This window comes from Hymenobacter glacieicola, from assembly GCF_014640315.1.
Lineage (GTDB): Bacteria > Bacteroidota > Bacteroidia > Cytophagales > Hymenobacteraceae > Hymenobacter > Hymenobacter glacieicola.
In genome coordinates this window covers 56,745-114,105 of record NZ_BMGS01000001.1, presented here as the reverse complement: position 1 = coordinate 114,105, position 57,361 = coordinate 56,745, and the positions used below count along the sequence as shown (strand labels likewise).

General features: G+C 60.8%; 49 protein-coding genes and 1 tRNA gene (1 of these 50 running past the window's edge). 24 read left to right on the top strand and 26 right to left on the bottom strand.

The window, feature by feature from the left end; all coding sequences use genetic code 11:
• Positions 1-141 precede the first annotated feature (141 nt).
• Positions 142-564, bottom strand: coding sequence for a response regulator (locus IEW18_RS00495; RefSeq protein WP_188555865.1), 423 nt, complete (start codon positions 562-564; stop codon positions 142-144).
• Between the two features lie 133 nt (positions 565-697).
• Positions 698-1,192: a hypothetical protein gene (locus tag IEW18_RS00490; RefSeq protein ID WP_229728534.1), complete on the bottom strand. Its 495-nt coding sequence runs from the start codon at positions 1,190-1,192 to the stop codon at positions 698-700.
• Positions 1,193-1,514: 322 nt separating this feature from the next.
• On the opposite strand from IEW18_RS00490, the gene IEW18_RS00485 reads away from it, so the two are divergent.
• Both IEW18_RS00485 and IEW18_RS00480 read left to right on the top strand, forming a co-directional pair.
• On the top strand, positions 1,515-1,970 hold the full coding sequence (locus IEW18_RS00485) for a BLUF domain-containing protein (protein ID WP_188555864.1): 456 nt from the start codon (positions 1,515-1,517) through the stop codon (positions 1,968-1,970).
• 52 nt (positions 1,971-2,022) lie between these two features.
• The gene (locus tag IEW18_RS00480; protein WP_188555863.1) at positions 2,023-3,885 is read left to right on the top strand and encodes a PAS domain-containing sensor histidine kinase; all 1,863 of its coding nucleotides are present in this window, start codon (positions 2,023-2,025) and stop codon (positions 3,883-3,885) included.
• A 97-nt stretch (positions 3,886-3,982) separates the two neighbouring features.
• Here IEW18_RS00480 and IEW18_RS00475 read toward each other — a convergent pair whose 3' ends face one another.
• The 4 genes from IEW18_RS00475 to IEW18_RS00460 form a co-directional block, all read right to left on the bottom strand.
• Entirely contained in the window at positions 3,983-4,999 is a 1,017-nt protein-coding gene (locus IEW18_RS00475; RefSeq protein WP_229728533.1) for an ABC transporter ATP-binding protein, read from the bottom strand.
• 203 nt (positions 5,000-5,202) lie between these two features.
• Complete coding sequence (locus tag IEW18_RS00470) at positions 5,203-6,090, bottom strand: YsnF/AvaK domain-containing protein (RefSeq protein ID WP_188555862.1); 888 nt, start codon at positions 6,088-6,090, stop codon at positions 5,203-5,205.
• Positions 6,091-6,131: 41 nt separating this feature from the next.
• Positions 6,132-6,602 carry a YsnF/AvaK domain-containing protein gene (locus IEW18_RS00465; RefSeq protein ID WP_188555861.1) on the bottom strand — a complete coding sequence of 157 codons (471 nt, stop codon included), beginning with the start codon at positions 6,600-6,602 and terminating at the stop codon, positions 6,132-6,134.
• Positions 6,603-7,140: 538 nt separating this feature from the next.
• Positions 7,141-7,746: a DUF4136 domain-containing protein gene (locus IEW18_RS00460; RefSeq protein ID WP_188555860.1), complete on the bottom strand. Its 606-nt coding sequence runs from the start codon at positions 7,744-7,746 to the stop codon at positions 7,141-7,143.
• A 395-nt stretch (positions 7,747-8,141) separates the two neighbouring features.
• Between IEW18_RS00460 and IEW18_RS00455 the strand changes: the two genes are divergently transcribed.
• Entirely contained in the window at positions 8,142-9,140 is a 999-nt protein-coding gene (locus tag IEW18_RS00455) for an aldo/keto reductase (protein WP_188555859.1), read from the top strand.
• Positions 9,141-9,264: 124 nt separating this feature from the next.
• A complete protein-coding gene (locus tag IEW18_RS00450; protein WP_188555858.1) occupies positions 9,265-9,702 on the top strand; it encodes an META domain-containing protein in 438 nt (145 codons plus the stop codon).
• An 83-nt stretch (positions 9,703-9,785) separates the two neighbouring features.
• On the opposite strand, the gene IEW18_RS00445 is transcribed toward IEW18_RS00450, so the two are convergent.
• Positions 9,786-10,487 carry a DsbA family oxidoreductase gene (locus tag IEW18_RS00445; RefSeq protein ID WP_188555857.1) on the bottom strand — a complete coding sequence of 234 codons (702 nt, stop codon included), beginning with the start codon at positions 10,485-10,487 and terminating at the stop codon, positions 9,786-9,788.
• 204 nt (positions 10,488-10,691) lie between these two features.
• On the opposite strand from IEW18_RS00445, the gene IEW18_RS00440 reads away from it, so the two are divergent.
• The gene (locus IEW18_RS00440; protein ID WP_188555856.1) at positions 10,692-11,174 is read left to right on the top strand and encodes a YdeI/OmpD-associated family protein; all 483 of its coding nucleotides are present in this window, start codon (positions 10,692-10,694) and stop codon (positions 11,172-11,174) included.
• A 9-nt stretch (positions 11,175-11,183) separates the two neighbouring features.
• Here the strand turns inward: IEW18_RS00440 and IEW18_RS00435 are convergent, their stop codons facing one another.
• The 4 genes from IEW18_RS00435 to IEW18_RS00420 all read right to left on the bottom strand — a co-directional run bounded on the left by IEW18_RS00435 (position 11,184) and on the right by IEW18_RS00420 (position 13,845).
• A complete protein-coding gene (locus tag IEW18_RS00435; protein ID WP_188555855.1) occupies positions 11,184-11,633 on the bottom strand; it encodes a DUF2141 domain-containing protein in 450 nt (149 codons plus the stop codon).
• 121 nt (positions 11,634-11,754) lie between these two features.
• Positions 11,755-12,222 carry a hypothetical protein gene (locus IEW18_RS00430; protein ID WP_188555854.1) on the bottom strand — a complete coding sequence of 156 codons (468 nt, stop codon included), beginning with the start codon at positions 12,220-12,222 and terminating at the stop codon, positions 11,755-11,757.
• Positions 12,223-12,376: 154 nt separating this feature from the next.
• Entirely contained in the window at positions 12,377-12,826 is a 450-nt protein-coding gene (locus IEW18_RS00425) for a hypothetical protein (RefSeq protein WP_188555853.1), read from the bottom strand.
• 203 nt (positions 12,827-13,029) lie between these two features.
• On the bottom strand, positions 13,030-13,845 hold the full coding sequence (locus tag IEW18_RS00420) for an alpha/beta fold hydrolase (protein WP_188555852.1): 816 nt from the start codon (positions 13,843-13,845) through the stop codon (positions 13,030-13,032).
• Positions 13,846-13,919: 74 nt separating this feature from the next.
• Between IEW18_RS00420 and IEW18_RS00415 the strand changes: the two genes are divergently transcribed.
• Positions 13,920-14,357 carry an META domain-containing protein gene (locus tag IEW18_RS00415; RefSeq protein WP_188555851.1) on the top strand — a complete coding sequence of 146 codons (438 nt, stop codon included), beginning with the start codon at positions 13,920-13,922 and terminating at the stop codon, positions 14,355-14,357.
• 79 nt (positions 14,358-14,436) lie between these two features.
• On the opposite strand, the gene IEW18_RS00410 is transcribed toward IEW18_RS00415, so the two are convergent.
• Both IEW18_RS00410 and IEW18_RS00405 read right to left on the bottom strand, forming a co-directional pair.
• Positions 14,437-17,304 (bottom strand): TolB-like translocation protein, encoded by a 2,868-nt coding sequence (locus tag IEW18_RS00410; protein ID WP_188555850.1) that lies wholly within the window; start codon positions 17,302-17,304, stop codon positions 14,437-14,439.
• A gap of 88 nt (positions 17,305-17,392) precedes the next feature.
• Positions 17,393-17,788: a hypothetical protein gene (locus IEW18_RS00405; protein WP_188555849.1), complete on the bottom strand. Its 396-nt coding sequence runs from the start codon at positions 17,786-17,788 to the stop codon at positions 17,393-17,395.
• A gap of 129 nt (positions 17,789-17,917) precedes the next feature.
• Here IEW18_RS00405 and msrA point away from each other — a divergent pair, with 129 nt between their 5' ends.
• The 4 genes from msrA to IEW18_RS00385 all read left to right on the top strand — a co-directional run bounded on the left by msrA (position 17,918) and on the right by IEW18_RS00385 (position 24,273).
• Positions 17,918-18,580: a peptide-methionine (S)-S-oxide reductase MsrA gene (gene msrA / locus IEW18_RS00400; RefSeq protein WP_188555848.1), complete on the top strand. Its 663-nt coding sequence runs from the start codon at positions 17,918-17,920 to the stop codon at positions 18,578-18,580.
• Between the two features lie 264 nt (positions 18,581-18,844).
• On the top strand, positions 18,845-21,907 hold the full coding sequence (locus tag IEW18_RS00395) for a PAS domain-containing sensor histidine kinase (protein WP_188555847.1): 3,063 nt from the start codon (positions 18,845-18,847) through the stop codon (positions 21,905-21,907).
• Between the two features lie 157 nt (positions 21,908-22,064).
• Entirely contained in the window at positions 22,065-23,222 is a 1,158-nt protein-coding gene (locus tag IEW18_RS00390; RefSeq protein WP_188555846.1) for a methionine aminotransferase, read from the top strand.
• 226 nt (positions 23,223-23,448) lie between these two features.
• Entirely contained in the window at positions 23,449-24,273 is an 825-nt protein-coding gene (locus tag IEW18_RS00385; RefSeq protein WP_229728532.1) for an amidohydrolase, read from the top strand.
• 200 nt (positions 24,274-24,473) lie between these two features.
• On the opposite strand, the gene IEW18_RS00380 is transcribed toward IEW18_RS00385, so the two are convergent.
• Positions 24,474-26,771, bottom strand: coding sequence for a T9SS type A sorting domain-containing protein (locus IEW18_RS00380; protein WP_188555845.1), 2,298 nt, complete (start codon positions 26,769-26,771; stop codon positions 24,474-24,476).
• Between the two features lie 53 nt (positions 26,772-26,824).
• On the opposite strand from IEW18_RS00380, the gene IEW18_RS00375 reads away from it, so the two are divergent.
• Entirely contained in the window at positions 26,825-28,135 is a 1,311-nt protein-coding gene (locus IEW18_RS00375; protein ID WP_229728531.1) for a UDP-N-acetylmuramoyl-tripeptide--D-alanyl-D-alanine ligase, read from the top strand.
• A 193-nt stretch (positions 28,136-28,328) separates the two neighbouring features.
• Here the strand turns inward: IEW18_RS00375 and rfbC are convergent, their stop codons facing one another.
• Together rfbC and IEW18_RS00365 are read right to left on the bottom strand one after the other, a co-directional pair.
• On the bottom strand, positions 28,329-28,871 hold the full coding sequence (gene rfbC / locus IEW18_RS00370) for a dTDP-4-dehydrorhamnose 3,5-epimerase (protein ID WP_188555844.1): 543 nt from the start codon (positions 28,869-28,871) through the stop codon (positions 28,329-28,331).
• A gap of 45 nt (positions 28,872-28,916) precedes the next feature.
• Entirely contained in the window at positions 28,917-30,047 is a 1,131-nt protein-coding gene (locus tag IEW18_RS00365) for a glycosyltransferase family 4 protein (protein ID WP_188555843.1), read from the bottom strand.
• Positions 30,048-30,198: 151 nt separating this feature from the next.
• On the opposite strand from IEW18_RS00365, the gene IEW18_RS00360 reads away from it, so the two are divergent.
• The 7 genes from IEW18_RS00360 (at position 30,199) to IEW18_RS00330 (ending at position 39,458) form a co-directional block, all read left to right on the top strand.
• Entirely contained in the window at positions 30,199-30,999 is an 801-nt protein-coding gene (locus IEW18_RS00360) for a c-type cytochrome (protein WP_188555842.1), read from the top strand.
• Between the two features lie 102 nt (positions 31,000-31,101).
• Complete coding sequence (gene hflX / locus IEW18_RS00355; RefSeq protein ID WP_188555841.1) at positions 31,102-32,448, top strand: GTPase HflX; 1,347 nt, start codon at positions 31,102-31,104, stop codon at positions 32,446-32,448.
• 175 nt (positions 32,449-32,623) lie between these two features.
• Positions 32,624-33,892 (top strand): M43 family zinc metalloprotease, encoded by a 1,269-nt coding sequence (locus tag IEW18_RS00350; protein ID WP_188555840.1) that lies wholly within the window; start codon positions 32,624-32,626, stop codon positions 33,890-33,892.
• A 249-nt stretch (positions 33,893-34,141) separates the two neighbouring features.
• Positions 34,142-35,842 carry a GEVED domain-containing protein gene (locus tag IEW18_RS00345; protein ID WP_188555839.1) on the top strand — a complete coding sequence of 567 codons (1,701 nt, stop codon included), beginning with the start codon at positions 34,142-34,144 and terminating at the stop codon, positions 35,840-35,842.
• Between the two features lie 185 nt (positions 35,843-36,027).
• Positions 36,028-36,519, top strand: a complete 492-nt coding sequence (locus IEW18_RS00340) for a SixA phosphatase family protein (protein ID WP_188555838.1) — start codon at positions 36,028-36,030, stop codon at positions 36,517-36,519.
• Positions 36,520-36,699: 180 nt separating this feature from the next.
• Positions 36,700-38,790 (top strand): polyphosphate kinase 1, encoded by a 2,091-nt coding sequence (gene ppk1 / locus IEW18_RS00335; RefSeq protein WP_188555837.1) that lies wholly within the window; start codon positions 36,700-36,702, stop codon positions 38,788-38,790.
• Between the two features lie 332 nt (positions 38,791-39,122).
• Entirely contained in the window at positions 39,123-39,458 is a 336-nt protein-coding gene (locus tag IEW18_RS00330; RefSeq protein WP_188555836.1) for an ASCH/PUA domain-containing protein, read from the top strand.
• An 87-nt stretch (positions 39,459-39,545) separates the two neighbouring features.
• On the opposite strand, the gene IEW18_RS00325 is transcribed toward IEW18_RS00330, so the two are convergent.
• From IEW18_RS00325 to IEW18_RS00315, 3 genes are all read right to left on the bottom strand, one after another.
• Complete coding sequence (locus IEW18_RS00325) at positions 39,546-40,001, bottom strand: hypothetical protein (protein WP_188555835.1); 456 nt, start codon at positions 39,999-40,001, stop codon at positions 39,546-39,548.
• A gap of 346 nt (positions 40,002-40,347) precedes the next feature.
• Complete coding sequence (locus IEW18_RS00320; protein WP_188555834.1) at positions 40,348-41,478, bottom strand: DUF6268 family outer membrane beta-barrel protein; 1,131 nt, start codon at positions 41,476-41,478, stop codon at positions 40,348-40,350.
• A 340-nt stretch (positions 41,479-41,818) separates the two neighbouring features.
• Entirely contained in the window at positions 41,819-45,730 is a 3,912-nt protein-coding gene (locus IEW18_RS00315; protein ID WP_229728530.1) for a BamA/TamA family outer membrane protein, read from the bottom strand.
• A 244-nt stretch (positions 45,731-45,974) separates the two neighbouring features.
• Here IEW18_RS00315 and IEW18_RS00310 point away from each other — a divergent pair, with 244 nt between their 5' ends.
• The gene (locus IEW18_RS00310) at positions 45,975-47,216 is read left to right on the top strand and encodes a Pycsar system effector family protein (protein WP_188555833.1); all 1,242 of its coding nucleotides are present in this window, start codon (positions 45,975-45,977) and stop codon (positions 47,214-47,216) included.
• 205 nt (positions 47,217-47,421) lie between these two features.
• On the opposite strand, the gene IEW18_RS00305 is transcribed toward IEW18_RS00310, so the two are convergent.
• Positions 47,422-48,576, bottom strand: a complete 1,155-nt coding sequence (locus IEW18_RS00305) for a DUF2652 domain-containing protein (RefSeq protein WP_188555832.1) — start codon at positions 48,574-48,576, stop codon at positions 47,422-47,424.
• Between the two features lie 128 nt (positions 48,577-48,704).
• On the opposite strand from IEW18_RS00305, the gene IEW18_RS00300 reads away from it, so the two are divergent.
• Positions 48,705-48,776: transfer RNA gene (locus IEW18_RS00300), tRNA-Arg, on the top strand.
• 98 nt (positions 48,777-48,874) lie between these two features.
• Here the strand turns inward: IEW18_RS00300 and IEW18_RS00295 are convergent.
• Positions 48,875-49,573: a response regulator gene (locus IEW18_RS00295; RefSeq protein ID WP_188555831.1), complete on the bottom strand. Its 699-nt coding sequence runs from the start codon at positions 49,571-49,573 to the stop codon at positions 48,875-48,877.
• Between the two features lie 479 nt (positions 49,574-50,052).
• On the opposite strand from IEW18_RS00295, the gene IEW18_RS00290 reads away from it, so the two are divergent.
• Both IEW18_RS00290 and IEW18_RS00285 read left to right on the top strand, forming a co-directional pair.
• On the top strand, positions 50,053-50,409 hold the full coding sequence (locus IEW18_RS00290; protein ID WP_188555830.1) for an STAS domain-containing protein: 357 nt from the start codon (positions 50,053-50,055) through the stop codon (positions 50,407-50,409).
• 169 nt (positions 50,410-50,578) lie between these two features.
• Entirely contained in the window at positions 50,579-52,066 is a 1,488-nt protein-coding gene (locus IEW18_RS00285; protein WP_188555829.1) for a nicotinate phosphoribosyltransferase, read from the top strand.
• A gap of 110 nt (positions 52,067-52,176) precedes the next feature.
• Here the strand turns inward: IEW18_RS00285 and IEW18_RS00280 are convergent, their stop codons facing one another.
• Positions 52,177-52,707, bottom strand: coding sequence for a DUF4240 domain-containing protein (locus tag IEW18_RS00280; RefSeq protein ID WP_188555828.1), 531 nt, complete (start codon positions 52,705-52,707; stop codon positions 52,177-52,179).
• A 206-nt stretch (positions 52,708-52,913) separates the two neighbouring features.
• Between IEW18_RS00280 and IEW18_RS00275 the strand changes: the two genes are divergently transcribed.
• Both IEW18_RS00275 and IEW18_RS00270 read left to right on the top strand, forming a co-directional pair.
• Positions 52,914-53,129, top strand: coding sequence for a heavy-metal-associated domain-containing protein (locus IEW18_RS00275; RefSeq protein ID WP_188555827.1), 216 nt, complete (start codon positions 52,914-52,916; stop codon positions 53,127-53,129).
• 139 nt (positions 53,130-53,268) lie between these two features.
• Positions 53,269-53,610, top strand: coding sequence for a hypothetical protein (locus IEW18_RS00270; protein WP_188555826.1), 342 nt, complete (start codon positions 53,269-53,271; stop codon positions 53,608-53,610).
• 125 nt (positions 53,611-53,735) lie between these two features.
• On the opposite strand, the gene IEW18_RS00265 is transcribed toward IEW18_RS00270, so the two are convergent.
• The 4 genes from IEW18_RS00265 to purD all read right to left on the bottom strand — a co-directional run.
• Positions 53,736-54,848 carry an AIR synthase-related protein gene (locus tag IEW18_RS00265; protein ID WP_188555825.1) on the bottom strand — a complete coding sequence of 371 codons (1,113 nt, stop codon included), beginning with the start codon at positions 54,846-54,848 and terminating at the stop codon, positions 53,736-53,738.
• 149 nt (positions 54,849-54,997) lie between these two features.
• The gene (gene purF / locus IEW18_RS00260) at positions 54,998-56,506 is read right to left on the bottom strand and encodes an amidophosphoribosyltransferase (RefSeq protein ID WP_188555824.1); all 1,509 of its coding nucleotides are present in this window, start codon (positions 56,504-56,506) and stop codon (positions 54,998-55,000) included.
• A gap of 105 nt (positions 56,507-56,611) precedes the next feature.
• The gene (gene purN / locus IEW18_RS00255) at positions 56,612-57,328 is read right to left on the bottom strand and encodes a phosphoribosylglycinamide formyltransferase (RefSeq protein WP_229728529.1); all 717 of its coding nucleotides are present in this window, start codon (positions 57,326-57,328) and stop codon (positions 56,612-56,614) included.
• Positions 57,312-57,361: the end of a phosphoribosylamine--glycine ligase gene (gene purD, locus IEW18_RS00250; RefSeq protein WP_229728528.1), read on the bottom strand. 1,234 nt of this gene lie beyond the right edge of the window; 50 of the gene's 1,284 nt are visible here — the last part of the coding sequence; its start codon lies off the right edge, out of view; its stop codon occupies positions 57,312-57,314. Before purD ends, purN begins: the two co-directional genes overlap by 17 nt.

The window sequence follows — 57,361 nt, the reverse complement described above, 5'->3', positions numbered from 1 at the left end:
TTATGGCCGCCTCCCCGGCTACGTCGGGTTAAGTAATTATGGGCCCGTCCTGCTACGTTTTGGCGCCGGGCGCAAAGCCGACCTTAAAGCAGAAAGCTCGGCTGGGCGGGTATGCTCGTACCTTCTCCACCTAACCAAAGGTTAGGCTTGCGGGCGGGCTTGCGGAAAATGCTCCTGCAGGATGGCGGTAACCTTTTCCTGATTCAGCGGCTTGCTGATGTAGCCCGCCACGGGCAAGCTCTTGGCTTGGGCTACGTCGCGGGAGTGCAGGGAGGTAGTGAGCAGCACAATGATGACCTGACGGTGTTGCATCCAGGTCAGTTGCTGGTAGGCATCCAGGAACTCAAAGCCACCCATAACGGGCATGTTGATATCCAGGAAAATCAGCACCGGGCAGCTGGGTGTGGCGTTTTGGCAGTGGTGTTGCAGCAGCTCCAGGGCTTCCTTGCCGTTGAGGGCTACTAGGAGCTTGTCCGCTACGTTGAGTTTTTTCAGTAAAAGCTCATTCAGGAAATTGGTAGTTGCGTCATCATCAACTAGTAGAACACTTGCAAGCCTGTTCATAGGCACCACGTATAGAAAACAGCCCGCCAGGGACCGAGGAGTTGTACATGCACTGAAACCCAGCTGATTAGCCAGGGCTCAACATCTTTTGCGCGCTGGGGGTAGGCCAGGCAGGGGGCAGGGCTAGCCGGCTTTAGGCGGGCTGCCCTACCGTCCAGCCGGCCCGCGGAACGGCCGGGCGCGGCGGGCCGGGCACCATGCGGTCAGCTATGGCGCCGGCCACAAAGGCATAAATGCCCTTGTGCACCAGGTCAATTACCTGCTCGTCGCGGGGCCAGGTCCAGGGTAGGGCGCCCACGCCGGTAGCGTTTTCCAGGGTCTGGTCGTTGAGCAGGCGCAGGTTCAGAAACAGAAAGGAGCCTACCGCCCCCCGGACGCCCCGGGCGGCCATCAGGCCCCGCACGGCGCCCAGCACGATGCCCTGGCCCCAGTGCATGGTCCAGTTCAGAGCCAGGCGCTGCTCATCGGGCTTGTGAGGCAGGCCCAGCAGGCGCTCCAGCGTGTGGGCCGGCACGTAGGAGTCGGGCCGGCGGGTGAAGCGCTGCTCTATCTTTTCGGCTATGGTCATGGCGGCTACTCCGGCCGCACCGGCCAGTATTCCCCAGCCGGCGGCTTGACTTACTTTCATCAGATGAAGTGGTAAAATGGGCGGCAGCCGCCCCGGTGAACTACACAGACCCGAGGAAGCCGGCCTTCCGCCCCTCCTCCCCCACGACTGCCCTGGTGTACGCCTACGCGCTACCGCCCGGCTCGGTTATGCACGAGCTTGGGGGTAGCAGCCCTAGCGCTGAGCTTGTCAAACTGGCCTTTTGGGCTCCGGCAGGACCCCGCCCCATTACTTTCGGCCCGGGTTGTATCTTGTCCCCCTTTCTGCGCTGATTCTCCCTTTCCTCTCCTCCCCAAGTGCCCGCAGGCAGCGGCATGGCGGCGGAACTTGCTGCTTTCCTTCCATGAATCACCTTGTATATATGAGCCGGGCGGTGCGCCCCCTGTCCGACGACGATTTGAAGGCCCTGCTGGAGCAGTGCCGCCGCGACAATGCCCAGCACGAGGTGACGGGCGTTCTGTTTTATAGCCACGGCAACATTGCCCAGCTAATTGAGGGCGACCCGGCCATTCTGGAGCCGCTCTACGAAAAGATTTCGCGCGACGGACGCCATTCCAACGTGGTGCAGCTCGTGAATAAGCCCATTGCCAGCCGCAGCTTTGCGGAGTGGTCGATGGCTTTTCACCCCCTCGCGGAAGAGGGTTTCAAGGCTCTGGAGGGCTTTTTTCTGCCCCAGCATGCACCTTCCACGCCCGACACCATGAGCATTGCCGACGCCCTGATTGTGGACCTCGTGCGCCAGGCCGTGTTTGGCCCCAGTGAGCCTACAGAGGCCCTACCCGGCCCGGCCCGTCAGTAGTTTCCCGCCCCCGCTTCCCGCCCCTCCTCCTCCGCCCGCCCCACTCCACCTCATGCGCGAACAGCAGCTTCAATCCATTCTTCGGCACATGCCTGCGGGTATTGCTACCCTGCTGGGCCCGGAGTTGCGCTACGGATTCGTGAATGAGGCCATGCAGGCCTTACTGGGCGGCAACACGCCCGAAGGCGAGCCCCTGGCAACGCACCTGAGCACCCTGGAGGCCGACCTGCTGGAGGTGATGCAGCAGGTGTACCAGTCGGGGCGGCCGTACGTGGCCAAGTCCTATTCCCTGCCCCTGGCCGCTACTGACGACAGCCCACCCACACCGCGCTACTTCGACCTGGCCCTGGAGCCCCTGCACGACGAAAACGACCAGACTCTGGGGCTGCTGCTGTTTGCCGTGGACGTGACGGCCCAGGAGGAAGCCCGGCAGCGTGCCCATGAGCTGGCCCTGGAAACCCGCCGCCTCGATGCCCGCCTGCGCGTGCTCACCGAAACGGCCCCGCTAATCACCTTCACAGTGGATGCCACCGGGCAGCACGAGTACGTGAGCCCGCAGTGGTACTACTTTACCGGCCAGCCCCCCACGGCCGATGTCAACGCCATCTGGCCCCTGCTCATCCACCCCGACGACCGGCTGCGCGTGCTCTACCAGTCGGATACGGCCCGGGCCAACGGGGTAGGCTGGAACTACGAATACCGCCTGCGCCGCCACGACGGCCAGTACCGCTGGGTGTTGAGCCGCGCCCTGCCCGAGCTGCACGCCCCCGACAAGCCCGTGTTCTGGCACGGCGCCGTAACGGAGGTGCACGACCAGCGTGAGTTGGCCGAAGCCCTACGCCGGGGCGAGGCGGAATTGCGGTTTCTGGCCGATAGTATCCCGCAGCTTATCTGGACGGCCACCGCCGAGGGCTTCATCGACTACTACAACCAGCACACATCGGAGTACACCGGCCTTTCTGCCCAGGAGTTAGGCCCTACCGGCTGGATATCCCTGCTGGAGCCCCGCGAGCAAGCCGCCGCTGCCCGGCGCTGGGTGCAGTGCGTGGGAACCGGCGAAGACTACGAGGGCATTTATCAGATGCGCCGCCACGACGGGCAGTACCGCTGGCACATCATCCGGGCCCGGCAGCTGACCGACACCCGCGGCCCGCGCTGGTTTGGCGCCTGCACCGACGTAGACGACCAGCACCGCCTGCGCGAGGTACTGCAAACCCAATATGACGAGCTGGCCCGCACCAACCGCGACTTGGACACGTTCGTGTACACCGCCTCCCACGACCTCAAGCAGCCCCTGTTTAACCTGCGCGGCCTCTTCGACGAGCTGCGTCGCGTGGCTACCTTCTCCGACCCCGAGCAGGAAGTGCTGATCCGGATGGTAGACGAAGCGCTGGGGCAGTTTGAGGGCACCCTGCAGGATCTGGCCGCTACCGTACAGAGCCAGCGGGAACTAGCCGCCCCCACCGAAACCCTGGATTTGCGCAGCGTGGCGGAAGAAGTACTGCTGGGCCTGCGCGCCCAAGTTGAGGAACTTCAGGCTGTAGTGGAGCTGCATATGAGCGAGGCGCCTACCCTGACCTACGGGCGCGCGAACCTGCGCTCCGTGCTGCACAACCTCATCAGCAATGCCCTTAAGTTTGCGCACCCTGAGCGCCCCCCGCACATACTAGTGCGCAGCAGCCTGTCAGAGACCGGTCAGCCCCAACTGCTTGTGCAAGACAATGGCCTGGGCATGAACCTGCAGACCGAGCCTACCCCGGCGTTTCATAATTTCGAGCGCCAGCACCCGCGCATACCGGGGGCCGGCGTGGGCTTGTACCTCGTGCAGCGGATTGTGGACAGCCGGGGCGGGCATCTGGCCGTCACCAGCAACGTGAACGAAGGCACCGCTTTCCTGGTGCACTGGTTTGAGTAACGACCTAGCTGAACGGGCAGGACAGCACTTATTTTCAGCTTTCAGATGCAGCCTGCTGCAGTCGGGATTGGCTGTTGCTGCTGTTGCTACTGTGCGTTTAGCTTGGGACGGGTAGAAACCAGCCCCCACCAGCCGCCAGCGCAATGTGCACCGGCTGGCCTGACTCCAAACGGTTTGCCGGTACTCTAATGGTGACCAACGTTTTAACTAGCCGGACATCCAGCTCTGCGTAGCTTCCAAAATACCGGACGGCCGTAACGCGGCCCGCTACCCCTCCGGCCCCGGCCTCTACCACCTGAAAAGCCTCCGGACGAACCAGCAGACGCTGGCCCGCCCGCATGGGTTGGCCAGCGGTGGCCAGCAGAGCCTTCGCGGCGGCACTCGTGAGCAGACTGTAGCCCCCAAACAGGCCCGCTACGTACTCCGATACGGGTTGTTGATACACCTGAGTTGGCCGGCCCTGCTGCACTAGGCGCCCCTCGTGTAGTACCAGAATCTCATCGGCCCAGGACAAGGTATCCAGCGGGTCGTGGGAGATGAGCGTGCACGTGATGCCGAGCTGGTCGCCGAGGTCCTGGATTACGGCTTTTAACAGGCGTTTGTGGCCCATGTCGAGGTTGGAGAAGGGCTCGTCCAGGAGTAGCAGCTTGGGAGAGGCGAGCAGCAGGCGGGCCAGGGCAATGCGCTGCCGCTCCCCGCCGGACAGCTGGTCGGTGCGCCGCTGGGCCAGGTGGCTGATGCGGCAAACCTCATAGAGACGCTGGGCCGCCGCTTCGGGCAGCTTGTTGGCGTAGCGCAACACCTGCTCCACGCGCAAAAACTTGGGCAGCTCAAACTGCTGCGACAGGTACGCAATGCCCGGGTGGCCGGGCATCAGTTGCTCGGCTGGGCCTTTCACGCGCGCATCCTCTAGCCACACCTCCCCAGCCGTGGGCTGCACCAATCCGGCAATGATTTGCAGCAGGGTGCTTTTTCCCGCCCCGGTTTCGGCGGCAATGGCTACTTTCTGAAACGGCTGCTGCGTAAAGCTGACCTCGTGCACGGCAAACCGCTCCCGCTCCTGCAAACTAACCCCGGAAACGCGCAACAAACTCATGGCAGCAGAAACAAGCATGGCCCGCCCCGGCAGCCACTAGCCGTAGCTTGCCCCGGCGGCAAAAACAACCCGAACCGAAAGCCATGCACCGTGGCTCCCGCTCCGAGGGGCCGAAGATAAGCACACCGGAGCGCCGGACGTTTAAGCCCGAGGCTCGCCCGCAAAAAAGGCGCCCGGCATATGCCGGGCGCCTTTCAGTACGCTGGTCAGTAAGCCGCAGCTTAGCTATTGCGCTGGTTGTAAGTCGAGTCCGTATCGGTGTTGGTGGTGCCGCCGCTGAGCCGCTCCACGTCTACCTCGGTTTTGCGTACCGTGTCGCGGATAGTTTCTTCGCGCTCGGTTACTTCTTTACCCAACGAAATTTCTTCTACCACGCGGGCTTCTTTGCCCACTACGGCACGCTCAGCGCTTTCCGTAATTTCAATTTCCCCTTCCTTGAAGGCAGCAAAGTCGGCTTCCGTGGCGGGGCGGTTAACGGGGCGACGCTCTACATTCACGTGCTCTTCGCGCAGACGCACGTTGGCTTCTACCGGGCGCTCCACAATGCGGCTGCGCAGGCGGGCACCGCCGGTTTGCTCCACCCGCTTGCCTACTTGCAGGTTTTCCTCAATTACCTGAGCAGTAGTGCCGGTTTCAGTGGTGCTGGCCGTGGTGGCGGCCCCGGTTGCCCCGTAGCTATTGCCGTACTGGTAGCCCGTCTGGCCGGCCCGCTCATCTACATCAATAGCCCCGGCTTCGTCGAGAATTTCGGCGGCGCGCTGGGCATTTTCGGCCGAGTGAGCATGCACCGTTACAACCGAGCCGCTGTTGCGGGCCACGTGCGAGTACCGACGGCTATCCTCAGAATCGTCGCCTCCGAACAGGTTGCTGAAGAAATTGCTAATACCGTCGCCGGCTTTTTCAGCCGTTCGACCGGCGGCATCGGCGGCACCCTCTACGGCCGTGCCACTGTTGTTCTGGTAGTTGCTGCTACCGCCCTGCGCGCTGCTGTAGCTGCTGCTGGAGGCTACGTCAACGGATTCAGTGCTGAAGCCGGCGGCGGCTAGGCGTTGGGCTGCTTGCTGCGCTTCGGCAGCCGATTCGAAAATTCCTACTACTGTCTGGTTCATAGCGTTCAGGAGAGTTTGGGTGAAAATGGGTAATAAGTAATTTAAGAGGCAGGTGTTGAAGCCGTTGGGGGAATGATGGTGCCGGGTGCCGGCTCGCGGGTAACCTGCACCGATTCCTGGCGCAGCACCACGCGGTGGCTTTCCTGAGTTGGTACCTGATGCTTGGTGATGTGCAGTTCTTCGACCACCAGCATGCGTTTTACGACCACCTCGCGCACCACCGGAATTACCATGGTGTCGCCTTCGTAGCGCACGCCGGGTAGGGTAGCACCATCGGCTACGTACTGGTTAACAGGTACCCGCTCTACCTGCACCTCGTCGTGCAGCAGGGTGAAGTTTAGGGCCTCCTCGTGCTCCTCCACGGTTTTTGTGAGGTGCACGCGGCCCGTTTCCACCATCTCCCGCCCAACAACGGCGTGCTCCTCAATAACGGGGAGAACCAGGGGGGCGCCGGCAACGGGTTCTGAAAGCCGGGAAGTAGATTCAGGCGTGGGAGTGGAGCTCGTGTTCATAGGGCCTTGTGTACGCCCCTGTTCCGGCCGTGTTGCTACTGCAGAGCTAGGTTTTCAGCCCGTATAATTATGGCTTTTATAATTATCTTCCTCTAACCCAACCTTTTACAAATTGGTCATTTGCAACGGATCAGCCCTACCTACCGGCTTCCCGCACGATATACTCAGGAGCTTTAAATTGTATTAAATAAACAAAAAATTGCCGTTTAAATTATCAGGAATGTCCTGCTTGTGGCCACATCTTAGGCAGTAGTCTGCTTACAAAGACAGCACAACGCCATGAAATTGTTGGTCATGCTGAGGCGCAGCCAACGCACCTGGCGTGCTGCTGTAAGATAATTCCCCAACGATTCGAGCAGGCTGCTTCAACAAGCAAGCGACAGATCAAGCAGGATAGAATAAGGTGGCTGCCTCCCGACTTACTCTGGCAGGCAGCATCTTGCTTACCTACATATGGACCAACTCAGCGACAGGAGCCACAAAAAACGCCCTGCCTTGTGGCAGGGCGTTTCCTGGAACCAGCAGCGCGAAGGCAGCCTTACTTTTTCTCCTCCACCGGAAATTTGTCGAGGATGTCCTTGGCGGCTTTGGCAAACTCCTCACCGAGGCGGGCGGGGTTGCCTACGGGGTCGGCCACGGAGCCACGCCACACTAGGTTGCGGCTGCGCGCATCAATGATATCCAGAATCATAGTGCCCTCCTTGTAGGTTTCGGTGCGGTAGCCGGTGTTGTAGTAGGGCGAGGTGTACCAGTAGCCGTAGTTGATAGGAATAAAGCGCCCCCGGTACGACATGGCGTAGGGAAAAGCGTAGTTTGGGGCCGGGGGGTTGGCCACCGTGCGCTCAGCTTCCTCAATGTAGAGGTGGTAGGTCAGGTAGAAGTCGGGGCGGGCGTTGCCGGCTACGGGCCGGATGCCGCGCTTGGCCATTTCGTTGTTAATGGCGTTCTGGATGATTTCGTCGTTGAGGGTGCTCTTGTAAATGGGGTTTTGCGAGTCGGCAGACTTCACGTCGGTTTTGGCCCAGGCGTAGGTGCGGTAGCGGCTGAAATCAGTGCCGGGTTTCTGCTGCACGGCCACAGGTGAGGAGCAGTTGCTCACGAGTGCCAACAGAAAAAGGAAGGCTGCAATTAGGGTAGGTTTCATCAGGTTTTACGTAAATGAAAGGCATAGAATGAACTCGCTATACCCTGCCGACGGCCCGGAAGTTGCGGCGCCGCTGCCGGGCAGCTCAGCATTTTTATTCTGTAGCTCAACTGTTTAGCCATTGTTTCTCACTGCCCAACCTAGCCAACAGCGCCCCCGAGAGTCCACTCCCTACCCCTGCCTTTCTCTCGGAAGCCGGATGCTACTCCCGCCACTTGCAACAGCACTTGCACTCTGAAAACCCGCGAGTTATAGGCTTCGGCGGAGCTGGTTACCAGCTTGGGCAGCAGTCTTTCCGTGAAGCTGAGCCATAACCTTTAGGCTCAGGGGTTGGTTTCTACCTACTTCCCGGCGGCATACTCGCTGGCATATTCGAGCCATCTTTCTTCTTTTCCATGGAATACACTGAATTAGGCAACTCCGGAGTCCGGGTTTCGCGCATTACGTTTGGCAGCTGGGCGGCCGGCGGCTGGATGTGGGGCGGCACGGAGCAAAACGACGCCGTGGGCGCCATCCGGGCCTCTTTTGAGCTGGGCGTGACCAGCATCGACACGGCCCCCATTTACGGGCAAGGCCTGAGCGAGGAAATTGTGGGCGAGGCCATCAAAACCCTGCCCCGCGACCAGGTCCAGATCCTGACCAAGTTTGGCATGCGCTGGGACGAGCAGAAGGGCGACTTCGGCTTCAAGAGCAAAAACAACCAGGGCCAGGACATTGACGTGTACAAGTACGCGGCCCCGGCCAGCATTATGAAGGAGTGCGAGGACAGCCTGCGCCGCCTCGGCACCGACTACATTGACCTCTACCAGATTCACTGGCCCGATAAAACCACGCCCATTGCTGAGACCATGGAGGCCGTGCAGCGCCTCGTGGAGCAAGGCAAAGTGCGCGCCATTGGGGTCAGCAACTACTCGGTGGCCCAGATGCAGGAAGCCGAGCAGGTAGTCAACTTGGCCTCTAACCAAGTGCCCTACAGCATGGTGCGCCGCGACATTGAGAAAGACGTGGTGCCCTATTGCCTGGAGCACAACAAGGCTATTCTGGCCTACAGCCCCATGCAACTGGGCCTGCTCACCGGCAAAATCAAGCCGGGCCAGCACTTTGACGCCAGCGACCTGCGCGCCACGCACCCGTTGTTTAAGCCCGAATTCGTAACCCGCGTGAATGCGTTTCTGGATAAGATTCGACCGATGGCGGAAGGCAAAAACGCCACCCTGGGTCAGCTGGTGCTGCGCTGGACGCTGGCGCAGCCCGGTATTTCAGTAGCGCTGGTGGGGGCCCGCAACGCCGAGCAGGCCGTGCAGAACGCCCACGCCATCAACGTGCAGCTTTCGCCCCAGGAGGTCGACTTCATCAGCCAGCAGTTAGAGCAAGTGCAAGGGCAGCCGGCTTAGCTTTTTCTGGTTTCAACAAACAAAAACCGCTGCCCACGTGGGCAGCGGTTTTTGTTTGCAACCTATCGGGTGCTTGCGGCCTCTACCAGTTACCCCTTATCCTTTTCTTTCACTTATTACTTCTATGCGTACACCTTTCCTCATTGCGTGTGTAGCCGGCCTGGGTGTACTGGGCAGTTGTCAGGACAAAGAAAACAGCGGAAAGGCTGCCCTAACCGGCACCCGCTGGATGCTGGTGCAGGTAGAGGACACGCCCTTGACCATCTCCAGCTACTCCGATACGTACCGCTCCTACCTGCAATTCACCGAGGACAACCGCACCGAGGGCCTAGGGCCCTGCAATTCCTTTGGTGGCTCTTATACCCTGGGCGCTTCGGGAGGTGCGCTGCGCATTAGCGAGCAGGCGGCTACCAGAATCAACTGTGCAGCGCTGGGCATAGAAACGCTGTATCTGAACGCGCTGCCCCGTACTGTAGGCTACGAAATCAAAGACCGGGAGCTGCGCCTTTTTGATGCGAGCAACTCCTTAAAGCCCCTGCTGCTGTTCAGGGCCGCTGAATAAGCAACACCAAAAAAGGCTACCCTCAAACCGGAGGGTAGCCTTTTTACTTTATAAGCGAATGAAACGCTGGTGAGCGAAGCGCTTTAGCAGGGGCTGCCGTCGAGGCCACAGGCGGCCCCGTTGGCGCCGGCCAGCTGCACCGGCTGCGGGCGCGACTCTTCCCACACTTTCTCCAGCACTTCCTGAAACAGCTCGGTAGGCTGGGCGCCAGATACCGCGTACTTATCATCAAAAACGAAGTAAGGCACCCCGCGCACGCCAATCTGGCGGGCCTGGTACTCATCGTGGCGCACCTCCTGGCCAAACTGCTCGGAAGCCAGCACCTGTTCTACCTCGGCGGCAGGCAGGCCCAGGTCGGCGGCCAGGCGAGTGAGGGTAGGCCCGTCGTTAATATCTTCGCCTTCTTCGAGGTAAGCTTTAAACAGGCGTTCCTTGGCGGCATCCTGCCGGCCGTGCTGGGCGGCCAGGTGCACCAGGCGGTGAGCCCGGAACGTATTGGCCGGCACGGCCCGGTCGAAGTCGAAAGCCAGGCCTTCCTGGGCGGCCATCTGGGTCATGTTGGCGCACATCTGGCGAGCCCACGCCTCGGTGTTGCCGTATTTGGCGGCCAGGCGCTGGTACTGGCTTGCGTTGGGCTCGGGTTTGGCTTCGGGGTCCAGCTCGAAGCTGCGCCACTGAATTTCCACGGCATTGGCGTGGGGAAACGTGGCCAGGGCCTTTTCCAGGCGCCGCTTGCCGATGTAGCAGAACGGGCACACAATGTCGGACCAGATTTCTATTTTCATGTCAGCAGAAGTTTACGAGTTCAGGCGGGTATAAGCCGCGGGGGCGGCAAAAGGTTTCGCGGCCTGCACCGGCTCCACTTACCTCGTTTCCTACGCTTGGCGCAGGGTGAAAAGCCAGTGTTTCTGCCGCCGCAGTACATGCAGTATTTCTATTGGTTACTTGCCACGGCAGGTGCCGGATTGCGGGCCGCCTAACTATTCCACATGCTTTTGCACTCTTTCGACGCGTACCTGGAGGCCGGAGGCCCGAGCTTCATGCCCACCCAAATAGTAGTGGTGCCACCGCTGGTTCTGGCCGCTCTGGGCGGCAAAAGCACCAAACGGGTGGTAGGCACCCTCAATGGCCACCCCGTGCGGCTCAGCCTGCTGCCTCAAACCGGCGGGGGGCGCTACCTCATGCTTAACAAGGACCTTTGCCAGGCTGCCGACGTGCAGGTAGGGCAGCACCTCCGGCTGTGCCTGGCGCCCGACCCCGAACCGGACCGCGTTGACCTTCCCGAGGAATTAGCCGAAGCCTTTGCCGCCTGGCCCGAGGCGGAAACTCACTTTGCGCGGCTTTCGGGAAGCATGCGGCGGGCCGTGGCCCACCACATCAGCACCGGGCGGCAGGCGGAAACCCGGGCCCGCCGGGCCGTGGAAATAACGGAGCGCCTGGCCCTGGGGGCGCACCCTTTCCGCAAGCTGTAGCTCCCCTCGCTACTTGGTCAGGATAATGCTGACTACCTTACCCGGGCCGTCGACGGTAAACTTGCAGTCGTTGAAATCGGGTGGGGCCAGGCGAGGACGCACGTTGTTGGAAAAGGCAAAGGGCTCCGTCGGGATACCCATAAAGTTCTTGTCCAACTTATCGTTGTTGTTGGTATCCTGGGTAATGGCCACGGCCCACTCGCCGGCCGGCAGCTCTACGGGCAAGCTTACCTGCCGCTGCCCGGAGGGCTTTACCACCCGCATAAAGGCGTAGCCGCCCTTGGCCAGAAATTTCTCCCGCACATTGTAAAAGTAGAGCTTCACGGTGGCGGAAGTAGAAGCCAGGGCCGATACTACCACCGTCACGGAAGTGGGGCCGCCCGCCGCCAGGCAAGCCGTTGGAGTAGCCAGTCCCAGGGCACAAATGGTGGTCAGGCAGAGGTGCTTCAATAGGTGCATAGCAGAAGGTAGGCAATAGAACAATGTCAGCCCAACACCGCTCGTTTAAAAATAATTACCCCGGCCCGCCATTTCCTTTCTTCCATTTCGTCTGGTTTTCAGCCCGAAACCTGGCTAGTTCTTACGCCTGACCATAACCGGCCGGTTGGGGTAGCTGCGGCAGGAAGCAGCAGGCCTGGCTCAGGGAAGCGTAGTAGCTGACACTCAGGCGGTAGGCACCGTGGGTGGCATTGCGCGAATACTGCTGAATGGCAATCTGACCGAACACGTTTTCGGGCCCCAGAAAGCCCAGGTGCCGAATGCCAGCGGCGTGGGCCCGGCGGTTCCAGTCGGTGGCGGCCCAGTGCTGGTCGGCGGGAAGCATGGCCCCAAACTGTCGGGTATCCGACAGCCAGCCGAGAGTAGGATATTGCGCCCGGTGTTGCTGGTACAGTTCCAAGCCTTTATCCAGCAGCCGCCGCAGGTTACGGCTATTGGCAAACCCATGCCAGCGGATTAGCAGGCAGGGCACTTCAGGCAGCAGAAGCAGCTCGCCGCAAGCCTGCGAATAAAGCGGCAGTTCAGGTTCAGAGGGAGAAGAAATGCTCATTAGGATGCGCGCAAGGCCGGGGAGAGTGGCTCCGGCCGGCTGCTAGGCCCCGTGTACGCCCCCAGCCTGCGCCTTGGTTCGCTGGCTTCGGCGAACAGCGGCGGGCTGTCGGTAAGCAGCCGTCCTGGCTGGCTTAAGCAGGCATGGGGCCGCGCTAGTACTGGCGCAGCCACTCCGCGGCCATACTGTACTCTTCGAAGGTAAGTACTAGGGGCCAGGCGCTCTGGTTTACGGAGTAGTCGGTGTGCAGGCGGCCTTGGGGGTCGGGCGAATATACCCAGGCCAAGTACTGCAAGCCCTGGTTAAACAATCGGTTGAGTACGCGGATGTTGCGCCACTCCTCCGTCGTTACGTCCATGATGGTCAGGTGAGTATTGTCGTTGAGCAGCTTATTGTACTTTCCCGCGGCTACGGTAGCCACAATCAGCTCCGAGCCCTCCAGCACGGTAGCGGCGGTTTGCCTTCCGCGCCAATCAGCATAAAGCCAGTCGTTAGCTGTGTCATAGGAGAGGCGAAGCTGGGGTAGCTCCTTGATAAGTTGCAGAGGTGAAGTAGGGGTAGCACGGGTCTGGTCAGAAGCCAGGCCTGACAAAGAAAAGCTCACTGTACTGAGGGGAATAATAGGTAGGGGACAACCAACGCACTGACTTAAAAATGGGTGAGCTGTCGTCCCTGTCTCTTCCTTACAGTAACATCGCGCGCCAACCTTTCACCAGTCCTACCACTAAATAACAACAATTAACCTAATTATACTACTAAGCCAAGATTATATAATCTCAGCCGTACGCTGGCCTGGTGATAGAGGGCTTAAGCACCCGAGGCAATATGGCTTAGAAACTCAACGACTAACTCTAGAACTAGTTCCGGAGCTTCGCGGTGGGGCGTGTGGCCGAGACCGGGCAAAAGAGCCGTGCGCACCGGCCCGGCTACCTGCCGGGCAATGGCGGCTACCTGGGCGGGGGTCCCGTATTCATCGGCCGCGCCCTGCACTACCAGCAGCGGGCATTGCACGCGGGGCAAGTAATGCTCGATGTTCCAGGAACGAAAGTCGGGAGCCAGCCAGGTGTCGGTCCAGGCCCGAAATAGACCCTCGGTATTGGCGCCGTGGTAGCGGGCCAGGCGCTGGGGTAGCTCGGTGGTGGCGTACTGCTGCCGGGCCGCCTGAATGCCGCGCACGGTTTCTTTTTCCACGAACACATGGGCTCCCACCGTAACGGCCGCCGCTACCAGCGCGGGCTCGGCTGCGGCCACCAGCAGGGCCAGCGTACCGCCATCGGAGTGGCCCAGCAGCACGGCGCGGCGAATGCCGCAGGCCGCCAGCACGGCCGGAACGGTACGCGCTTCCTGCTCCAGGTAGGCCGGAGTGCGCGGCTCCGGGCCAAACGGTGCCGACTCGCCGTAGCCGCGCCGGTCATACACGAGGGCGTGGCAGCCCAGGGCCGCCGCCAGCTGGGCCGGCAGCTCGCGCCAGAGCCGGATACTGCCCAGCGAGTCGTGCAGAAATACCAGCCAGGGCCGCCCGTCGGCGGCAGCTACGGGCTGGCGGAGGGTGCGGCAGCGCAGGTAATGGTTGGCGAAAGGAAGGGTGAAATCAGAAACAACAAGCGAAAGCGGCGCGGACATGGTGCAAGTATGCAACCATTTGGCTTCTGCCGCGCTCCTTGCCTTACTTCTCCCCCTCTTATCTACTACTGTCTATGCGGCGCTTCCTACCCTTGGCTTTCTTTCTGAGCAGCGCACTGCTGACTGGCTGTGCCAAAGGCACGGAGCCCATGCCCGCGCCCGTGTATCTGCTAGATCAGCGGTGGGTTCTCACGGAAATAGAAGGGCACGCGCCCAGTCAGCAGCCCGGTAGCAGTGCCACCGATCTGCTCCTGAGCTCCGTGGATAGCCGGGACTCGGGGCGGGCCCCGTGCAACCGGTACGGCGGCAACTATCAGCTAACGGCCGGCACGGCTCAGCTTACTTTCGGGGACCAGTTCTCAACCTACGCTGCCTGCGCCGACCAGGACCAGGAGGCGCGCTACTTTCAGCTCTTGCCCCAGGTAGCGCGCTACGTCATCAGCAACCGCCAGCTTTCCCTCTATGATGCTGAGCACGCCCAGCCCCTGCTGGTGTACAAGGCAGCAGAATAAAAAGCCAGCCGTTTCAAAAGTTACAAAGGCCCAATTCCATTGCCGGAGTCGGGCCTTTGTAGTTCAATGAGCAGGTAGCTTAGAAGCCAACGTTAAGTACCAGAGGCTGCAGCTCCCAAACCCGGAAGTAAGAGTTATACACCGTGCGGACGCCAGCTTCCAGCGGGGTGCGCAGGCGCAGCGGGTTAAACACGGCCGACACATCGAAGCCTACGGAGTAGTGGGTGGCGTTCAGCGGCCCGGACGCTCCCCGGACCATATCCCCGAAGACGGCGCCCTTCAGGCGTTGGATGTACAGCACGCGGCCCCACTCCCAGTGCACGTCGGCCAGGGGCAGGCGGTATTCGGCGCTTAAGGAGCCCAGCTCGTTGTAGCTCAGATAGGGCAGGGAACGGGGGTAGAAGATGGCCGCCCCGAACCGATATTCCTGCTGCCGTTGCCACTGGTAGCCGGCCCGCAGACGCACGGCGTGGTGCAGCCCCAGCCCCGGCAGAAACAGGCTGGCCTGGGCCGCCCGCTGCTCCGCCGAAAGCCCCGTGCCGAAGGGCGTGCCGCGCCACACCAAGCTCAGGCTCTGGCCCCAGCGCGGCCCCACGTCGCGGTAGCTTTGGCGCAGGGTGCGGCTAAAGGCCACGCTACCTACCAGCACGTGCAAGGCCTGCTTACCCACTTCGGTGCGGCTGGGTGGGGCAAGCAGGTCGTAGCCCTGGGTTTGCTCCAGCTGGTAGTAGGCCCCCACGGTAAGGCCCGTGAGCATGCGGGAGGTAGTCAGCGTTAGGGGCAGACGGCTACCCAGGCTCAGGCGGTTGTATTGCCACCGGTCGTAGTCGAGCCCCCCGCCGGCCACGGGTCCCACGGTACGCCGGCCGCCGTGCTCCAGGCTCAGGTCGAGTACCGGCCACAAGCCTTGGTAGCTAATATCGGCAAACGCCCGGCCCGTGCGCTCTACCCCATCGAAGCCAGCCCCTACCACGGCCTGGGTGGTGCTGAGCATGTCCTGGGCCCGCAACCCCAGGTTCAGCCCCGTGCCAGAAGGGCTTTGCACTAGCCCCCAGCTGTAGGTATTAAAGGCGTGGGGCAGGCGGCGGTAGCGCTGAGCGACGAGCGGCGCCCCTGCCACTGAGTCCTGGGGTAGCACGCTGCCAACGCGCCGGGCGCCGGGCTCCCGGGTCGTCAGCTCATCGGCGTAACGGTTGGCGGGGTTGCCGGCCGTAGGGGTGGCCACGGCCCGCCACTGCGCCGGTTGCAGGGGCATTTCCAGCACCCGGCTGCCCTGGGCCCGCACTTCGTAGAAGGCCAGCCGCTGCCCGTCCGGAGCAACGGTGGCGTGGTAGGCGCCCACGGGTCGGGCGGTTACCTGCTTTACCTCGCCGGTGCGGACGTCGACGGCGTACACCTCATCCTGCCCCGAGCGGGGCGAGTTGAACAAGACGTAGTCTTGCCAGGGTTGGGGGTGGGAAAGGTTGTCGTTGGCGGCGGGCAGCACGGTGCGGCTCCGGCCGGTTGCTACCTCCAGCAGCTCCAGACTTTTACCGGCCGGCTCCAGGCGCACTACGGCCGCCGTGCGCCCATCGGCGCCGAAGCGTGGGTGCAGATAAGGTAGGTTCTGGGGGTTGTCGTAGGTGCGCAGCTCGGCGCCGGTAGTAGCGTCCAGCAGGTGCAGGCGGTGCTGGTAGGCTGAGTCGGTACTGACGGCCAGCAGGCGCTGCCCGTCGGAAGAAAGCACAGCGGCCGTGTAGCGGGTGCGCCGGCCGGGCCGGCTGAGGCGGCCGGTTTTCAGGTCCAGCACCCGCAACTCAGAATGCACCTGCTGCTGCCAGCGCGGGTCATAGCGAAATTCCAGCCAGGCCGCTTTCCCCCCGCCCACGGAAAGCTGCTCGGGGTTATGATGCAGGCCCAGCACCAAGCGCTGCCGCTCCGTTTCGTTCCGGCGCAGCTCTACCAGTTGGGGCGTGTGACCCAGGCCGCTTTTCAGGGCCAGCACCGTGTTATTATCTACGTACTGCGGGTACTGGTACTCGGTGAACACCTTTTCTGTGGCCGCTACCGGCAAGTCGGTGGCTGGGGTCAGTTCCCGGCCGGCCTGCTCAGCGCGCCAGGTGCTGTCCAGCTCCTGCATGGTGCGCGCGTACAGGTCGTCGGTGCGCAGGCCGGTGCTGCGGCGCAGCTTATCGGAAAACGAGAGGGGATAGACCGGGAAGCGGTAGTAGCGGTTGAGCACGTCGCTCCAGGCAGTGGCCCCGGCCGTGCGCTTGAGGCGGGTTGTGAGGAAGTAGCCCAGCACGTAGTGGTTGGGCACATTGTCGCGGAAGGAGCCGGCCACAGCTTTGGCGTAAGAGTAGCGGCGGCCAGCCAGCAGGTTGGCCCGCAGGTAGGCATCGAAGTTGGGAATCCGGCCCCGGCCGCTACGGGTCAGGGCAGTTTCCGTACCCACGGCGTCGCCCTCGGCAAACCAGTCGGGCACGCCCAGCGTCGTCAGGCCCAGCCCACCGTAGCCGCCCACCAGGTAGCCTAACTGCCCTACCCCCTGCCGGGCCTTGTCGTACTGCACCACGTGGCGGTACTCGTGGATCGTCAGCTCGTCCAGCCAGTCGAGGGTGCCGGTCAGGAACGGGTCCTGGGGGAACGTGGTATAGAACTCGGAGCGGCGCGGCAGCAGCGTTACAAAGCCGTTGCCGATGGTGGTGCGGGTTTGCAGCACTACCGTTACGGGGCGGGCCGCTAACTCCAAGGAAGCGCCGGCCGGCTCGTGCACTTGCTCCAGGCGGTGGGCCGTGCGGCGGGCCCGCTCAGCAAACCCTTCGGGGTAGAGCACCCGAAAATGGGGCGTGCGCACTTCGTACCAGCGCACGGAAGCGGGCACCTGGCCGAGCACGGGAAGAGTTTGGGCCAGCACGGCGCTACCGGGCCAGGCCGCTAAGGCTACCGCCGGCAGGAGGGTACGCAAGGAAAATATCACGCGACGAATACGGGTTGGAATCCCCGAATAAACTACCTCGACAGGCCGAAAGCAAACTCTCCCGGTAGCAGCCCTGCTACATTTGCCGCAGCCAGGCTTCGGCGGTTTCCGGGTTATCGAAGGGTAGCACCACGGGGCGGGTGGTGTGTTGCAGGGTCAGGTCGGTGGAAAGGCGGCTGTACACGTTGGGCGAGTAAATCCAGGCGAAGTACTCCAGTCCGGCCTCGGCCATGGCCGGAAACCACTCCGTGCCACCCCACTCCGAGGCGTCTAGCCACATGCTGGTTACTTTTCGGTTGTCATTAAGCACTTTGTGGCACTGCTCCTGGCGCAGCAGTTCCAGCATCCGCAGCGCCCCGGCTTTTACTGACTCTCCGCTTTGGTCCCCGGTCCAGTCGGCGTACAGCCAGTCATTACTGTAGTCGAAGTAAATGCTGATGTGCTCGTCCTGGTGCAAAAGGCGCAACGCCATGGTCAAAGATCTTACCTCTGTGAAAAGACAAAGAAATGGTTTCCGTCGCACTTCCTGCGTCCAGGCGGCGTTTGCCGTCGTATATGCTCCAGCTTGCACTCTTCTTCTTTTAAGCTCTTTTCGCTCTCCATGAAATTTTCATTGCTGACCTTTTTGGTTTTACTGCTCGGGGCCTGCTCGGAGCCCCGCCCCGCCGATGCCCAAACGCCTACCCGCTCCACCGCCGGCCCGGCCCCCACGGATTTGCGGGGCCTGAGCGTAGCCACCTTTGCCGGGGGCTGCTTCTGGTGCACCGAGGAAATATTTGAGGAGCTGAAGGGCGTGCGCGCCGTGGTATCGGGCTACAGCGGCGGCCCCGAAAAAAACCCCAGCTACGAGCAGGTAAGCAGCGGCCGTACGGGCCACGCCGAGTCCATTGAAATCTACTACGACCCCAAGCAGATCAGCTTTGCTACCCTGGTCGATGTATTCTTACGCGCCGGCCACGACCCGACAACCCTTAACCGCCAGGGCCCCGATGCCGGCACCCAGTACCGCTCCGTGGCATTTTACCGCACGCCCCAGGAAAAGCAGGAAATTGAGGCGGCCATTAAGCGCGTAAATGCCTCCAAGCAGTACGCTAACCCCATTGTTACCCAGGTCATGGCCTTCACCAAGTTCTGGCCCGCCGAGGGCTACCACCAGGGCTACTACCGCCTCCACCCCAACGAGCCTTACGTGAGCAACGTCTCCACGCCCAAGATTGAGAAATTCCGCCACAAGTTTCCGCAGCTGCTGAAAAGCCCGCTGTAAGACGGATAGGTGGCGCCAGTTTCGGCCCGGTTTTTCGCTCCCGCGTGGGGTGGAAAACCGGGCCTTTTGCTTTCCACTGGTAGCCACTCGCCCCGCCCTCAAAGTCCTGTTGTTTTCCGGCCCGGTCGGGGCAAAAAGGCCGCCCACGCTTTTATCTGGTCTATGTCCAAAAGATTCCTTTTCCAGCGCAACTGGGGGGCTGGTTTTGGGTAGGGAGGCCGCGGCGGGCGCTCTATCTTTGCTTGTTCCTGCCGCGCACCCATCATGGCCTCCGAGTCTATCGATTTCCAGCTCCTCTTTGAGGCTCTGCCTACCCCCCACCTGGTCCTGACGCCCACGCTCCGGATTGCGGCCCTCAATGATGCTATGTGCCAGCTGCTGGCCCAGCCCCGCGAGCAGGTAGTACACCAGCCAGTACTGACCGTGCTGCCCGCCTATCCCGGCATTCCGGGTGCCAGCCTCTGGCAGGAGGCCCTGCAGGAGGTAGTAACCCACCGCGCGGTTCGTAGCCTGGAAGCGCTGCGCTACGAGCAGGCCCCTACCCCCGACGAGGCAGACGCTACTACCCGCTACTGGCAGGTGCTGCTGCGCCCCGTGCTGGACCCAGCCGGCGAGCTGCGCCATATTCTGGTGCGCGTGCTTGATGTGACGGACCGGGTAGTGGCCCAGCAGCAGGGCCGACTTAGCCTGGAAAGCTTCTCGACCCTGGCCCGCACTACCCACGATGCCGTGTGGAACTTTGATTTGCGCACCGGCCACGTGTGGCGCAATGAGACATTTACGACCCTGTTTGGCTACCCGCTCACGGCCGAAACCCATACGTTTCAGTTCTGGTACGAGCGTCTTCACCCCGATGACCTTCCAGCCATTGATGCCACGGTGGCGGCCGTGCAGAAGGGCCAGCAAGTAGCGCCCTTTCTTACGTATCGGCTGCGGCGGGCCGATGGCAGCTGGGCCGAGGTAGTGGACCGCTACCACATTATCCGCGACGAAACCGGCCAGCCGGTGCGCCTGCTCGGGGCTGCCCAGGACGTAACCGAGGCCCGCGCCACCGAGCGCGCCCTGCACCAAAGCCTGGAGCAGTTTCAGCTGCTGGCCGACTTGATTCCCCAGCTTGTTTGGAGCCTGGATGCCCGTGGCCAGAAACTCTATACCAACCAACGCTGGGACGAGTACACTGGCTTAAAGCAATTTACGGACGAAGAATGGGCTGCCCTGGTCCACCCCGACGACCGTCCCCAGGCCGCCGCCAATTGGGCCCAGGCCAAGCGCACTGGCACCTACTACCAGTGCGACTACCGCCTGCGCGACCAAACGGGGCAGTACCGCTGGTTTCTGGCCCAAGCCCGCCCCGTGCTGGATGAGGCGGGGCAGGTAACCCGGTGGTTTGGCACCTGCACCGATATCGAAAACCAAAAACAAGCCCAGCAGCAGCTGGAGAAAAAAGACCAGCAACTACAGCTGATTCTGGGCAAGGTGCCGGCCCTGATTGCTACCCTGCTCGGTCCCCAGCACGTCGTGGGGTTTATTAATCAGCGCTTTAACGACCTGGTAGGCGGCCAGGCCCGGGCCGGACAAACGCCCCAGCAAGCGGCCCCTGTGCTGGCTAACCAAGGCTTGTTTGAGCTGCTGGATGAAGTGTATGCCAGTGGGCAGCCGCTGGTAGAGCAGGAGCGCGCCGTGCTGCTGCCCGCCCCCAGCCCCGGGCCCGACCTCACCCGCTACTTTGATTTTACGGCCCAACCCCTGCTTGATGGTGCGGGTGCCACCCAGGGCATCCTCATCTTTGCCGTGGAAGTAACGGAGCGGGTGCAGGCCCGCCTCGGGCTGGAAGCCCTGAACCGGGAGTTAAGCCGCCAAGACGAGCTGCTGCGGGTCATGACCGAGTCCTTGCCCCAGATTACCAGCATTACCCGCCCCGATGGCTCCATGGAATACCTCAGCCCTCAGTGGTTTGAGTACACCGGCCAAACCATCGACGACTTGCCTAACTGCTGGGCCCTGGCCCTGCACCCCGACGATACCGAAGCCGCCCGATTGGCCTTTCAGCAGGCCGTAGCCGGAAGTGTTCCTTTCAGCGTGGAAGTGCGCCTACGCCGTCACGATGGGCAGTACCGCTGGCACCTAAGCCACTCGGTTCCCTCCTTCGATGATGCCGGTCAGCTTCAGCATTTTTACGGGGCCTGTGCCGATGTGCAGGACCAGCGCCTGCTGGCTGAGGAGTTGCGGCGCAGCGAGCAGCAGTTCCGCTTTCTGGCCGAAAGCGTCCCGGCCATCGTCTGGACGGCTACCCCGGACGGAACCATCGACTACCTCAACTCCCGCTGGACGTACTACACGGGCATGCCTGTGGAGCAGAGCCTGCGTGAGGGTTGGGCTAATCTGCTACGGGATGAGGAGCGCGAAGCCGTCTTTAGCGAGTTTGGTCGCTGCATCCAGACCGGCACCGACCTGGACATGGAAAGCCGGCTGCTGGATGTGCGCACTGGCCAGTACCGCTGGTACCTGCACCGGGCCCAGCCCCTGCGCGACGAGCAGGGCCGGATTATCCGCTGGTTTGGCACCACTGCCGACATCGACGACTACAAGCGGGTTCAGCAGCGCCTGGAAGACAAAAATGCGGAGCTCACCCGCACCAACCAGGACTTGGACAGCTTTGTGTACGCCGTTTCGCACGACCTGAAGCAGCCGATTCACAACATGGCGGGCATCTTTCAGGAGTTGATTCGCACGGCCTTTTTCCGGGACCCGGACGCGGTGAAGCTCATTGCCATGTTCGAGAAGTCCCTGCACCAGATTGACGGCACCATTCACAACCTCTCGGAGCTGGTGCGCATCCAGAAGCTGCGCCACGAGCAGCCCGCCGAGCTGATCGACCTGGCCCAGCTGACGGAAGAGGTATTACTCAGCATTCATGACCAAGTAGCCAGTTCCCGGGCCATCATCCACTCCGATTTTACGGCGGTACCGGCCTTGTTCTTCGTGCAGCCCCACTTGCAAAGCGTGCTGTATAACCTGCTTAGCAATGCCCTGAAGTACGCGGCCCCGCGCCGGCGGCCCCACATTCAGCTGCGCACGGCGCTAGTAGAAGGCCGGCCGGTGCTGGAGGTGCAGGACAACGGCCTGGGTTTGGATTTGCAACGCTTTGGCGGCGAGCTGTTTCAGTTGTTTCGCCGCTTCCACGACCACGTAGAAGGGGCCGGCCTGGGCTTGTACCTCGTGAACCGGGTAGTGCAGAATGCCGGCGGCTACCTCACCGTGGAAAGCACCGTGGGCGAGGGCACTACCTTCCGGGTAGTGCTGCCGGCCAGCGCCCGCCCGGCGTAAACACCCCGGCACGCCTGGCCGCCGGAGGGGGTAGGCACGCCTTGCCCGCGGTTATGGCGCCGGCTACTATCTTGGCTTCCTTGCTGCCCTGTCCTAGGGCAACAAAGCAGGCGGCCAGGCAAGCGGGCCGCCACGGGTTATTTTATCGATTTGCAGTATGCCGCACCCTCCCCTCGTTTCGAAGCTGCCTGATGTGGGCACCAGTATTTTTTCGGTGATGACCCAGCTGGCCCAGGAAAGCGGGGCCATCAACCTGGCCCAGGGCTTCCCCGACTACGACCCGCCCCAACCGCTGCTCGAGGCCCTGGCCCGCCACGTGCTCACGCCCGGCCACCAGCAGTACGCCCCCATGCCGGGCCTGCCGCGGCTGCGCGAGGCCATTGCCGCCAAAACGGCCCGCCTCTACGGCTACAGCCCCGACCCAGGCACGGAAATCACCGTCACCAGCGGCGCTACCGAGGCCCTGTACGCGGTGCTGGCCGCCGTGGTCAGGCCCGGCGACGAGGTGCTGATTCTGGAGCCGGCCTACGATTTGTACGCCCCGGCCGTGCGCCTGCAGGGTGGCGTGCCGGTGTACGTGCCCCTGCTCCTGCCCGATTTTCGGCCCGACTGGGACCAGGTAGCCGCGGCTCTGAGCTCCCGCACCCGCCTGCTCCTGCTCAACTCGCCCCACAACCCCACCGGCGCCACCCTCACTGCCGCTGACCTCGACACCTTGGCCGGGCTGCTGCGCGACTCGCCTACCCTGCTGCTCAGCGACGAAGTGTACGAGCACATGGTGTTTGACGGGCAGCCCCACCGCAGCGTGGTAGGCCATGCCGAGTTGCGCGAGCGGGCTTTCGTGCTGTCCTCCTTCGGGAAAACCTACCACGCTACGGGCTGGAAGGTAGGCTACTGCGTGGCTCCGCCGGCCCTCACGGCGGAGCTGCGCCGGGTGCACCAGTTCGTGACTTTCAGCGTGAGCACGCCCACCCAGCACGCCCTAGCCGACGTGCTACCCGATACCAACCTCTACGACTCGCTGCCGGGGTTCTACCAGCACAAGCGCGACTTGTTCCGGGAGTTGCTGGCCCCTACCCGCTTCCGCCTGTTGCCGGTGCAGGGCGGCTACTTCCAAGTGGCTGACTTCCGGGATATTGCCCCCGAGTTGGACGACGAAACCTTTGCCCGCCGCCTTACCCAGGAAACCGGCGTGGCGGTAGTGCCCATTTCCGCTTTCTACCACAACCGCCAAGACCACCGGCTGGTGCGCTTCTGCTTCGCCAAGCAGGACGCTACCCTGCGCACGGCCGCCGAACGCCTGCAGCAGCTGTAAGTAAAGCAAGCAGCAAGTACCTACCGGTCATTCTGAGCCGGGCGTGGAATGACTAGTTTGGTAAGCTAGGTTCGGGGTAGGGCTGCAGGCTGGTTGCGGGTCGAGTTCGTGCGGATGACGCTGCTACCGCTTGGCTTTGCGGTGGTTAGCAGCCGGACCGGATATTCCGTATCTCAGTGTTTTTTGGTATACTTCACAACTGATCTTCTTTTTAACACTTGTTGCTGTGTCTGATCTGACTGTCTCCTTCGTGCAAAGCTCCCTGCAATGGCACGACCCTATTGCCAACCGACAGGAGCTAGGGCGCCACGTTGACGAAATATCTATTCCAACGGACCTGATTGTGCTGCCGGAAATGTTCACGACCGGTTTTAGCATGGAGGCCTCCGCCCTGGCCGAGTCCATGGATGGACCAACCACCGACTGGATGCGCCAGCTGGCCGCCGCCCGCGACGCGGTAGTGGTTGGCAGCATCATTATTAAGGAACAAGAAGCCTACTACAACCGCCTGCTCTGGGTGCGGCCCGATGGCTCGGTGAGCTATTACAACAAGCGCCACCTGTTCACGATGGCCGGGGAACACCAGGTGTACACGCCCGGCACCGACCGCCTGATTGAGGAATGGCGCGGCTGGCGCATCTGCCCGCTGGTGTGCTACGATCTGCGCGTCCCGGTGTGGAGCCGCAACCCGCTCGACAACCCCTACGACCTGCTCCTGTACATTGCCAACTGGCCCGCTACCCGCCGCACCGCCTGGATTACGCTGCTCCGGGCCCGGGCCATTGAAAACCTGGCTTATACCATGGGCGTGAACTGCGTGGGGCTTGACGGCAACGGCCTCGCCTACACCGGCGACTCGGCCCTGCTGGACATGCGCGGCGAGTATTTGGTAGAAGTCGGCAACCAGGAAACCAGCATTACCCGCGCCCTGCGCCGCGCCGAGCTGGAAGCCTTCCGGGAGCGGTTCCCGGCCCTCCACGACGGTGACCCATTTGAACTGCAAACCCTGATTCGCCGCAGCGAAGCAGAAAAAGCGCGCCTGCTGAAGTAAGTTTCACGCTGTCATTCCGAGTAGTACGAGGAATCTGGTTTGGCTTCTGATGAGTAAATCAGATTCCTCGCGCTGCTTGGAATGACAAGCATTTGGTTTCAACTTTTCAGACATGCTTAGAAGTCGGTAGGCCCGGAGCGGAAACACAAGTGTGTTTCCGCTCCGGGCCTACCGACTTCTACTGACTTTGCTACCTATACCTATCGACCGGCTGTTACTTGCAGGCGCCGCACGGCGGTTTCTCCGGTCAGGGCCTCACAGCGTACCAGATAAATGCCGGCGGGTAATCCGGTTAGTTCCAGGCGGTGCTGCCGGGCCGCGGATGTGGTGCGGCGCACTACCCGGCCGGCCAGGTCGAGCAAGGTAACGCGTACGGGCAAGGGCGCCTCTACGGTAGCCGTGGCCACGGCGGGGTTCGGGTACACGTGCAGGGGTAGGGAGGCGCGGGCCGGCTGCTGGGCCGTAACGGTGCGGTTGCGGGTCACGAAGCTGCTGATGCCCCCGCCTTCCAGACCGATAAATAGCTCGGGCGTGCCATCGGCGGTTACATCGGCGGCGACGGGGGCGTAGCGGAAGCGGGCGGCCGTACCCAGGCGGCCGGCCTGAAACTGGCTGGTAAGGGGGTTATAGAACAGGTCGAGGCGCCCGGAGAAGGCGCCGGTTTGGGCGCGGTAGTTCGAGAAAAACCGGATTTCGCCGCTGGCATCGGCCGTGAGCAGGTCGGGGCGGCCGTCCCCGTCGAAGTCGGCCACGGCGGGGTGCAGGTTGCTGGGCCGGGTGCCGGCACTGGTCCGAATCTGCCCGAAATCAGCGTCCTGCAGCACAAAGGTCTGGCTTACGGCCGTGGCACCCACGTTGCGGTAGTAGCGCAACGAGCCCACCGGCACATCGAAATAATTGGTACCCAGCAGCAAATCGATCCGGCCATCGGCATCCACATCGGTAAAGCAGGGCGCGTCGCCGGGGGTGCTGGGCAGGTTGCTGAAGGTGGCCGTGGCGGCCGTATTAAACACGGCAGCTTGGCCGGCCGCGGCCGTATTCAGGATATAATACAGCGGACTGGAGGTAGCGGTTTGCGCCGCCGAGTACACCAAATCCAGGGCTCCGTCGCGGTTGATATCAGCCAGCGCCGGCTTCAGGGAAGTAAACTTACGGCTGCTCAGGTTGAGGTAGTCGTGGGTGACCAGCTGGAAAACCGGCGTGGCCGCGGTGCCGGCATTGCGGTAATAGCTGAGGGCGGCCCGGTAGAAGCCCCGGGTGTTGTTGCGGCTTACGCTGCCCACCAGCATATCCACCAGTCCGTCGCCGTCCACATCCCCGAAAGCCGGGGCCGCCGCCTCGCTGAAATCCAGCATGTCGCGCTGCAGGAAATCGGTTTGCTCCCGTACCAACGTGGGCGTGGCGCCGGTGCCGGCGTTGCGGTACAGCCACACCGACTGACGGGTATCCACGGTGTCCACGTTGTCGTAGAGGTTGGGGGCCACCAGCACGTCGGGGCGGCCGTCAAAGGTGACATCGGCCACGTAGGCCCCCGGGAAGTTGGGCACGCGCGCGGCGGCCGTGCCGGCTGGGAAGCTCAGGTTCTGGCCCGCGCTAACCATGCGGGCGGTTTGGGCGGTACCATCGTTGCGCAGGCTAATCAGCTCCGGGCAGTTGTCGCGGCCCGTCAGCACATCCTGGTCCCCGTCGCCGTCCAGGTCCCAGAGCGTAATGTTGAAGCCGCCGGTGTGCTGGGGCCGGGCCCCGGCCGGCCGGCACTGATTGGGGGCGAAGGTGAAGCCGGTGCAACTGCCGAAGCAGGCCGCAAAGCCGCCCCAGTAGTAGGAGCCCTGCTCAAACTGCAAGCCACCGCAGGCGGTAGTGCTGGTGTTGCGGAAGTAGTTCACGGCCGGCACCGAGGAAGCAAAGTCGAAGGTCACCACGTCCAGGCGCCCGTCCCCGTCCACGTCCCGGATATCGGGCATGTTGTAGCCGCCGGACGTGATGTTGATGTTGCCGCCGGTGGGGCCGGGCTCAAAGTAGGTAAGCTGGCTGGTAATGAGCTGAAAGCCGGGCCGCCCGGCAGCATTGGCCACGTGGCGGTACACCCGAATGTCGCCCCCGTTGGCGTAGGTAAACAGGTCAGGCTTCCCGTCGCAGTCGTAGTCGCGCAGCAGAACCCAGCTTTGCAGGCCGGCCGGAAACAGGGCTTCGTACTCGGGCGCGTACTGCCAGCGCCGGCCGGCGGGGGCCGTTACGCTGAGAAACGTAAACACCCGCCCCACGGCCCGGTCGAACACGAACAGGTCGGGCTGCTGGTCGGCGTTCAGGTCGATGTTGGAAAACTGGGGCGAATTCAGCCCGCCCGTCCAGGCATTGCGCAGGGTATCGGTGCCGTGCACTACTTTTGCCACGGCCTGGTATTCAAAGCCGAAAAGCGCACTGCTCTGGGCCGCCGCCGTGAGGGAGAAACCACTCAGCAGAGCGGCAAGGTAGCTTCCGGTAAAGTACTGGCGCATGCATACGGGCTTATGGTCCGAGTTACGAACACACTTCTACTGCTCTAAGTTACATGCAAAACCGCATGCTCGACCTTCCGGCCCTGTACGACCGGTTCCGCACGGCCTCGGCCGTCAGCACCGACTCCCGGCAGCCCCAGGACAACACCCTGTTCTTCGCCCTGAACGGCCCCTCTTTCCGGGGCCGCGACTTTGCCCCCCAGGCCCTGACGAAAGGCGCCTGCTACGCCGTAGTGGACGACGAGGAGCTGGCCGCCCGGGACCCGGAGCGATACACCTACGCCCCCGACCCCTTGGTGGCTTTGCAGGAGCTGGCGCACTACCACCGGCGGCAGCTCATTATTCCGGTGTTGGCCATTACCGGCTCAAATGGCAAAACCACCACCAAGGAGCTGGTGCACGCCGTGCTTAGCCAGCGCTACCAGGTGCAGTACACCCGCGGCAACCTCAACAACCACATTGGCGTGCCGCTCACCCTGCTCAGCATCCGGCCCGGCGAGCATGAGCTGGCCATTGTAGAAATGGGGGCCAACCACCAGGGCGAAATCGAGCTGCTCTGCCGCCTGGCCGAGCCTACCCACGGCCTGATTACCAACATTGGCAAAGCCCACCTCGAAGGGTTTGGCGGCGTGGAAGGCATTGTGAAGGGCAAGGGCGAAATGTTCCGGTTTCTGGAGCGGGTACACGGCACGGCCTTCGTGAACACCCTGGATGCCCGCCTCCCCGGCATGGCCGCCGGCATCACCGACCAGGTTACCTACCCCGGCCCGACGGATACCTACCCCGCCGAGCTAGTAAGCACGGCCCCGCAGGTAGTGGTGCGCTTGTTTGACGGCACGGAGGTAGCCGCCCAAATTACCGGAGGCTACAACTTTCCCAACCTGGCCGCCGCCGCCGCCGTGGGCGCTTACTTCAGCGTGGAGCCCGGCGCTATTGCCCAGGCGCTGGCCGCCTACGCCCCTACCAACAACCGCTCCCAGCTGGTGCGCACCGCCCACAATGAGCTGGTACTGGATGCCTACAACGCCAACCCCAGCAGCATGACGGCCGCCCTGAACAGTTTCGCGGCCCGCCCCGGCAACCCCGCCGACAAAGTGGTCATTCTGGGTGACATGTTTGAGTTGGGCCCGGAAAGCGAGGCCGAGCACCGCGCCCTCGGGCAGCTGTTGCGGGGCCTACCCTTCGGCACCGTCCTGCTCATTGGCCAGGACATGCGCCACGCCGCCACCGAGCCGGCTTTCCTGCACTTCACCACCAAGCCCGAAGCGGCCGCTTGGTTGCAAGCCCACCCCCTGCGCGGCCGCCAGCTCCTAATCAAAGGCTCCCGCGGCATGGGCCTGGAAACCTTAGTAGAGCTGGTTTGAGGTCAGACAGGGAAACGGGAGTGAAGTGTCCTAGCGAGCGGGGCACGGCCATCCGTCCCAGTCAACGTGTTAGCCCCTTTCATATAACAAGCCCTTACTTCCATTGCGGAAGTAAAGGCTTGTTATATTATTAGACTTTTGGGTAGAATAAAGAAAGGAATACTTCACTTCCTCTCTATTTCCCTATCTCACCTTAGAAAGGGCTGTCGAAGTTAGCCAGGGTGGGCAAAACCTGGTCTTTGGCGGATACGGTAGCGTTTTGCACTCCCCAATTAATACCCAGGGCGGGGTCGTTCCACAACAGGCCGCCTTCTGCCTGGGGAGCGTAATAGTTGGTGCATTTATAGAGGAAGAGGGTGTTGTCTTCCAGGGCCGTGAAGCCGTGGGCAAACCCTTCCGGCACGTACAGCATGTTGAAGCGCTCCGAGTCCAACTCTACCATCACGTGCTGGCCGTACGTGGGCGAGTTGCGGCGAATATCCACTACCACATCAAGGGCGCGGCCCTGGGCCACGCGCACGAGTTTGGCTTGGGTGAAGGGCGGTTTCTGAAAGTGCAGGCCCCGCACCACGCCCCGGTCGGAGCGCGACTGATTATCCTGCACCCACTGGCCGTGAATGCCAGCGTCCTGCATCTTCTGGGCGCTGAAGGACTCAAAGAAGGCCCCACGAGCATCGCCAAACACCCGCGGGAATATTTCCACTACTCCTTGAATATCAAAGTATTTAAACTCCATACACTACGCGTTAGTTGAGCAGCCGTGGCCGCAAGTTAGCTATAATTAGAGGCGGCCGGAACTGTTTTTGGTTACTTCGCGCACAATGGCCAGGTACTTATCTAGCACAATCTGCTCGTCGAACTTGCGCTCGGCCAGCTGGCGGCCGGCCTTGCCCATCTGCTCCAGCTCCTGATTAGGCAGCTCCAGCACCTGGCGCATTTTAGCGGCTAAGTCGGCGGCGTTGCGCACCTCACAGAGCAGGCCGTTCTGGCCATGGATTACGGTTTCGCGGCAGCCGGGCACGTCGGTAGTGACGATGGGTTTGCCCATGGCGGCGGCTTCGAGCAGGGTTTTGGGCGTGCCCTCGCGGTAAGATGGCAGCACTACGCAGTCGGCCTGCCGAATGTGGGCGGCCACGTCGTCGGAAGTGCCCAGGTACTCCACGTGGCCGGCCTGCAGCCACTGCTCAAACACGGCGCGCTTCACCCCTACCCCTCCCGACTCATCGATACCGCCCAGCAGTTGAATGCGGGTGGTGGGGTGGGCGGCGCGCACCAGCCGGGCCGCCTCAAAGTACTCTTCCACTCCCTTCTCATACAGCACCCGGGCAATCATGAGGAAGGTAAACGGCTCGTGGCGCTCAAACGTGGCGGCGGGTCGGAACCGCTGGGTATCAATGCCGGAGCCGGGCAGCACGTCGGTGACACGCTTATCGACCAGCCCATGCTGCAGAAACAGCTGCCGGTCGTCGTCGTTCTGAAAAAATACCCGCTTGGGAAACTTGAAGGCGAAGCGGTACAGGCCCAGGGCTACCCGGCTCACAAAGTTCTTGACAATGAACACGGTGCCCAGGCCCGACACATTATTGACGCTGGGAATGCCAGCCAGCTTGGCGGCCAGCGTACCGTATATGTTGGGCTTGATGGTGTAGTGCAGCACTACGTCGGGCCGCTCGCGGCGGTAGATGCGGTAAAAGCGGCGGGTCAGCTGGGCGTCCTTCACGGGGTTGGTGCCCTTGTTTTCCATCAGGATAGGGACGTAGCGGCAGCCCAGCTCAGTTTCCAGCCTTGCCGAGTAGTCATCGGGTGGAGCAATGGCCAGCACCTCGTGGCCGGCCGCCTGCAGGGCTTTTACCAGGCTGCGCCGGAAGTTCCAGATATTCCAGCTGGTATTAATAACAACGGCAACGCGCATTCAGGGAGAGGTAAGGAACCAGGAAGAGAGTGCAAAGGTACGAGCCCAAGCCGGCTGGGTTATACTCTCTTTGAAGAAGCCCGGCTCCACTCGTGGGCATAGGTTTACGGCTAGGCCATTCCCCCGCGCCGGGACTTATCTTTGCGTTTCTATGACTGCATTTTCTTTCCTGCTACGCCTGCACCAGCTGGTGGTACTGACGTTCCTGTTGTTTTACGCTTTCAAAGCGGGCCTGCTCCTGCTGGGCCGCCTGGATACGCTGCGCGCCGTCCGGGCCCGCACCCGCCTGGCCGACTCGGTACTGGGCCTGCTGATTCTGGCCTCGGGCGGGGCTTTGCTGGCGCTGTATCCGGGCACTACCCCGGGGTGGCTCTGGGTGAAACTGGGCCTGGTACTGGGGCTGCTCCCCCTGGCTATTATGGCCATGCGGCGGCAATTTAAGCCCGGCGTGGTGCTTACGTTTCTGGGCTTCCTGTACGTGTATTGTTTGTCGGAAACCGGCTCCCTGACGTGGCAGCGCGCTGAATCCGCTGGCACTCCAACGGGCTCCGCGGCCTACGCCCAGGCCCCGGGCTTGGCTGAGGCCACAGCCACCCCCGAAGCTGTGGCTCCCGTAGATTCTGCCCGGGCCGCTACTACCCTTTCCGCGGCCGAGGCAGCGACGCTGGCCGCGGCCGCCGAAGCCCCAACCGAGGCAGCCGAGACGGATGAGGCGCTGGGGGCGGGCAAAGCGTTGTTTGTTCAGCAGTGCGCCGTTTGTCATGGCCCGGATGGCAAGCTGGGCCTCAACGGCGCCTACGACCTGACCAAAAGCAACCTGACCCTTCAGGGCCGCATATACCAGGTTACGCACGGCAGCATCAGCAAGAAAATGCCGGCCTTTGGCGGCAAGCTTACCGAGCAGCAGATTAAGCAAGTCGTGGCTTATTCGCTTACCCTTAGGAACCCGTAACGCCTCGCAGGCATCCTGCCGGCCCACTCTCTCGTTTCAGTAAGCTGACACCCGTCAACTTCCGGCCCTTCTCCTACCTTCCTACTCCGCACTACCTTCTTCATGGCCAATAAACCCGCCTCCAAAGGCCGCAAACCGGGCAAAAGCACCCGGCACCCCGGCGCCACCGACAACGTGAAAGGCCGCGTAGGGCGCCTGCTGGCCAAGTCCGACAAGAACGGCACCTACGAAACCTTGCCCGAAGCTGAAACCGCCGTGCTGGTGGCCGTGCCCGATAAACGCCAGGCCGACGCCCGCACCCAGGAGTACCTCGATGAGCTGGAGTTCCTGGCCGAAACGGCCGGTGCTACCGTTACCAAGCGTTTCGTGCAGCGCCTCGACAAGCCCGATATCCGCACGTTTGTGGGCGAGGGCAAGCTGGCTGAAATCAAGGCCTACGTGGAGCACACCAAGGCCAGCATGGTCATTTTTGATGACGACCTCTCCCCCTCCCAGCTGCGCAACCTGGAGGCCGAGCTGCTGGTCAAAATCGTGGACCGCTCCCTGCTCATTATCGATATTTTCGCCCAGCGGGCTAAGTCTGCTACCGCCCAAACCCAGGTGGAGCTGGCTCAGTACCAATACCTGCTGCCGCGCCTGACCGGCCTCTGGACTCACTTGGACAAGCAGCGGGGTGGGGGCGTGGCCCAGCGCGGACCGGGTGAAACGGAAATCGAGACGGACCGGCGCGTAGTGCGCGACCGGATAGCCTTTCTCAAGGACCGCCTCAAAGAGCTGGACAAGCAAACTACTACCCAGCGCAAGTCGCGGACGGGTATTGTGCGGGTGGCCTTGGTAGGGTACACGAACGTGGGCAAGAGCACCATCATGAACCTGCTGAGCCGCGCCGATGTGTTTGCCGAAAACAAGCTGTTTGCTACCGTCGACTCCACGGTGCGCAAAGTGGTGCTGGAAACCATGCCCTTCCTGCTTTCCGATACCGTTGGGTTTATCCGCAAGCTACCCACCCGCCTGATTGAGAGCTTTAAGAGCACCCTCGACGAAATCCGGGAGGCGGACTTGCTGGTGCACGTGGTGGATATTTCCCATCCTACCTTCGAGGAGCAGATAGAAGTAGTAAATGCCACGCTCAAAGACATTGAGGCCGCCGACAAACCCATGCTGCTGGTATTCAACAAGATAGACCGGTACAATCACGAGCCTGTCGTTAGCTCGACGGATGGCTTCGAGGAAATGAACGTCGAAGAAGACGCGCCGGCCGCGCGGCCCTCGCTGGAGCAGCTGAAAGCTACCTACATGGCCAAGCTTCACGATCCAGTCATTTTTATCTCGGCCCAGGAGCGCGAGAACATTGACGAGCTGCGGGCTCTGCTCGTGCGCCACGTGTCGGCTATTTACCAAGAGCGCTACCCCTCCGTGCACCCCATACCGGAGGAAACTGAATTGTAGCGCGGTCCTTATCTGCTTTTTCTAACGCCCAGCTTTATAGCTGGGCGTTTTTTGTGAACCTAGCAGTAGTTTCTCGATTAAATTTTAATTTTTCACACTGAACACAACCTTTTATTAACAATAAAGTAATAGTTGCCTATATTTAGCCTCCTTCTCCACAACCATTCACACGTACATGAAGAAAACCTTTTACTCTCTCACTCTGGGCTTAGCATGCATGGCATCGGCTGCTTCCGCGCAGCAGGGCCAGCTTGGCAACATTGCGGATCGTTTGGCGGCGGCTCCCCAGTCGCGCCAGTGCGCCACTATGGATGTGTTGAACGCTCAACTAGCAGCTGATCCGGCCTTGGCTCAGCGCATGGAGCGCATCGAATCGCAAACCCGCCAGTACGTTAGCAACCCAGCCCTGAAGCGCACTACGGCAGCCATTACTATTCCGGTGGTAGTGCACGTGCTGTACAACACGGCGGCCCAAAATGTATCCGACGCGCAGGTGCAGGCTCAGATTGACGTGCTGAACCAGGACTTTGCCAAGCTCAACGCCGATGCCAGCTTAATTCCGGCGGCCTTCTCGGGGGCGGCTGCCAACACCAACATCCAGTTTACGCTGGCCAAGCGCACGCCCACGGGTACTGCAACTACCGGCATCATTCACAAAGCCACCAAGACGACTTCCTGGAGCTCCAACGACGCTGTGAAGAACTCCAAGCGCGGCGGCGACGATGCCTGGGATGCTACCAAATATCTCAACATCTGGGTGTGCAACCTGGGCCAGGGCCTGTTGGGTTATGCGCAGTTTCCGGGTGGTGCAGCCGCTACCGACGGGGTAGTGGTGCTGTATTCGTCGTTGCCCGGCGGTACGGCTAAGCCCTACGACAAAGGCCGTACGGCTACCCACGAGGTAGGCCACTGGCTGAACCTGCGCCACATCTGGGGTGATGCTTCCTGCGGCAATGACCTAGTGGCCGACACCCCCACTCAGCAAACCAGCAACTACGGTTGCCCTACGTTCCCGAAGGTAACGTGCTCGAATGGCCCGAACGGAGACATGTTCATGAACTACATGGACTACACCGATGACGCCTGCATGTACATGTTCACCAATGGGCAGTCCTCGCGCATGAACGCCCTGTTTGCCACGGGTGGCGCCCGCGCCGGCTTGGCTACCTCTACTGGTGGCACGGCTCCGCTGCTGGCTTCTACGGCTGCCGAGTCGTTGACGGTATACCCGAACCCAACTACCGATCAGCTGTCCATCCGCACGGGCTTGAACACGCCGGCTGCTAACTGGAATGCCAAGGTGTACGATCTGCGTGGCTTCGAAATGAAGCAGGTTCGCACCAACAACGGCGACGTGGACGTATCGAGCCTGCCCACTGGCTTGTACCACCTCGTGCTCAGCGACGGTAAATCGACCCAGCACCAGAGCTTCCGCAAAGAGTAGGTTTTCCTGTTTTACTACTGCTGCCAAGCCCGCCCGGTACGTACCGGGCGGGCTTTGTATTTATTGGAGGCGCTCTTTCCTGAAAGCGGAACACTAAAATTTGGTCGTTTATGAAATTCATATCAGTTATACGCCCATATATTTAAATATTTTCAATAATTTGGTCACTCCGCCCCCTTTCTTCACAACCATCACACCTATTTACCGCCCTCACTCACCTGCTCATTCACACAACCAAAACCCCTTTCTATGAAAAAAACCATTTACGCAATGGCACTGGCCTGCCTAGGGCTGGGTGCTTCCCTTACTGCTGAAGCCCAACAGGTACGTCAGTGCTCCACCATGGAGAACCTGGCGGCCCAGATTGCGGCCGACCCGGCTCTGGCCCAGCGGCTGGCCTCAATTGAAGGACAAACCCAGCAGTTCATCAACAGCCCCGTAGCCAAGCGCACCACAGCCGTAGTTACGATTCCGGTGGTTGTGCACGTGCTGTATAACACGGCGGCCCAGAACATTTCCGACGCCCAGATTCAGTCCCAGATTACGGTGCTGAACGAGGATTTCAGCAAAACCAACGCCGATGCCAGCAAAACGCCAGCGGCTTTTGCCGGCCTGGCGGCCAACGCCAACATCCAGTTTGTACTGGCCAAGCGTACGCCTGCGGGCACTGCTACCACGGGCATAGAGCGCAAATCGACTACCAAAACCAGCTGGGGCACCGATGACGCCATGAAAAAAGCCAGCCTCGGCGGCCTGGACGCCTGGGATGCTACCAAGTACTTGAACCTGTGGGTGTGCAACCTGTCGGGTGGGGTGCTGGGCTACGCGCAGTTTCCGGGCGGCGCGGCGGCTACCGACGGCGTCGTAATCCTGACTTCGGCCTTCGGGCGCGGCGGGTCGGCTTCGGCTCCGTTCAACCTGGGCCGGACGGGCACTCACGAGGTAGGCCACTGGCTGAACCTGCGCCACATCTGGGGTGATGCTTCCTGCGGCAATGACCTGGTTTCGGACACGCCTACCCAACAGACCCAGAACTATAGCTGCCCCACGTTCCCGAAAGTGACGTGCTCCAACGGCCCGAACGGAGACATGTTCATGAACTACATGGACTACACCGACGACGCCTGCATGTACATGTTCTCAAACGGGCAGTCCTCGCGCATGAACGCCCTGTTTGCCACGGGTGGCGCCCGCGCCGGTCTGGTTACCTCCACCGGCGGTACAGCTCCCGGCGGCACTACCCCCACCACGCCCACGTACTGCGCTTCCAAAGGCACCAGCACCGCCTACGAGTGGATTGATTTGGTGCAGCTAGGCTCCATCAGCCGCACCTCCGGGGCCAACGCCGGCTACTACGACGGCACGGCCCTCGGCACTACCGTAACGGCTGGCACGGCCCAGACCATCAGCTACTCGGCGGGCTACGCCTCCACGGCTTACACTGAATACTGGAAAGTGTACATTGACTACAACCAGAACGGCGTATTCACGGATGCCGGCGAACTGGTGGCCAGCCGGAGCGCCGCCTCGGCCAGCACCCTGACCAGCACGTTTACGGTACCGGCCACGGCCAAAACCGGCAAAACCCGCCTGCGCATTGTGATGAGCGACGCCTCGGCCACAACCAGCTGCGGCAGCTACAGCTACGGCGAAACGGAAGACTACAGCATCACGATTTCCGGCGGCACGGCGCGTCAGTCGGGTGCTACGGCTGAGGCCGCTTACCGTATCTTCCCGAACCCCGCTACCGACGTGCTCAACATTGAAGTACCAGCCTCCATCAACGCCAGCGCCGTATCGGTAAAGGTGTTGGACGTGCGCGGCGCCGAGATGAAGCAAGTAACCTTCGACGGCAACCTGCTCAACGTGGGGCAACTGGCCAAGGGCGTGTATATGCTGCGCATTGCCGACGGCCAGCAGGTAACGCACCAGCGTTTCGTGAAAGAATAGCGGATACCTACCCCGGGCCACCGGCATGGCCTGGCTGACTTCCGTATAAAAGACTCGCTCAGGATTGAGCGAGTCTTTTTCTTTATCGGTTACTTACCACCCCGATTTTGAGTGGGTAGCCCGCCCAGAGCAAAACCTTTTCCTAACGCCACAGTAAAGAGGCCTGCCCATATTCCTGCCTGCTTATGAAGACGCTGTACCTGATGCGCCACGCTAAATCGAGCTGGAGCTTTGATGACCTGACCGACAAGGAACGCCCGCTCAACGACCGGGGCCGCGACGACGCGCCAGCCATGGGCCAGGCCCTGGCCAAGCGCAGCATTCAGCTGGATTTACTGCTGGCCTCGCCAGCCGTCCGGGCCCTGAGCACAGCGGCCCTGGTGGCCCACGAGTTGGAATACCCGGCCGAGAAAATTCAGGTGGTAGACAGCATCTACGAAGCCACGGTGCCGGACCTGCTGGGCGTGGTACGCCAGTGCCCGGATGCTGCCGACTCCGTGCTGCTGGTGGGGCACAACCCCACCATCACGGAGTTTGCCAACGTGCTGTCACCCAGCACCATCCCTGACATGCCTACGGCCGCCATTGTGTGCCTGAAATTTAATTGTGCCCGTTGGACGGAAATTGACCAGGCCAACGCTGAGTACTACTTCTACGATTATCCAAAAAACAACTAGGTTCTTGGGCCTTGGGAGCTTAGGGTCTTGGCTGATGTTTTGCTAGCAGCCTGCTTTATTGAACGTCATCCAGGATACTACGCTTCGAGCTGCCACCGAGGTAGCGCGCAGCCAAGCGTTCTGCGAAACGGCAGGCCCAACCCTAAGCGCCCAAGACCCCAAGAACCTACCCCCAACCCCATGTCCGAAACCACACAGGCGCAGCCCCGGCTGCTTAATCGGGAACTGAGCTGGCTGGCATTCAACCGCCGCGTGCTACAGGAAGCACAGAACCCCGAGGTACCGTTGCTGGAGCGCATCAAGTTCCTGGCCATCTTCAGCAGCAACCTGGACGAGTACTTTAAGGTGCGCGTAGCCACGCTGCGGCGCCTAGTCAAACTCAAAAAGAAAACCCGGGCCAAGCTGGGCGAGGACCCCGTAGAACAGCTGCGCGACCTGCTGGAAGAGGTAGGCCGCCAGCAGCAGGAGTTCGGCGACACCTTCCGCAACGGCATTCTGCCGGAGTTGCGGGCCCAGCACATTCACCTGGTTTCCGAGCACGACCTCACGGCCGAGCAACGGGCCTGGGTTGACGAGTATTTCCGCCAGCATGTGCAGGATTTGCTTTCTCCCATTATCCTCGATGAGAACCTGCACCACCTGTTCCTGCGCGACCAGAGTGTGTACCTTACCTTCCTGCTCAGCCAGCCCGAAAACCGCAAAAAGCAGGAACAGGAGCGCGTGGTCGTCATGGAGCTGCCCACCAAGCGCCACGGCGGCCGGTTCGTGCGCCTACCCGACCAAGGCGAGGACAAGTTTGTGATGTTCCTCGACGATGTAGTGCGTTGCTGCGCCCGGGAGCTGTTCCCCAAGTACCAGAAAGTGCAGGTGCACGCCATCAAGCTTTCCCGCGACGCCGAGTTGGACATTCAAGAGGAAGTATCGGGCAACATGCTGGCCAAGATTAAGAGCAGCCTGCAGAAGCGCGAAACCGGCTACCCCGCCCGCCTGCTTTATGACCCTGCCATGCCCAAGGAGGTGCTGCGGGCCGTAATGCAGAAAACCGGCATTGGCAAGGAAGAACTGGTGGAGGGCAGCCGCTACCACAACTTCCGCGACTTTTTTGGGTTCCCGGATTTCGGGCTGGCGGAGCTGCAGTACGAGCCCATGCCGCCCCTGCCCCACCCCACGTTGCCGCGCACGGGCAAAATGCTGCCTGCCATTGCCGAGCGTGACCACCTGCTGCACCCGCCCTACCAGTCCTTCGACTACGTAACCCGCCTGATTACGGAGGCCGCCCAAGACCCGCAGGTCAGCAGCCTCAGCATTACCCTGTACCGGGTAGCCGGCAAAAGCGAAGTTGCCAAAGCCCTGCTGAAAGCCGCCAAAAATGGCAAGCAGGTAACGGTGGTAGTAGAGCTGAAAGCCCGTTTCGATGAGGAGAGCAACATGTTCTGGGCCGAGAAGCTGCAGAAGGCCGGGGCCAACGTTATTTATGGCATTCCAGAGCTGAAGGTACACAGCAAGCTGCTACTCATTACGCGGGCCGAGGAAGACCAGAACCGCCTCTATGCCTACCTGAGCACGGGCAACTTCAACGAGAAAACCAGCGAGATATACGCCGACCACGGCTTGTTCACGGCCAACCCGGAAATCACGCGCGACGTGGTAGAAGTGTTCCGCTACTTCCACGACCGTCAGGACAAAACCGGGCAGTTCCACAACCTGCTGGTGGCTCCGTTTGAGCTGCGCGAGAAGCTGGTGGCCCTCATCGACCACGAAATTCAGCTGGCCCAGGAGGGCAAAGATGCCTATATCATCCTGAAGCTGAACGCCCTGCAAGATGAGCGCATGATTCTAAAGCTCTACGAAGCCAGCCAGGCCGGAGTGCGCATTGAGTTGCTAATTCGGGGCATTTCCTGCCTGATTCCGGAACTGGCCGGCCAGAGCGAAAACATCCGGCAGCGCGGCATGGTCGACCGGTTCCTGGAGCACGGCCGCATCTACGTGTTCGGCAACGGCGGCCAGGAAAAGGTGTACGTGGCCTCCTCCGACTGGATGGCCCGCAACCTCGACCGCCGCGTGGAGGTAGCTTTCCCCATCCTACAGGCTGATTTGCGGGCCGAGGTGCGTCATATGCTGGATTTACAGCGCCAAGACAACGTAAAGGCGCGCGACTTCCACAACCGTTTCATTGGCCCCGAGGATACTGCCGCTGCCCGCATCCGCTCCCAGTTCGACACCTACGACTACCTTAAAAGCCTCTGCAAACCTACCAGGAAGCGCAAGTAGCCCGAGCCGCAAGCCAAGCACCCGCTAACGCCGGCTAACTTCACTCATTAACGCCAAGCTCAGGCTTACGCACGTAACTTTCTGACTGCCAGAATTAAATAGCTTTTCATGGGTATAAACGCCTCCATTATGCAATGGGGGCGTTTTTTGTTGCGGTACAGCCACCTGTAGCAGCCGCACCAGCGGAGCTGGGCAGCAACTGCCCCGAACAAAACCTCGTAGCGGTAAACGATACGCCTGTATTGCTTGTTTTAGAAACAGAACCAAGTACATTCAGGCAATACGGCACAGCTTTTACGGCTTTGTGGCCTTTCACTTCTGACTTCAAGATCATGCATTATATAGCGTCTGGCACCCTGGCACCCATTCGTGGCGCCACCGCCAACCACCACGAGCTGAAAGTATGGCCGGCCTGCTTTGCCGCCGTCGTGAGTGGAGCCAAGCCCTTCGATGTGCGCCTCAACGACCGGGACTACCGGGTAGGCGACGCTCTGCTCCTGCGCGAGTACGAGCCCGAAAGTGAGCAGTACAGCGGCCGCACCACCGAACGCTGGATTAGCTACCTGCTGCAAGGCGGCTCCTTTGGCGTTGAGGAAGGCTGGTGCGTGCTAGGCCTAGCTGAACATCCGCCCCTACCCTCCGGCATCAGCGACACGCGGCTGTGGTAACTGCCCGCACGCGTGAGCCCGACAGCAAAAAGCCTCTGCTTTGCAGGGGCTTTTTGCGTTTTCTGAGGGCCAGAATACGGGCGGCCTTTATCCTAGCGTACCGAACTCCGGCTTGGCCTGGGGACGGTACCGCCCCTGCATCTCGCGTAGCCATTCCTCCGCCGACGCCACGTCGTCGAAGAGCTGCAGGCGAATCTGCTCATTAAAGGACGAAGAATTCAGCGTGGCGGCTTGGTCTAGCAAGTCATGGGGTTGCACTACGTGGGCAATGTAGCGCAGGCCCAGGCGCGCGGCCTGAGGGCCCCACACACTGCTTAACCATTCTACCGAGTCAAACCAGGGGCCGGAGAGGCGGCTGTTGTCGTTGAGCAGGTAGGGGCAGTGCAGGTTTTGCATGGCCGCCAGGAAACGGGCCGCTCCGTTGTAGGCCTCGTTAGGGTCAATGTAGCCCAGCCAAATGGCGCGCAGCCAACCATCGGCCTCGTCAAAATCAAGCTCGCAGCTGCTGCCGTCGCGCAGGTCCGTATGTTTAGAGATTTGCATGTGAAAAAATGGAGAAAATAGGGAGATACGAATGTACTAAACGGGCCTCCCTACCCCCCAGGTTGCTACCGTCCAGGTTAAATAGAGCAGCTACACCTGTTATATCCAGTAACTCGTTACCCTATGGTCAACCCAGGCATGCAGAGGTAGCCTTGGCTGAACTTATTTGTCGGGCTTAAACTAATACCGTTGTGCTTTGCCCGGATGCTTAAAAAGCCCGACTCAGAGGCTACATCCTCCGAATCGGGCTTTTTAACGGAAACAGTAGCTTCTAGAGACATCTGCTACCGCAAGCAAAAATAACCGGCAGGCCTCACCGCTGAGGCGGCGGTAGTATGCTGGCTGCTTAGGGCTTGGGGGCCTTATCCACAGTTTTCTTCAGGAACTTGCGCGGGGGCACAATGAACAGTTCAACGGAGGCGTAGGGCGCGCCGGCCAGCTTGCTGTCGATGATTTTCACCCGGTTGTCGTTGGTGCGGTCGAAGGCGTCGAAGGCGTAATTGTAGCGGTAGCCGCCTTCCAGCCCGAACCACAGAAAATCATAGATTTCCCGCTCCCAGCGGCCCCGGAATTTCACTTCCGTTTCGCGCAGCTCCAGGGTGCGCAGGTCGATGGAGCCTTCGCGGCGCAAGGGCTCGCGCAGCTTCACAATGTAGTTGAGGCCATCCACGGAGTAGCCGGCGAAGAACAGGGAGCGGGGCGAGGCATTGTAACGGGCCGTTACGCGGGCCGGGAACAGAGCCTCCACGCCCCAATGGTTGTTAAAGGTGCGGTTATAGAGCACGGCCGGGTAAATGCTCTGCCGCCCGAAGGTGTACCCCAGCTGCAACCCCACCCCCCAGGAGAACATGGGACTGCGCTTCCAGCCGTAGAGGAATTCCGACGATACGCGCAGGTAGTCGCGCACGCTCAGGGCCGAGGACGTGTAGTCGCCGCTCAGCTCGCCCTTCACCCGGAAAATGTACCAGTTGACTTCATTGACGGGCCGAATTACGGCCAGCTGGGTGCCCAGGGTTTTGAGGCCCTTGTTCTCGATGTTATCGTATAGCTCGTAGCCGGTGGGTTTCTGCCGAAACTTAAACTCCTCCCGCTCATAGTTTACCCCCAGAATCAGCTTCAGGTGGGGGCGGTTAAGCATCGGAATGTAGCCCTTGATAACGAGGCGGGCGTTTTTGGTAGCCTCCGAGCTGTAATCCTGCAAGCCTACTACCTTGCCGTCCGACATGACGTTGAAGCGCGGCACCCGCTCGTAGTGGAACACTAGGCCCTTGCTGGGCCCCATCCCGACCACCGAGGGGGTAGCAAATTCCTGGGCAGTTACTGTTGCCGCCGAGTCACTGAGGGGTGGGGCTGGAGGCGGGTAAACCGGGGGCACGGTGGGCGTAATCTGAGCGTGGGCAACTCCGGCGCACAGCAGTACCGCCGAGGCCGCCAGCGGCCTCAGTAACCGAAACGTCGGGGCAGAAAATGAAATCATACGGGTGGCTTGCAGAGAAACAAACGACAAAAAGGCGTCAGGCTAGCCTTAACGTCTTTTCGCGAAAAAGGATGAGGTAGCGGTGATTCGGGGCAATAGTGATTTGGTGATTTAGTGCGTTAGTGATTTGCCGGAGTGTGTCACTGCGAGTGGCGCAAGGCCACTGGTCCTGACCAATGTGCTGCCGCTCAAGATGCAACAAGCCCTTGACGTATGGCTGCGTCAAGGGCTTGTTGCCTTCCCGGGCTTAGGTAAAGGAAAGGATGAACGGCTTCGGCTACTGCCCCGCCATGACGCAATTCCCGCCCGGAATCACTCCATCATCACCAAATCACGGCGCTTAAAAGAGGAAATCGAAGCCAACGAAGACTAGGTTTTCCTCGCCTACGGAGTAGGTAGCGTTGATAACAGCCTGCTTGAGCACATCAACCCAGATGCCCCCACCCACACTGGTATGGAAGGCACTCAGCCCAGTGTCCGTGTCGCGGGAGCTGTACACGCGGGCGGCATCGGCCAGGCCCATGATGCCGAACTTGCCGGGCACCAAGTAGGCGTTGAAGCTGAAGAGCTGCACGCGCACCTCAGCGTTGCCGTACACCGACGAGCGGCCGGCGTAGCGGGTGCGGCGGTAGCCGCGCAGGTTGGTGGTTCCGCCCAAGGTGTTGGCCTGGTAGAAGCGGTAGTCGCCGAGGGTGCGGCTGGCTCCAATGCGGCCGGCCCAGGTCAGCTGGAAGGGGAAGTTAGGCGAAAGGTAAGCCCGGAACTCCGTAGCTAAGCGACCATACGTCAGCTTTTCGCCGTTCAGCTGGTGGTTGTACTCGGCCGAGTTGTACCACCGCAGACCAATGCGGGGGTTTTTGGGCGAAGAAGCAGCATCCAGGTTCAGGTAAGCTCTGCCCCCGAGGTAGCGGTTCAAGCCAAAATCAGAGGCACGAATGCCGGCGGCGGCCGTGCCTTCGCGGCCGTTGCCCGTAACTGGGTCGAGGCCGTTTGCTATTTCCTCACCGATCTGGCTGCGGTCTACCCGGAACTGGTCATACTGGGGGCCGAAGCCGAATTTCAGGAAGCTGAAAATATCCTTTTCCAACATGGGCGCCACGTACAGCCGCGAGAAGCGGATACGGTAGAAATCGTTGATGTCGCGGGCGCGGGTTTCCCGGTCGTCAGCCAGCACGTTGCGGGTGTCGTTGCCGAGGCCGAAGAAGTTGTAAAGCAGCTGAGGACCGTAAAGCTGGGCCGTGAGGCGCAAGTCCGTTTTGCCTAGCACATCCACGAAGTGCCCGAGGTAGCGCACATTGTAGGCGCTCTGCGAGGGCGAGTAGTTAGCTGCCAGGCTCTGCTCCGTTGCGTAGGGCGCCTTCCGGAAGCCGTAGGTCCGATACACGAGCCCGCCCCCGAAGAACAGCCGGTCGTCGATGTTGTACCCGAAGTACAGGGTCGGGCCGAAGTAGTTCAGGGTGTAGTCTTTGCGGTCGGTGCGGGTGTGCACGTCGTAGCGGCTTACATCAATGCCGGGCTCCAGGCGCAGGCGGGCGTCTTTGCCGGCCACAATCACGTTGCCGGTGTCGGCATCATAGATGTGCAGCTTGTGGCCGAAGCCCGCCACGTTGGAGCGGTCCACGATGGAGTCCCGGTCGGTGCCGCCAATGATGCGCACCAGCGGGCCGCCCTTCACGTCGCCTTTCACCTCGTACTGGTCCTCGCCCTGGAAACCGTAGAGGCGCAGCTCCTTGGTTACGTTGTTGTCGAAAGTGCGGTCGAAGAGGTTTTTGGTCAGTTCACCTTCCTTGTTGATTTTCTGCACCGTAACGCGCGTCTTATCGTTGGGTAGGCGCTCTACCACAAACCGCTCGCGCTTCTTGGAGCCCTTCACCTCCGTTACCTTGCTGAGCACCTCGTAGTAATCGGCGGCTACCTGGGGTAGCAGGTCGCGGCGGCTCTTGAGCTTGGCAATGATTTCGGGGGCGTGCAACTCGTAGATTTGCTTGGGCCACCGCTCCCGGAATGCTTTTTCAATGACGTCATCGGTAAGGTCGGCTTTCATGTCCTCGGCCTGCTTTACCCAGTCTTCTTTGCTCACCGAAGCCAGATATACCCGGTCGTTGCTGAGGGCCGTAAGGTTCAGGCCTTTCCAGTCGCCGTAGTCGGCCCCAAAGTTCTGGAAATTGCGGATGGCCCACTTGCGCGAGGCCAGGTACGGGAAAATACCGTCGCCCTTGAAGAAGGCAATGTCCCGGTCTTCGGGCACGGCCGTAAACTTCCGGTCCCCGTCCTTGTCCTTTTTCTCGGCCCAGCGCCACTGGTCCTCGTGCCGGTCCCAGTCGCCAATCCACATGTCGAAGAGGCGGGAGCGGGCAAAGGCTTTTTCATTGACACGGTTGTCGTTGTCGTCGGTGATGCGCTCGAACACTTTGTCGGTGCCCACCAGGTTTTTGGCGTTGCCCAGGCTTTCCACGTCGCTTTGGTCGTCCTTGGCGTCTTCCTCAATGGCGCCCGGCGTGTTGCTGAACCGCTCCAGGTACTGGCCCAGCAGGGGGTCCTGGGGAATGTAGCGCAGCTCGGGGTTGGTGTGCAGAATACCAGCGGCCGTGGCCAGGGGCGGAATGGCAATGGAGGCGTAGGGGTGTTGGGCCGAAATCTGGTCCTGCAGAATATCGGCGGCGGCGCCCTCGCGCAGGGCCTCGGGCAGCACGGCCGAGGGGTCCTTGTTAAGGCTACGAATCGTGAAGTTGCGCCCTTCCTCGTTGCGCACTTTCAGGGAAGCGGTTTGCTTGCCACCGCCAATTTTGTAGGGCGTCAGGCCACCTTTCTCGGTAGCCAGGTCCAGCACCGGAAACGTGACGGGCGTGGCCCACTCCTGGCGGTAGTGCTTGCCGAAGAACAGCTTGTGCACGCCGCTGCGGTCCAGGTAACTGGGGTTCACGGCTACCGTTACGGTGCTGTCGGCAAAGTTTGGCCGCGGGGCGCCGGTAGGCCGCGCCACCGAGTCGGTGGAGGCCATGGCCTGCTGGGCGTACAAGGGCGTGCGGAACACGAGGCGGCCTTTTTCGCCCGTGCCTTCGGGCACGTAGAACTCGGTCCAGACCTCCCCATTGTCGTAGTAATTTACCCTGGCAAACCCCTTTTCTTTATCGGAGAACAGGGCGTCGCCGCCGCTGCCGGGCTTTACGTGCTGAGTTTTGCAGCCCGAGCCGCTAACAATGTGGTTGAGGTTACCTTCCTTCTGAAACTGCAGGTTGTGCTCGTGTCCGGCGGCATACACCACGTTGGGGTACTTCTGGAAAATCTCCATCAGCCCCTTCTTATACGCCTGGTACAGTGGGTGAGGAATATCCTGACTTACCCCGCCGTACTTGCGGGCAAACGGATAAATGGAGCCGATGATGGGCAGGGGCACGAAGGCGTACTTGTACACAATGGACAAGGGGAAGAAATGGTCCCCCAGGGTGAAGTAGCCGCCGTGAATACCGTCGGAGAACAGCGGGTGGTGAGCTACCACCATAATGTTCTTGCCGGCGTTGCGCTGAATAATGTCCTCTAGCTGGGTAAAGAAATCCGTCTCGTTGGCTACCCCGCAGCCGCTGTTAGCCCCGTAGGGCCGCTCGCCGGAGGTTTGGAGAAACCACTGCGAGTTGATGGCAATCAGCACCACGTCATCCTGCAGGCGCACCTCAACCGGCCCGGGACAGGCGTCGCGGGGCAGGAAAAAGTCGCCGGTGTAGGGGAAGGCTGCCGAGTCGCTTTGCAGATAGCTTTCTACAAAAAACTGCTCCCGGTTTACCTGCTCCACAGCCCCGCGGTTGCCCTGCTTCCAGTCGTGGTTACCCGGAATCATGTACTTCTCGCCCTGGTAATCGCGCAGAATCTTCATCTGGTCGATGATGCGCCGCTCTGATTCCGGACGGTCGGAGGCTTTGGCTTCCGGCATGCCGTACTCGTAGATATTATCCCCGAGGTACACGGTAGTACTTTTGGCTCCGGCCGCCAGAATTTGCTTGCGCATGTAGTTCAACGACGGCTCGCCACCTTCGGCCTCCGGAATTGGCTTACCTACATCCCCAATCAGGAACACGCTGTAGCGGATACGGGAGCTGTCGGGCGGCGTTTTGGCCTCCCAGTTCAGCCCTCCCCGGCGGTAATTAGGCCGCTCGGGGTGGGGCGTCTGCGTGGGTTTCTTTTGGGCCAGCGCTGCCGGCGCACTGGCACCCGCCAGGGCCAGCAGCAAGCAACAGGACAGGAAATGTCTGCTCATACTAGAAGAGAGGTAGCGAGAAAGCAAAGGGCCCGCTGAGGGCACCAAGGAAAGAGAACGGATGTTCAAGAAATACGGTAAACTTACCAGTAACGACTAAGGTAGTTGTTACGCATAGGTACGGTGCGCTGCCGTACGCAATTCCCTTCCTTACGGTTGGGGCTGAGGGCCTGAAAACCCCGCGCCGCGAATCGCGTTGTAAGCCGAACAGCCCCCCGCTGTTGTTGTTTGTTGTCTGCCCCTGATGGAAACCATTCTAGTTCAGAAACCGGCCAAGGCCGAAATTGTCAAAAATGCCAAGGCCTACGTGCTGGCGTTGCTGGAGGAAAAGCTCCCGGCCCAGCTCGTCTACCACTCCCCTAAGCACACGGCCACCGTGGTAAAGGAGGCGCGGGCCTTGGGCGAAGCAGCAGGGCTCAGCGAAACCGACCAGGAAGCGCTGCTGCTGGCTGCCTGGTTCCATGATGTGGGCTACACGGAAGTGTACGACGGACATGAGTTCCGCAGCGCGGAAATGGCTGGCGAGTGGCTGCGCCAACAAGGCTACCCCGAGGATCGAATTGAGGTAGTCCAGAACCTGATTCGGGCCACCCACCGCGACGCCAAGCGGGAAACCGAGCTGGAGCAGCTGCTGGTAGATGCCGACATGAGCAACATGGGCCGCGAGAGTTTCTTTGCCGAGGGCGAGCTACTGCGAGCCGAGTGGGAAGCCACCGGCGGCAAAACCTACTCTAATACAGAGTGGGCCGATAATCAGCTGGCTTTCCTGCTGGCCAGCAAGTACTACACCAAGGCCGCCAAAGAGCGGTACGAAGAGCAGTTCAAAGATAATATTAAGGACCAGCGCAAGCAGCTGAAGAAGACCGAAAAGAAGAACAAGAAGAAAAAGGAAGAAGAAGGCGGCACGTTTGCCGAGCCCAAGCGCGGCATCGAAACCATGTTCCGAACCATGTACAGCAACCACATGAAGCTCTCGGACATGGCCGATAAGAAGGCGAACATGATGATTTCGCTGAACGCGGTACTCATGTCGTTGATTATTACCTATTTCGGCGCCAAGCTGGGCAGTAAAACCGCCGCCTTGAGCAACGTGGGTTTGATTCGGAACCCCATTATTGCGGTGCCGATGGGCATTTTGCTGGCGACGGCCCTGGCCTCGGTTATTACCGCCATTCTGTGTGCTCAGCCCGATGTGACAAGCTTTAAGTGGCTGAAGCGCAGCCCCCAAATTGCCACCAACCGCCGGGTAAACCTGCTGTTCTTCGGTAACTTCAGCAAGCTCAGCCTCGACGACTTCCAGCACGGCATGACGGAAATCATGGGCCAGAAGGAGGCGCTCTACACCAACATGGTGACGGACATCTACTACCTCGGCGACGTGCTAACCAAAAAGTACCGCCTGCTGCGTCTGAGCTACACGATTTTCATGGTAGGCCTGATCCTGACGGCACTATCCTTTGGTATTGCCCTGCTTTACAAGGTGTAGCAGTGATTCAGTGCATGAGTGAATTGTCAGAGAGAGGAGGTACGCCGCCATCCTTCCTCTTCCTGTGACAAGCCTGATAACGTGACAAGCCCTTACTTCCGCGCTGGAGGTAAGGGCTTGTCACATTTCAAGGGGTAGCACTTCGGAAAAGACGGGTTGCTCTGCTCGCCCTGACACCGCTTCACTCATGCACCGAATCACTGCTCTACCGCCTCTCGACCAGTTCTGCCAGGTTGTGCAGGGAGCGGCCCAGGAAGCGGTGCAGGCGCCGCAGCTGCCCAAAGCGCACCAGACGGCTGGCGCTGGCAATGTGGCCGTAGCGCAGCTCCATGGTTACCAGACAGGCGTCGAGAGTTACTGCCTCAAAGCCGTAGAATAGCAGGGAGTTAGGAAAGAGGCGAAAATGGGAAATCTTCTCCACGTACTCCAGGCGGCCGTCCTCGTCCTCGAATTGCTGCACGGCCTGAAAGTCAATTTGCCCCCCAAACACATCTACTTTGTAGCTGGTGCCGAGGCGGCCGGCCTTGGTAACATCGTAGTGCACGGCGGTGGCGCCCTCCATCCAGCGGGGGCGCAACCGGAAGTTGTTAATAACCCGCACGGCGTAGGGAGCGGGCACGCGCAGGGCCCGGCGTACTTTCAGCGCGCAGCCGCGGCCTACGGGCACATCATCGTCTATTTCCGGGCTGTTGAGCAGCAGCCGCAGGGGCGAGAGGCTGGCGTAGTGGTAGGGCGTTTCGCCGAGGTGTTCGTAATAGGTAGCGCCGGGCAGCAGCCGGGTCCAGGAAAAAGCCTGCTGTAGTGCCGCCGGATCCTGAGTGGCCAGGTAGCCCTCCGAGAGCAGAATGTACTCTGAGCCGGTAATGTTGTTTTTGAGCAGGCGGTGTACCACTATCACATCACGGCCCATGAGCTTGGTGTACTCCCGAATTCGGGCCACGCTCACGCGGCCGTAATGCACTACAATTTTCAGCGTGAGAGCCAGCTCGTGCAGAGCCGCCGCCAGCTCCGAGCCGGTGTCGCGGGCCACAATGCGCAGGTAGTTCTGAAAATCGAGGTAGATACGCCGGCATTGCCGCACCAACTCGGCCACCGATGGCGGGGGCCCTAATCGGTAAAACAGCACCGCATCACCCTGAATCTCGTTTACCTGCAAGTTCAGGGTGTTGGCTTCAATAAGTATTTCCAGCAGATCTGCGACCAGAAACGGCGCCTGCAAGCTTCCCGACTCCTCAATAAAACGCGTGAAGCCGCTGATATCCGGAATCAGCAGCAAGGCGGGCTGCTGTTTGTCGGCTCCGGGGCGCGGCAACTTGCCGGCGGCCCGACGGTCAGCGCGTAAGTCGTCCAATAAACCCATGAAGCCAAGCGGGAAAGTGAGGGTGAGAGGAGACGAAGATACGCAACGGGCTAGCGGTAGGCACAGCGCCCCAAGTAGTTTTGCGGAGCCGCCGCTTTCCGTGTAGCTTTGTAAAGAGGGGTACCCCTGGCTGCGTAGTTCAACGGATAGAATAGGCGTTTCCTAAACGCTTGATATGGGTTCGATTCCCGTCGCGGCTACGTTGAAGTGGTGAGGTGGTGAAATGGTGAGTTTGACGTTCTATCTGCGCAAGTGGCGCCAACGGAACGTCAAACTCACCATTTCACCACCTCACCACTTACTCTATCAGGCCGTGCATCATGGCGTAGCGAATGAGGGCCGCTGTGTTCTTGGCCTGGGTTTTTTCGATGATGTTTTGGCGGTGCGTTTCGATGGTTCGCTTGCTGGCAAAGAGCTGATCCGCTATTTCCGCGTTGGTGAGTCCTTCGGCAATCAGCTTGAGCACCTCCATTTCTCGCACCGACAGCTCCACGGGCCCGTTGCGGTGCAGTGCTAAGTTATAGGATGGGTGGGGCTCGGCAGGCTCGCAGATGAGAGCTGCCCGTTCTGGTACTGCCCGCTGCATGGTGCGGTTGAGCAGGCTAAGGCCTATTTCAGTGCACAAAAACTGCCGGCCGGCCGCTACCGTGCGAATACCGTGGGTGATTTCAGTGCTTTCGGCATTTTTGAGCGCGTAGCCCAAAGCTCCGGCCTGTAGCATCCGATGCACGTAGCTTTCGTGGTCAAGCATGGACAGCACGAGCACGCGCATGGCAGGAAAATGAGTCCGCAAGGAGTCCATGGTAGCAAAGCCGTCCAGCACGGGCATATTGACATCCATCAGCACTACATCGGCCGGGGTAGTGGCCAGCAAATCTAAGAGTGCCTGACCATTGCTAGCTTCGCCCACTACCTGAATATCAGGCTCACGCGAGAGAATGGCCCGGATACCATCCCGCAGGATAGTATGGTCATCAGCAAGCAGTACACGAATCATAGAGGGGTTCGATTCAAACTCAGCAGTAAAAAGGCCGTGTGGCCACAGGTTGCCAATAGTACGGAATAACTGCTGGGAAGGCTGCATACCGCTATTACATCCGGGGTTGAGACAAGCCTTGCCTGCGGTTGAACGAGACCTACGACCTGCGAGCCTGCCCTACCCTTCCGCGCTGCCTAGTTAACCGCACAGCAGGTGGTTAATACCGTCTAGTGGCCTTGGAGTTAGGTAGTAGGATTGCCCACGCCCCAGCCGCACTCAGCCTGGGTAAGCGCTGCCCGAGCGGCCACCGGCCCAGGTGCTAGCCACCTTGCATTCCGTAGAATCACTGAGCTATAAATCAGTGTTTTACACCTATTTTATCCTGAATACAGGCCCTATATTGTTAGTACATTTCCCTTTCCAAAGCCCAGGGCTTAGAAGTTGTGCCGAAGACGTTGTGACGTGTCTAGTTTCACCTGTGCTACTCCTTTTTGATTATGGAAGTCTACCGTGAAATTCTTCCCGAGAGCTACCTGCTAATTCTCACCGATGACAGCCAGCCCACGGCGCGGGCCCAGCTCTCCTATGCCTTGCGCCGGGCCATTCGTAGCGGCAAGCCGAGCATTTGGATAGATTGCAGCCACTTGCGGAACCTGTCCTTTTCTACCCTGCGCCTGCTGGTGCGCTATTACCAGCGCCTGCGGGAGCGGCAGATTCCGTTGGTGCTGTGCCACCTCGGCGACTCTGCCCACCAGTTGCTGGCTCGCCTGCCTACCACCAGCTGCCCGCCCGTGGTTCCCTCCTTGCTCGATGCCGAGCGGTATTGCCGGAGTCAGCACGTGCCGGTGCATTAACCGTTGGCTCCGGCAAGCCCCCGTGGTATCCCCCGATTGCCAGGCGCTTTTGGTCGTGTAACTGATGCCGGTGGTGAAACATCGCGCTGGCGGGGTAGAACTAGAACGACCTTGTCATCGATGGAATGAAATATTCTGCGTAAGCTTCGGCATCTCAACCGTTGCCCGCATGAATTCTGCTCCGCTTTCCGGCCTTTACGCACCTTCCCTGAGCCTGCTCACCGACCTCTACCAGGTTACCATGGCCTACGGCTATTGGCGCCAGGGTATGCAGGACCGCGAGGCCGTATTTCACTTGTACTTTCGCCGGCCGCCTTTTGCGGGGGGCTACGCCGTGGGCGCGGGCCTGGCTTACGTGGTGGATTTCTTGCAGAATCTGCAGTTTTCCGAAGATGACCTGCACTACCTCGGCAGCCTGAAAAGCGCCAAAGGTGGGGTCATGTTTCCGCCGGAATTCCTGACCTACCTTCGCGAGCTGAAGTTTACCTGCGACGTAGACGCCATTGCCGAAGGCACCGTGGTATTTGCCAATGAGCCGCTCATTAGGGTTCAGGGCCCGCTACTGCAGGCCCAGCTAGTGGAAACCGCCTTGCTGACGCTCGTCAACTTCCAGACGCTAATAGCCACCAAGGCTTCCCGCATTCGGGAGGCGGCCGGCTCCGATACGGTGCTGGAGTTTGGGCTGCGCCGGGCTCAGGGCCCTGATGGGGGCCTGAGCGCCAGCCGTGCCGCCTACCTCGGCGGCGTCGATGCTACTTCCAACGTGCTGGCCGGGCAACGCTTTGGCATTCCGGTGAAAGGCACCCACGCCCACAGCTGGGTTATGGCCTTCGAGCAGGAGCAGGAAGCTTTTGCCGCCTACGCCCAAGCTTTCCCCGATGATTCGGTTTTTCTGGTAGACACCTACGACACGCTGGAAGGCGTGCGCCACGCCATTACCGTAGCCCGGGAGTTGCGAGCCAACGGCCACGAGCTGAGCGGCATCCGCCTTGACTCCGGGGACCTGGCCTACCTCAGCCGCGAGGCCCGGGCCTTGCTCAATGAAGCTGGCTTTGAGAATGTGCGCATCGTGGCCAGCAACGACCTGGAGGAAAACCTCATTACCAGCCTCAAGCAGCAAGGGGCCAAAATTGATACCTGGGGCATTGGCACCCAATTGGTAACGGCCTACGACCAGCCAGCCCTGGGAGGCGTGTATAAAATGGCAGCCCTGCGCAAACCCGATGATTCAGGCTGGGATTTCACCATCAAGCTCTCGGAGCAATTGGCGAAAACCAGCATTCCGGGCATTCTGCAGGTGCGCCGTTACGAGAGCGACAAGGGCCAGCCCCGCGCCGACATGCTCTACAACGTGGCCGAACCCTTACCCGAGCAGCTCACCATCGTCGATCCGCTTGATGCCACCCGCCGCCGCCCCGTGCGCCCCGATGCTACCTACCGGGAGCTGCTGGAGCCGGTGTTTCGTCGGGGCCAGCTGGTGCAGCAACTCCCGAGCCTGGAGGAAAGCCGCGCCCGCGCCCACCGGGAGGTTCTGAGCCTGGACCCCAGCATCCGCCGTTTCCTCAACCCCCACACCTACCCCGTGGGCCTGGAGGAAACCCTGAACACCTTCCGCACCAACCTGATTCTGGAGAAGCGGCCCCAGCGGCCGGCGTAGCCGTATGTAGGCAGGTTGCTTGGCAAGTGGGGAGCTTTCTTCACCAATTAAGCAGCATTTTGTGTGCATCAGAAGGTGAAGGTTTCTTTTCTGTAATTGCCAGCCAGCTACTACAAGGTGCCGAACTTTCTCCAGAGGCGGGGTAGCATTTTGGGCAGTTGGTTTTCCGTCCAGTCTTCGCCCTTGGTTACGGAGTCGGCGTAGTCTAGGCCGCGGGTAATGGCCACGGCCCGGGGAAAAGTATCGTCTTCCGTTTGCTTGCCGGTGCGGGCAGCGTAGGCCATGCCGGCCACGTAGAGCAGCGCTTCAAACTCCTGATACGGTTCCTCGAGCAGCGCAGCCAGAGAGTCGGGGTTGCGCAGAGCTTCCGTGAATACGGCTTCGCCCTGCCCTACCAGCCAGCACCGGAAGTACAGGTAGGGGTCCTCGGAAACGTAGCCGTCGATGATTTTCTGGGCGGCCATAATCAGGAATGTATCGGCCTCCAGCACGTGCTGGCGCAGCTGGCACTCAAACTCTAGTATCTGCTCGGGCGGGTAGCTTTCCAGGCAACTGATCAGGGCCTGCTGCTGGCGCTGCTGGTCGCCCTGTGAAGCCTGCTTGGTCGAATCAATGATCTGCCAAAATTCGTTTTTATCCATTGCGGTGTGTAGTAGTTATCCTCGTTGATTACGCTCCGCCTTCTGGCCGGCCCGATACGTCAAAACTATACACGACCACAGCCAAAGCCTATACCTACCAGCCCTGCTACGACCACTACTTTTGCCTGCACTTCGTTGTTAGAGAACAACTCACCGGCTGCTGGTCGTTTTTTTGATGGCTATGGCAGCCTAACCCCTCGTATCTTATGTCCACTCTGCAATTCAAAACCAGCATCAACTGCGCCAATTGCCTGCGCGCCGTAACGCCCTTTCTCGACGCCGAAGCCAGCATCGACAAGTGGCAAGTTGACACCAACAACCCCAATAAAGTACTGACCGTGGAAGGCGAAAATCCCATTCCCGAGCTCATCATGAAAGCCGTGTCGCAGGCTGGGTTTGACATTGAGCCGCTCGCGGCTTAAGCGTCGGCCAACACTCCCGAAGCCCCGGTTTTCTACGGAAAGCTGGGGCTTTGGTATTGCGCGCAACTATACCCGCTCCGCGCAGCAGCCCTCCGAGAATGCCCGCAAGATTGGCTTACTCCTTGCCTACCTTGCGCCCATGCATACGCCTCTCACCATCCTATGGGTGCTGGCCTCTTTGGTGGGGCTCAGCAGCTGCCAACCCGCCCAACCAGCAACAACTACTTCCGCCCAACCGAGCGTAACAGCCGCTACCCCGGGAGCTCCTACTGAAGCCACCGCCCGCGCTGCCGTGGCCCGCTATGTGCAGCAACAACCCAGCGCCGCCCTGTACCAAGTGGATTCGGCTCGCGCCCTGGAAGTAGAAAACCACTGGCAAGTGCTGGTCCCGCGTGCCGACTGGGCCGGGCGGATGCCCGACAAAGCGGCCTTCGAAGTGGATAAGCAAACAGGCACGGTTACACCCCTGGCTGTAAAATAGCCCCTGCAAACGCTCATCTGCTTAAACTCACTAGTCTTCCTCTGGTAAGACGCTTTTCTACGAAAGCCGAAAGCCGCGCTATGACTTCACATAGCGCGGCTTTCGGCTTTCGGATCATCACTAGCTTAGCCTTCGTAGCGTAGCTCGCCGGCACCTACTTGCAGCCGGATTCCGGGCTCCTGGGTGATGCGGCCGGCAACCTGAGCATCATAGCCGTTGCTGCGGAGGCTGACGGCTACGGCTTCGGCCTGGGCCTCATCCGTGACCAGGAGCATACCGTTGCCCATGTTCCAGTAGAGGTAGGCATCGGCGGGGGTAATGCCGGCCAGCTCCGTGAGCTTCTGCATGGCGGGCAAGGGCTCGAAGAGGTTGGTTAGCTCGGCGCCCACGCCGTTTTTGAGTACCCGCTTGAAGTTATCAGCAATGCCGCCGCCGGTAATGTGGGCCGCCGCATAGAGCGGCAAGCCCGCGTCCAGCACCCGCGCTACGCCGGGCGAGTAGATGAGGGAAGGTGCGAGCAATACTTCACCCCAGGTGTGGCCGGCGCTGCCGTGGGGGGTAGCATCCGGGCCATCATACGGGGCCGAGTGCCAGTTCTCGCCGAATAGATTCTGAAGAGTGCGGCGGGCCAGCGAGAAGCCGTTGGACCGGAAGCTGGGCGAGCGAAGCGCCACGACGGCTTGTCCGGCTTGCACGCCCGCCCCGCTCAAGGGCCGCTCCAGGCTGGGGTGCAGGCTGCCAATGGCCGTGGAGCACCAGTTGAAGTTCATGCGGGCGCCTGGCCAGCCCCCAATGCGGTTACCTAATTCGGCAATTTCGCCGCCCGTAATGGCTACTTCCGCAAAGTTGCAGGCATCGTGCAGGCCACGCATCATCTCGTCAATCACCTCGTAATCAAGCGTGTTCACGTCGATGATGTTGGAAAGGTTGGTGGGCACGAAACCGCCCACAATCAGGTCGTCGGCGGTCATGGCTACCAGGTCGTAGCCCAGCGTGTCGAACTTTCCTACCCGCTCTGCTACCTCAATCTTGGTCCCGATACCGTCGGAGCTGATGCCCAGCCGGGCGTTGCCAAAGCGGATTTCGTTGGCAAAGCCGCCATCCAGGTCCTGGGCCGCCTCACCGGGCTTGCCGGCGCGGTTCGGAAAGGTCTTCTTCGACCAGGCGTAGGCGTTGCGGGAGCATTCATTGCCGAGGTCGATGTCGTAGCCGGCGGGTTTTTGGGAAGAAGAGGACATACGTTGTAGGGGTTCAATGCTTATTTGCCCGTCATTCCGAGCTTGCCGAGGAATCTCGCTCGCGCCGTTGAATTAGTATGGCAAGGTCAGCACGCAAGATGCTTCGACAAGCTCAGCATGACGTGCTCTATTAGTAACTGTCTGACCGATTAATGCTCCGTTGGTGCGGGAGCCTTGGCGCTGACGGAGGGCAACGCGTTGGCGTCGTTTTTCTTGTCGGAGCGGTGGCTTTGGCGCTCCTCCTGGATGTGGCGCAGGTACTTGGTCACGTCGCCGGTGGGGTACTGGCCGGTAAAGCAGGCGAAGCAGCTGCCACCGTGGCCGCGCTCCTCCGAAAACAGGTCCCGCAAATCGTCAATCGACTGATAGATAACCTTGTCGGCCTCAATGTAGCGGCAGATTTCCTCCTCCGTGTAGTTGGCGGCAATCAGCTCGGTGCTCATGGCCATGTCAATGCCATAGATGCAGGGCGAGACGATGGGCGGGGCGCTGCTGATGAAGTACACCTCCGTGGCCCCCGCCTCGCGCAGGATGCGCACGATGCGCCGCGAGGTAGTGCCGCGCACAATGCTGTCATCGACCACGGCAATCTTCTTGCCTTCCACGAACTCCCGAATGGGGTTAAGCTTTTTCTTGACGATGTCCTCGCGGCCGGCCTGGCTGCTCACGATAAAGGAGCGGCCCATGTGGTTGTTTTTTACCAGAGCCCGGCGGTAGGGCACCCCAATGGCTTCGGCCAGACCAGAGGCAGAAAAGTAGCCCGACGACGGCACATCAATCACCATATCCGGCTGAATACCCGATTCGATAACCTTGCGGGCCAGCATCTTACCCAGCCGCACCCGCTCGCGCGCCACCAAGCGGCCGTGAATGGTAGAATCCTCCCGCGCGAAGTAAATGTGCTCGAACACGCAGAACGCTTTGGGCTGGGCGTAGGGATTTTTGTAGTGAACCTTGAAGTCCTTGTCGATAAACACGGCCTGCCCGGGCCCTACGTTCTTGATGAACTCGAAGCCGAGGTAGTCGAAGCAGGTACTTTCGGAGGCGAAGGCGTAGATGGGGCCTTTTTCCGTCTGGCGGCAGCCCAGCACCAGGGGCCGGATGCCTAGCGGGTCGTTGAAGGCCAGCAGCCCGTGGCCGGCAATGACGGTGATAGTAGCATAGGCACCTTTCACCAGCTCCTGGGTGGTTTCCACCGCGTCGAAAATGTCGATAACCGAGAGGTTGTCGAGGTTTTTCAGGCGCAGCTCCGAGGCGAAGGTGTACATGATCAGCTCCAGGTCGTTGCTGGTTTTGGGCAGCACGTGGTACTTCTCGTGCAGGCGCTTGGCCGCTTGCCGGAAGTTGATGACGTTGCCGTTGTGCACCATGGCCAGCCCGAAGGGGTAGCTGGTGGTAAACGGCTGGGCCAGCTCGGCATCGTTGGAGCCCTGGGTGGTGTAGCGCGCGTGGCCGATGCCGATGTTGCCCTTCAGCTTCTTGAGCTGCTTGGGGCGGAACACGTCGGAAATCAGGCCGTTGCCTTTGCAGAGGTGAAAGTTGTCGTCGAAGGTGGCTATGCCGGCCGCGTCCTGGCCGCGGTGCTGAAGCGCCGTCAAACCAAATACGATGTCGTGGGCGACGTCATCGGGACCGTAAAAACCTACAATTCCGCACATGGGAAGTATCAGGAAGTGGTAGTGAGCAGGAAAGCCCGCTACCGGGGTGGTAAGTGTAACTCCGGGAATGCACTGGGCTTCCCTAAGTTGAGGCGGACGATAGGCCTAGCTTCCCGCGTCCTTTCCTTGCGGAGAGGGGGTAGCGGGAGCAGGCAACAGAGGCTCGGGGGTAAGAGGTGAAGCGGCAGCCGTGGCTACCGTTTCGGGTAAGATGGTGGGTAGCTCGCCTCGGATAAGACGGGCTAGGGTATCGGCGTAGAGAAAGTGCTCCACAGCCAGGCCGCGGCGCTCGACCTCCGCCAGGGTAGCAGCCCCACGCAAATCCACGGGATGCTGGGCCAGAACAGGTCCGGTATCTAGACCCTCATCAACCAAGTGTACCGTTATTTTGGTTTCAAGCAGCTGATTTTCAAAGGCCCACTCGTAGGCGTGCAGGCCCTGGTGCTGGTGCGTGTCGGCGGGATGAATGTTGAGAATGCGCCCCGCAAACGCCCGAATGAACGTGGGCGACAGGATACGCATGTAGCCGGCCAGCACCACGTAATCGGGCTGATACTGGCTTAGCACCTCCACTACCTCAGCATCAAACTCCGTTCGTTTGCGGCCCTGGCTGCTGAGGCTGGCCGTGGGGCAACCCAGCGCCGCCGCAGTTTCCAGCCCTGGCGCATCGGGCTTGTTGCTGAATACCACGGCTACCTCGGCCAGATCCTGCAGTACGCCGTGTTGCACAGCCTGCACCAGGGCCACCATGTTGGAGCCCCGGCCCGACAGCAAAATCGCCAGGCGCTGCTTACGGTTGCTATGGTTACCAGTTGCTTGCAAGAGTGGGTTCCGGCCGCTGGCCGATATCGGTAC

Coding starts and splice junctions, on each gene's coding strand:
- IEW18_RS00315 (WP_229728530.1), bottom strand. CDS start 45,730: ATGAGCAGACATTTCCTGTCCTGTTGCTTGCTGCTGGCCCTGGCGGGT.
- IEW18_RS00305 (WP_188555832.1), bottom strand. CDS start 48,576: ATGGGTTTATTGGACGACTTACGCGCTGACCGTCGGGCCGCCGGCAAG.
- IEW18_RS00440 (WP_188555856.1), top strand. CDS start 10,692: ATGCTTTTGCACTCTTTCGACGCGTACCTGGAGGCCGGAGGCCCGAGC.
- IEW18_RS00465 (WP_188555861.1), bottom strand. CDS start 6,602: ATGAACACGAGCTCCACTCCCACGCCTGAATCTACTTCCCGGCTTTCA.
- IEW18_RS00350 (WP_188555840.1), top strand. CDS start 32,624: ATGAAGAAAACCTTTTACTCTCTCACTCTGGGCTTAGCATGCATGGCA.
- IEW18_RS00285 (WP_188555829.1), top strand. CDS start 50,579: ATGAATTCTGCTCCGCTTTCCGGCCTTTACGCACCTTCCCTGAGCCTG.
- IEW18_RS00405 (WP_188555849.1), bottom strand. CDS start 17,788: ATGGCGTTGCGCCTTTTGCACCAGGACGAGCACATCAGCATTTACTTC.
- IEW18_RS00415 (WP_188555851.1), top strand. CDS start 13,920: ATGCGGCGCTTCCTACCCTTGGCTTTCTTTCTGAGCAGCGCACTGCTG.
- IEW18_RS00445 (WP_188555857.1), bottom strand. CDS start 10,487: ATGAAAATAGAAATCTGGTCCGACATTGTGTGCCCGTTCTGCTACATC.
- IEW18_RS00380 (WP_188555845.1), bottom strand. CDS start 26,771: ATGCGCCAGTACTTTACCGGAAGCTACCTTGCCGCTCTGCTGAGTGGT.
- IEW18_RS00365 (WP_188555843.1), bottom strand. CDS start 30,047: ATGCGCGTTGCCGTTGTTATTAATACCAGCTGGAATATCTGGAACTTC.
- IEW18_RS00290 (WP_188555830.1), top strand. CDS start 50,053: ATGGAAGTCTACCGTGAAATTCTTCCCGAGAGCTACCTGCTAATTCTC.
- IEW18_RS00325 (WP_188555835.1), bottom strand. CDS start 40,001: ATGCAAATCTCTAAACATACGGACCTGCGCGACGGCAGCAGCTGCGAG.
- IEW18_RS00455 (WP_188555859.1), top strand. CDS start 8,142: ATGGAATACACTGAATTAGGCAACTCCGGAGTCCGGGTTTCGCGCATT.
- purF (WP_188555824.1), bottom strand. CDS start 56,506: ATGTGCGGAATTGTAGGTTTTTACGGTCCCGATGACGTCGCCCACGAC.
- IEW18_RS00460 (WP_188555860.1), bottom strand. CDS start 7,746: ATGAAACCTACCCTAATTGCAGCCTTCCTTTTTCTGTTGGCACTCGTG.
- IEW18_RS00420 (WP_188555852.1), bottom strand. CDS start 13,845: ATGTCCGCGCCGCTTTCGCTTGTTGTTTCTGATTTCACCCTTCCTTTC.
- IEW18_RS00270 (WP_188555826.1), top strand. CDS start 53,269: ATGCATACGCCTCTCACCATCCTATGGGTGCTGGCCTCTTTGGTGGGG.
- IEW18_RS00310 (WP_188555833.1), top strand. CDS start 45,975: ATGGAAACCATTCTAGTTCAGAAACCGGCCAAGGCCGAAATTGTCAAA.
- IEW18_RS00485 (WP_188555864.1), top strand. CDS start 1,515: ATGAATCACCTTGTATATATGAGCCGGGCGGTGCGCCCCCTGTCCGAC.
- IEW18_RS00375 (WP_229728531.1), top strand. CDS start 26,825: ATGCAAAACCGCATGCTCGACCTTCCGGCCCTGTACGACCGGTTCCGC.
- IEW18_RS00320 (WP_188555834.1), bottom strand. CDS start 41,478: ATGATTTCATTTTCTGCCCCGACGTTTCGGTTACTGAGGCCGCTGGCG.
- IEW18_RS00480 (WP_188555863.1), top strand. CDS start 2,023: ATGCGCGAACAGCAGCTTCAATCCATTCTTCGGCACATGCCTGCGGGT.
- IEW18_RS00340 (WP_188555838.1), top strand. CDS start 36,028: ATGAAGACGCTGTACCTGATGCGCCACGCTAAATCGAGCTGGAGCTTT.
- IEW18_RS00345 (WP_188555839.1), top strand. CDS start 34,142: ATGAAAAAAACCATTTACGCAATGGCACTGGCCTGCCTAGGGCTGGGT.
- msrA (WP_188555848.1), top strand. CDS start 17,918: ATGAAATTTTCATTGCTGACCTTTTTGGTTTTACTGCTCGGGGCCTGC.
- IEW18_RS00280 (WP_188555828.1), bottom strand. CDS start 52,707: ATGGATAAAAACGAATTTTGGCAGATCATTGATTCGACCAAGCAGGCT.
- IEW18_RS00470 (WP_188555862.1), bottom strand. CDS start 6,090: ATGAACCAGACAGTAGTAGGAATTTTCGAATCGGCTGCCGAAGCGCAG.
- IEW18_RS00430 (WP_188555854.1), bottom strand. CDS start 12,222: ATGAGCATTTCTTCTCCCTCTGAACCTGAACTGCCGCTTTATTCGCAG.
- IEW18_RS00495 (WP_188555865.1), bottom strand. CDS start 564: ATGAACAGGCTTGCAAGTGTTCTACTAGTTGATGATGACGCAACTACC.
- IEW18_RS00360 (WP_188555842.1), top strand. CDS start 30,199: ATGACTGCATTTTCTTTCCTGCTACGCCTGCACCAGCTGGTGGTACTG.
- ppk1 (WP_188555837.1), top strand. CDS start 36,700: ATGTCCGAAACCACACAGGCGCAGCCCCGGCTGCTTAATCGGGAACTG.
- rfbC (WP_188555844.1), bottom strand. CDS start 28,871: ATGGAGTTTAAATACTTTGATATTCAAGGAGTAGTGGAAATATTCCCG.
- IEW18_RS00490 (WP_229728534.1), bottom strand. CDS start 1,192: ATGAAAGTAAGTCAAGCCGCCGGCTGGGGAATACTGGCCGGTGCGGCC.
- IEW18_RS00475 (WP_229728533.1), bottom strand. CDS start 4,999: ATGCTTGTTTCTGCTGCCATGAGTTTGTTGCGCGTTTCCGGGGTTAGT.
- IEW18_RS00265 (WP_188555825.1), bottom strand. CDS start 54,848: ATGTCCTCTTCTTCCCAAAAACCCGCCGGCTACGACATCGACCTCGGC.
- IEW18_RS00295 (WP_188555831.1), bottom strand. CDS start 49,573: ATGATTCGTGTACTGCTTGCTGATGACCATACTATCCTGCGGGATGGT.
- IEW18_RS00450 (WP_188555858.1), top strand. CDS start 9,265: ATGCGTACACCTTTCCTCATTGCGTGTGTAGCCGGCCTGGGTGTACTG.
- IEW18_RS00390 (WP_188555846.1), top strand. CDS start 22,065: ATGCCGCACCCTCCCCTCGTTTCGAAGCTGCCTGATGTGGGCACCAGT.
- hflX (WP_188555841.1), top strand. CDS start 31,102: ATGGCCAATAAACCCGCCTCCAAAGGCCGCAAACCGGGCAAAAGCACC.
- IEW18_RS00275 (WP_188555827.1), top strand. CDS start 52,914: ATGTCCACTCTGCAATTCAAAACCAGCATCAACTGCGCCAATTGCCTG.
- IEW18_RS00395 (WP_188555847.1), top strand. CDS start 18,845: ATGGCCTCCGAGTCTATCGATTTCCAGCTCCTCTTTGAGGCTCTGCCT.
- IEW18_RS00330 (WP_188555836.1), top strand. CDS start 39,123: ATGCATTATATAGCGTCTGGCACCCTGGCACCCATTCGTGGCGCCACC.
- IEW18_RS00435 (WP_188555855.1), bottom strand. CDS start 11,633: ATGCACCTATTGAAGCACCTCTGCCTGACCACCATTTGTGCCCTGGGA.